This is a genomic window from Kocuria gwangalliensis, assembly GCF_039544365.1.
In the GTDB taxonomy this organism is placed as follows: domain Bacteria; phylum Actinomycetota; class Actinomycetes; order Actinomycetales; family Micrococcaceae; genus Kocuria; species Kocuria gwangalliensis.
In genome coordinates this window covers 57,672-110,874 of the sequence record NZ_BAABLN010000003.1, presented here as the reverse complement: position 1 = coordinate 110,874, position 53,203 = coordinate 57,672, and the positions used below count along the sequence as shown (strand labels likewise).

The following is a 53,203-nucleotide window of genomic DNA, read 5'->3' as shown; positions in this document are numbered from 1 at the left end:
AGGAACTTCCATCCTGTGGCGAGGAGCCCGTTCCTCATCTCACCAACGCACCCGTGACAAGAACCTCATGCCCCACAACAACTAGTCTCGACCGGGCGGTCCGTGTGGGCGTACTGAGACCAGCTTCCGGGGAACAGTCGGCCGCGCCCCAAACCCGCGAACTCAGCGACCAGCAGGTTGTGGCACGCTGTTACGCCGGAGCCGCAGTAGGAGATCATGGTGTTCGCATCCGTTACCCCGGCGCTCCGGAAACGCTCACGCAACTGCGCCATGGGCTGCAGGGTCTCGTCCTCGCCCAGGTGCTCACGGCACGGCACGTTGTGCGCTCCGGGGATGTGCCCGGAGCGGGGATCCACCGGATCTGGACCGTGACCGTCGAAACGAGTGCGGTCTCGGGCGTCGACCACGGTGCCGCCACCGGCCGCTTCGTCAATGGTGGCCAGAGCCGCGCGGGGCCACGGCACGGGCGTGAAGTGAGCGAACTGCGGGGTCACGTAGCGGGTCTCCAGGGATCCGGCGGGGAAGGCTCCGAGGCCGCCGTCCAGCAGGGCGGCGTCGTGACCCGCGGTGCGCAGCATCCAGACGAGACGGGCGGCCATCACGCCGCCGGCGTCGTCGTAGGCGACCACCGTGGTGTCGTCGCCGATACCCGCGGCGGACATGGCCGCGGCAAAATCCCCGGGGGAGGGCAGCGGATGCCGTCCGTCTGCGGGGGAGCCCGGGGCGGCCAGAGCCTCAGCGACATCCACGAACACCGCGCCGGGCAGGTGGCCCCGAAGGTAAGCGGCTCGAGCGCTGCGACCGTCCAGGTACATGCGGGCATCGACGAGCAGCACGGACTCATGATTCTCTAGCAGCCAGTCGGCGGTGACGAACGGTTCCATGAGGGTCTCCCTTTGAGCGTGTATCGCCACTCTACGACGCCGCTCGGCTCGCCGGAATGCGTTCGGGTTACCGTTTGGCATGACCAAAAAACTGCTGCAACAACGCAAGAGCGCCCACAAGTCCGCCCTGTTCACGGGGTTGGCGCTCACCGGAATGGGTGCCCTGCACCTCGTGAAGCCGGAACCGTTCGAACGGTTGATTCCCACGCAACTGCCCGGAACCGCCCGGGACTGGGCCATTGGTTCGGGGTACGCGGAACTCGCCACCGCCGCGCTGCTGCTCGTTCCCGCAACCCGCAAGCTGGGAGGCATCGCGGCCACCGCGCTGTTCATCGGGGTGTGGCCGGGCAACATGAAAATGGCGTGGGACTGGCGCCACCGACCCCTGGAGAAGCAGCTCATTTCACTCGGGCGATTGCCGCTGCAGCTGCCCATGATCGCGAGTGCGGTGAAGATCGCCAAGTACGCCTGACCGTCAGGACGTGGCGGTGGAGCGCATCCACCGTGCGTGGGCCGCGCTCGCAACCACCGTGATCCCGAGCCCCGCGACCGCCCCGATGCCGAATATGGTGCTGAAGTGGGCGGCGTCGGCGAGCCCGGCGGTGACGAAGGTGCCCGCGGCCGCGCCCAGGAAGAGCGAGGTCACGAAGAAGGAGACCGTGGTGGCGCGGGATTCCGGGGCGACCTCGGTGGCCCAGCCCTGCACGGACGAATGCAGGATGGCGTTGGCCAGCCCGATGCACACGGCCGTGACGGTGAGCGGGATCGGGGTGGCGGAAAGGGCAGAGGCCCCCAGGCCGACCACCATGAACACCCCACCCCGGATCATGCACTGGGTGCGCGTGAACCTGCGCGAGAGCACCCGCATGATGGGAGCGCCGGCCACCACGCCCAGCCCGTAGGTGGCGCCGAGTACACCGGCCAGGGCCACACTCACGCCAACGCTCTGCAGGGCCGGAACCACGTAGGTCAGGATGCCCACGAGCACCACGCCCTCGGCAAAGGCAATGCCGTAAACCGTCAGCGGCCATGTGGCGAAGGCGCCGCCCCTGGTCGCGGAGGTGCGCGCGGGCTTGGGCGCATGCACATGGCGCAGCAGGATCAACAGCACCACACACGCCACCCCCACGATGGCGAACACCACACGCCAACTCAACCACGCCGCGATCGCGCCGGTGGTCAGCGTGGCCACGGCATTGCCGATCGACGAATACGCCAGCAGATCCGACAGCGCATGCACCTTGGCGGGACCGATCCGCGTGTCCCCGATGAGGGTGAGCAGGGTGGGATACAGCGCCCCCACGGTGAGGCCCGTGAACCCGCGGGCCATCAGCAGCGCCGCGTAACCGCCGGCCAGAACGCTGGCGATCGAGCCGACCACCACGCCGATCAGCGCGATCCGCAGCACGATGTGGCGCCCCCACCGGTCACTCAACAGGCCCCACAGCGGCTGCCCCAGGGCGTACAGCAGTGAGTAGACGGTGAACAACTGCACCACCTGGTGCACGTCCAGGCCGGTGTCGCTGGACATGATCAGCAACATGGGCGGGGTGCCGAACCGGTCGAAGAAGGACACGAACCCCACTGCGCCCAGCGCCCAGGTGGGGACGTGCTGGGCTCGGCCGGGGCTCACGGGTGAATTCATGGTCTCCATCCTGCACCCCGATCCGGATACGCTGGAAAACATGCGCATTGCCATGGGACAGATCCTCAGCTCGCACGATCCGCAGCAGAACCTGGAGCAGGTGCGGGGGCTCGCCGCGCGCGCGGGGCAGGACAATGCGGACATCCTGGTGCTTCCCGAGGCCACCATGTTCGCCTTCGGTCGCAGCCTGAAAAACATTGCCGAGCCCGCCGACGGGCCGTGGGCCCGGTCCGTATCGACCGTAGCCCAGGAGCACGGCGTGGCGATCATGGCCGGCATGTTCAGCCCCGGCGACGAGGGCCGCGTGCGCAACACCGCGCTCATTGCGCTCGCCGAGGGCCGGGTGCTCAGCTACGACAAGACCCACCTCTACGACGCATTCGGTTTCAAGGAATCGGACACCGTCCAGGCCGGGGCCGCGCCCGTCACCTTCGACCTCCACGGCGTGACCGTGGGCGTGGCCACCTGCTACGACATCCGCTTCCCCGCGCTTTTCACCCGCATGGCCGCCGACGGCGCTCGCGTCGTCCTGCTCGGTGCCTCCTGGGGCGCGGGCCCCGGCAAGGTCGACCAGTGGGAACTGTTGGCGCGCGCCCGAGCCTTGGACGCGACGTCGTACGTGGTGGCCGTGGGGCAGGCGAATCCGGTGTCGGTGGGGCGTGAGGTCGAGGGCAATGCGCCGCTGGGCGTGGGGCACAGTCTGGTGGCCGCTCCGGATGGTTCCGTGGTGGTTTCCTTGGCGGATGCACCCGATTACCGGGTTGTGGACCTGGATCTTGGTCTGGTCGAGAAGACTCGCACGGCCATCCCGGTGCTGCAGAACGCCCGCGATTTCTCTTGACTGATGGGGGATTCCCCCTCCCCGGTATCCGCTAGGAAAAGAGGGGCAGGGGACCGTCAACCGTGGCGGTGTGCGCGCTGGGTGAACGTCTCCTGACAAGCCCGGGGGCCGCGCGTAGGGTGGGATCAGTTGTCCTGATAAGCACGCTGACCGACGCGGCGTGACGTTGACGTCCCTTTGGAGGTTTCACATGTCCCAGAAGAACAACGGCCCCGTGCGCTTTGCCGTGGTGGGTGTGGGCCAGATTTCCCAGCAGGCTTTCATCCCCGGGCTGTCCCGGATCGATGACGCCGAACTCACGGCTCTGGTGACCTCCAGTGCGGAAAAGGCCGAGGAGCTCGGCCGGGAGTTCGGGGTGGCCACGTATTCCTACGAGGAATACCCTGCGCTGCTGTCCTCCGGCGACATCGACGCCGTGTATGTTGCCACCCCCGTGTTCCGGCACCGCGAATTCGCCGAGCCTGCGCTCAAGGCCGGGCTGCACGTACTGCTCGAGAAGCCCATGGAAACCTCGGTGGAGGACTGCCAGGCCATCATTGACGCCGCGAACACGTCCGGCGCCACGCTCATGGTCGCCTATCGTCTGCACCAGGAACCGGGCACCGTGGACATGATCGAGAAGGTCCGCGATCAAAAGGTCATTGGCAATCCCCGGTACTTCTCCTCCGTGTTCTCCCAGGACATTACCGAGGAGAACCACCGCGGTCACTCCGGCTACTGGGGTGGGCCCATCCCGGACATGGGAACGTACCCCCTCAACGAGGTGCGCAACCTCTTCGACTCCGAACCCATCTCGGTGCACGCCGTGGGTGTTCGGACCCCTGGTCGCGAGTTCAACTTCGACGACACCGTGGCCGTGACCCTGCGCTTCCCCGAGGACCGGGTGGCCCAGTTCACCATTTCGTATGCCTCCGAATCCGCCGAGCGGTTCACGATTGCCGGCACCGAGGGTGAGATCACCGCTGAGCCGTGCTTCGGTTTCGGAGAGGACGTGGGGATCAGCTACACGCTCACCAAGGACGGCAGCTCGGAAAGTTTCGCCCACGACCCCGTGGAACAGTTCGGTGGTCAGACCCAGTACTTCGTGGACTGCATCCGCAACGGTGAGCAGCCCGAGCCCTCCGGAGAGGAGGGTCTCTTGGACACCCGCGTTCACGAGGCCGTACTGCGCTCTCTGGAGACCGGAGACACGGTGACGTTGGAGCCGTACGAGCGCGAACGCCGGGTCACCTCGGCGCAGGTCCGCACGGTGAGCCCGGCCGCTGAACCCGAGGACGACGAGCTCGTGGATCAGGTTCCCCAGAACGGCTGATCGGTCCTAGCGGTCCCAGCCCCCGGAGTACAGGTTCCCTGGATTCAACCCCGAGAACTCGGCCCACAGAACGGACACCCTGCAATGGCGCAACAGTTCGAGTACGAGACCCGTCTGACCCAACCGCGCGACGAGGTTTTCGCGTGGCATCAACGCCCCGGTGCCCTGCCCCGGCTCACCCCGCCCTTCGGTGGTGGCCCGGACCAGGTCACGGAGGCCCCCACGGACGGGATCGAACCCGGCTCACGCGTGAAACTGGGAGTGTCCGTTCCGGGCACCTTTGGCACGGTGCATGTTCCGTGGACCGCCCGCCACGGTGACTGGGACCCGCCGCACTACTTCACCGACCGCATGGAACGCGGGCCGCTGGGGGAGTGGGAGCATCGGCACAACTTCGAGGAAACACCGGAGGGCGGCACGCTCGTGCGTGATCAGGTCACGGTGCGCACCCTGCCTCGGGTGGCGGAGAAGGCCAGCGGGCTCAGCGATAAACTCATGCGCGGTCAGCTGCAACGGATTTTCGCCTACCGCGAGCGTCAGCTGCGCGGTGACCTCGAATTCCAGGATCAACACCGCGGGCCCCGGCTGCGTATTGCGGTGGGTGGGTCCTCCGGGCTGATCGGTTCGCAAGTGTGCGCCCTCCTGGAGACCGGTGGTCACGAAGTGCTGCGGCTCGAACGCGGCGGCACCACCGGTGACGGGGTCATCGGCTGGGACCCGGAGAAGGGTCTGCTGAACCCGCGAGATCTGGCGGGGATCGACGTCGTACTCCACCTGGGTGGGTCGAGTATCGCCACGCGATTCACGCGCAAGAACAAGGAAAAGATTTTGCATTCGCGCGTGGACAGCACCGCGCTGTTGGTGCGGGCGATCGGGCAGGTGCCCGAGCAACAGCGACCCCGGGCGCTCGTGGTCGGATCCGCCGTGGGCTATCACGGCACCGATCGCGGGGATGAGATCCTGACCGAGGAACAGCCCCCCGGTGCGGGATTCCTGGCGCACGTGTGTGCCGAGTGGGAGAAGGCGGCGCACGGTGCGGAAGTGTTCGGCGTGCGCGTGATCAATGTGCGCACCGGGCTGGTGCTGACCCCGAGCGGTGGCCTCTTGCGACCCCAACTGCCGCTCATGACGGCCGGTCTGTCCGGACCGTTGGGTGGGGGCAAGCAGTGGCAGAGCTGGATCGGAATCGACGACATGGCCGGTGCGGTGGCGCACCTGGTGCTGTCCGAGGACGCAACCGGGCCGTACCACGTGGCGGCACCCAATCCGGTGCGTCAAAAGGATTTCGCCCGCATCATCTCGGGAGTGCTGAACCGCCCGGCGGTGGTGCCCACTCCGCTCGCGGGTCCGCGCGCGCTGCTGGGTAAGGAGGCCACGCGGGAAACCGTCGCGGCAAGTCACCGGGTGGACGTGAGCAAATTCCTGGACACGGGCTACCAGTTCCGCCACGAGAATCTGCGCGAGTGCGCGGAACACATTCTGGGGCGGACGGCCTGAACTCCCGGGGCGGGGTAGCTCATCACATCGGGTACGCACCCTGAGATTTTTGCTTTCAAGAACGCACTATCGGCTATGCAACGGAGGGAAACCATGACTGACACTGACGGTAAGACTCAAGCAGTGGAGACCATCAAGGAACTGATCGAGGGCATCGACACGTGCGTGATCGCCACCCACACCCCGGACGGCGGCATTGTCACCCGCCCCATGACCGTGCAGGACAGGGACTTCGACGGGGACCTGTGGTTCATGACCTCCCGTGACTCGGACCTGGTCGAGCAGATCACCGCCGACGCCCAGGTCAATGTGACGTTCGTGGGCAAGGGGACGTGGGTCTCGCTGCGTGGCCGCGCTGAACTCGTGGAGGACCCGCAGAGCAAGGAAGAACTCGCCGGCGCCCTGACCAGTGCGTTCCTGCAGGCGGATCCCAAGTCCCCGGAGGCCGCATTGATCCAGGTCAACACCGACGCTGGTGAGTACTGGAGCTCCGAGGGTGCCAAGACCATGTTCTCCATGATCAAGGCTCGGGTCACCGGCGAACGCCCGGATGCGGGCAAGAACGACACCGTAGAGCTGTAACTCGACGGTGCTGGGCGGGGCCCCGCGGTTACGGATGGTGTGTCCGTGACCGCGGGGTCTCATGACATCTGGGGCGATCACCTGACATCTGGGGCGATCAACGGAGACGAGGAATCATGAAGAACTTGCTGAACAGCCCGGAGGCCGCGGTCGATGACCTGATTACTGGATTGGTGTCACGGAACGCGTCACTGGCTCGCGTGGCGAACTGGTCGGTGGTCGTGCGGTCGGGGGCGTCGTCGTCGACCGTGAAGGTGATCAGCGGTGGCGGTTCCGGGCACGAACCCGCCCACGCGGGGTACGTGGGTGACGGAATGCTGGACGCCGCCGTGTGCGGTCCCGTTTTCACCTCGCCCAGCGTGGACGCGATCCTCGCAGCCTTGCGGGCGGTCGCTCCCGGTGATGAGGACATCATCATGGTGGTCAAGAACTACACGGGTGATCGGTTGAACTTCGGGCTGGCGGCTCGCCAGGCTCGCGCGGAAGGTCACCGTGTCCGCACGGTTCTGGTCGCGGACGACGTCGCTCTGGGCGAGGACGTCGGCGCGGGTCGCCGAGGCCTCGCGGGCACGGTTCTGGTTCACAAGGTCATCGGCGCGAAGGTCCGTGACGGCGCAACGATGGACCAAGCCGCCGATGCCGCCGAAGAACTGCTGAGTGGTTTGGGTACCATGGGAGTCTCCCTGGGCCCGTGCAACGTGCCCGGCGCATCGGAGAGTTCCTTTGACCTCGGGGATGCCGATGTGGAATGGGGGCTCGGCATTCACGGCGAACCGGGCGTTGAACAAACCCCGGGGCGGAGCGCGCGGGATACGGCGCAGCGATTGGTGAACACCATTGTGGCGGACCGTGGTCTTCGCGACGAGGACGTCCTGGTCATGGTCAACGGCCTGGGAGGACTGTCATCCTTGGAACTCGAGGTGCTCAGCGGAGAAGTCCTCTCGGAGGTGCGCGCTCGCGGGTTGCGACCCGTCATGGGATGGACCGGTAACTTCCTCACCAGTTTGGACATGCCCGGTGTTTCATTGACGGTGGCCCGGGTGTCACCGGACATGAGGGAGCTCCTCGAGGCCCCCACCGCTGCTCCGGCGTGGGGAGTGCCCTCGGTCATACCGCGGGAACCGGCGCTGGTGCACGTCGAAACGCCGGATTTTTTCGCGTCCGAAGCACAGACGGGGGAGGCCGGCGGTTTCCCCCGGGAGATTCATGAGGCGGTGCTCAGGGCAGCTGAGGTGTTGATCGACCGTGAAGAAGAACTGACTCGGGCCGACCGCGCTGTGGGTGACGGTGATCTGGGTGTGAACCTGTCCCGGGGCGCCAAAGCCGTGATTGATTCCTCGGAGAAGTTCGAGACCCTGAACGGGCCCGCCGCACACTTCACGGCCTTGTCCGCGTTGCTCCGCAACCACGTGGGTGGCACGAGCGGTCCGCTGTACGCCGTGCTCGCGTTGGGCTTGGCCCGCGGTTACAGCGATGTCAGTGCTCGGGAGCCGGGCGCTCAGCTGGCGGCGTTGAAGCGAGGATTCCGGATCGCCGTTGACGACATGTGTCATTTGGGCGGTGCCGAGGAGGGCGATTCGACCATGATGGACGCGCTGATTCCCGCCGCTCGGGTCCTGAACGATGAGAAGCACGAGAACTCTGGCGCCGCTGAGCTGTTCAGGGATGCGATGTCCGCCGCGGAGAAGGGCACGGCATCGACGGCCGAGTACGCGGCGTCGAAGGGCCGGTCCAGCTACGTGGGTGAGCGTTCGATCGGCACCCCGGACCCGGGCGCTACGGCCGTGTTGCTGTGGGCGCGGGCGGCCTTCGGGCCGATCGTTGGAGAGTGAGCCCAGGTCAGGATTCACGACATCTGCGGCAGGGGTTAGCAGGGCTCAACATCTGAGGCAGAGGTTCGTAGCGAACACGGGGATAAACCTGCGTACCTCTGCCAATAATGTCCAGGCAGGGGAAGACAGGCGCTAACCCGCGCCCCTGGATGTTCGGAAGTGGCCGCGGGGACCTCCGACCCACCCCGGTTGACCAAAATCACTCGGCACGGTTCGGTGTGTTTCTGTATTCTTTTCTCCGTGACATCTCAACTCTCCCGGCACGCGGCGTACCTCGGTGTACCCGCCTCCGCCGATGACAAGGAGTCGGACAGTCCGAAGAGGCACAGTCCTCTTCCCCGATCCGGCGTAGCCCGCAACCCGCGCTGCACCGCAGCCCCCGCAATGAGTGAGGTGGGCAGGTGCTGACCGCCTGGCTCCTTTTTCTCGTCTTCCTTCTTCTGGTTCTGGCCAACGCACTGTTCGTGGCGGTGGAGTTCTCGTTCCTCACCGTGGATCGACAAGCGGTTCAGCGCGCCGAAGCGGAAGGCGACAAGCGCGCCGTCGTCATCGAGGAAAGCCTCAAGAAGACCTCGACCAACCTCTCCGGCGCCCAGCTGGGCATCACCGTCACCAGCTTGATGGCCGGTTTCATCACCGGACCCAGCATTGGTGAGCTCCTGCGCGGCGGTCTCGGCTGGGCGGGGATGCCAGACGCCGTGGCCACCGGTATTGCGACCACGGCCGCCTTCATCGTGGCGACCTTCACGCAAATGGTGTTCGGCGAGCTGGTGCCCAAGAACTGGGCCATTGCCGACCCGCTGCGCGTGACCCACGTGGTGGTTTATCCGCAGAAGATTTTCATGATCCTGTTCGGCTGGCTGGTGAGGGTCCTCAACGAATCCGCCAACGCGGTCCTGCGATTTCTGGGCTTCACCCCCACCGAAGAAGTGGCCAACGCCCGCACCGCGGCCGAACTGGTCGCCGTGGTGAACCGCTCCGGTCGCGAAGGCACCCTGGAAGCGGGTACCGCCGAACTGGTGGCGCGGTCCATTGAATTCGGTGAGCGCACCGCCGCGGACGTGATGCGTCCGCGCCCGCGCGTGAGCTTTCTGGAATCCGAAGACACCGTGGAACACATGCTGCTCACCGCGGCGGAGACCGGACACTCGCGGTTCCCCGTCATGGGTGAATCCGTGGACGACATCGTGGGTGTGGTGCACTACACCCACGCCCTGGCCGTGCCGTTCGAGGATCGCGCCGTCAAGCGGGTCGGCGAGGTCGCGGCCCGCGCGGACGTGGTCTCCGAGTCCATGACCCTTGACCCCCTCATGCGCAAACTGCGCGGCAAGGGCTTGCAGATGGCCATCGTGGTGGACGAGTACGGCGGCACCGCCGGCATCGTGACCCTGGAGGACCTCATTGAGGAAATCGTGGGCGAGATCGATGACGAGCAGGACACCCGCGTGCAGCGCTTCCGCCGCACCCGCGACGGCGGCCTGGTCGTGTCCGGTCTGCTGCGTCCCGATGAGCTCGGCGACGTGTTGCGCCTGGACATGCCCGAGGGCGAGGAATCCGACACCCTGGGCGGCCTCATGGCCGAGGAACTGGACCGGCTGCCCCAGGTGAAGGACACCCTCACCCTCGAGGCCGTGGACCACACCCACCGCGATGAGGACGACCTGCCCACCAAGGCGAACATCCACCTGGAAGTGGTCCGCATGGATCAGCACCGCGTGGACCGGATCCTCGTGCGCCGCGAGGGCGGCGACCCCGACGCCGGCGGTGGTTCAACCACCTCCACCGAATGGAAACCGCCGGCCGGTAGGACCGACCCGCTGGGCGGGGAACCGCGCCAGCCCGAAACCGCCGAGGAATTCCAGGCGCAGGTCGGCTTTCAGAGCAACCCCTCGTTCCACCGCGATGACGACGTTTCGGTCGAGGATCCCCGAGAGGAGCAACAGCGATGACCACCAGCACCGCAATTATCGTTCTCATCTTGTTGCTCGCGGGCAACGCGTTCTTCGTGGCCAGCGAGTTCGCCATGGTCTCCGCCCGCCGCGACCAGTTGGAACCCGAGGCCGCAGAGGGTTCCAAGACCGCCAAATATGCCCTCAAAGGCATTGAAAACGTGTCGACGGCGCTCGCCGCCACCCAGCTCGGCATCACCGCGTGTTCCTTGCTGATCGGTGCCGTGGGCGAACCCGCGATTGCGCACTTGATCGAGGTGCCGCTCGAGTACTTCGGTGTGCCCTCGGCTTTGTTGCACCCCATTGCCCTGGTCATCGCCTTGTTGATCGTGACCTTCCTGCACATGGTGTTGGGCGAAATGGTGCCCAAGAACATCGCGATTGCGGTACCGGGGCGTGCGGCCATGGTGCTGGGTCCCATGCTGCACGGGTTCGTTGTGGTGTTCCGCCCGTTCATTTGGATCATGAACGAGACCGCAAACCACTTGGTTCGCTGGGTTTTCCGGGTGGAGCCCAAGGACGAGGTCGCCTCATCCTTCACCTCCGAGGACGTGCGCGGTTTCGTGGCGGAATCCGGCCGCGAGGGTTTGCTCGACACCGACGAGATCCGGTTGCTCACCGGGGCCTTGAACTTCGAGAACAAGACCGCCAAGGATGTCGCCCTGCCCCTGACCGGCATGCGCACGGTCCCCAGCGACATCACTGCCGCGGGGATCGAGCTGATGTGCGCGGAGACCGGTTTCTCGCGGTTCCCGGTGCAGGACCGGAACGAGCGCCTGATGGGGTACATCCACACCAAGGACGTGCTGGGACTTCCGGAGCAGATGCGTCACGTACCCATCCCGGCGGCGTCGATCCGTCGTTTTGCCCGGGTGGCTCCGCAGGACAAGCTGCGAAAGGTCACGCGCACCATGCAGGCCGACGGCGCTCACTTCGCCCTGGTGGGCGAGGTCGCCAGGGACTCCCGCACCACGGACGAATCGGTGTACATCGTGGCCCTCGAGGACGTGTTGGAGGAACTCGTGGGCGAAGTCCGGGATGCAACCAGCAAGTCGACGGCGGAGTGAGAGCCGCGGAGAATCAATCGAACGGTGGATGAAGGGCCCATGCCCGGCATCCCATAATGGTATGAAACCAGTTCTGTGATCCCAGGGAGACTCATGCCCAGCCAGTCAGCCGCAGCCGCTTCGGAAAAGCGCGTGAACAGCGACTCCCGTTCCAACATCGACACCACCGGACGCCACCAGCCGCGCGTGAGTCCCCGAGGTCTCTACCGCGTGGTGGCCACGGCCGAAATGCTCACGTGGGCTCTGCTGATCACCGCGATGATCGGCAAGTACGCCCTGGGCGCACCGGACTGGACCATGCGGATCGCCGGCAGTATTCACGGCTTCGTGTTCCTGTCCTACTGCGTATCCACCGTGGTGGTGTGGACCGATCAGCGCTGGCCCGCGTCCAAGGGAATCTTGGGCCTGGTCCTGGCGGTCGTCCCGTTCGCCACGGTTCCGTTCGAACGTCACGTGGACCGCAAGGGCCTGCTGGCTTCGCAGTGGCGCGTGGCCCCGGCCGGTGTCGCACCGCGGAACGGTCAGGAACCCGCCCGCACTGCTGCCGAGCGGCTCCTGGCCGTGATTCTGCACTGGCCGATCCTTTCGGCTCTCGTATTGGTGGTGTTGGTTGCCCTGCTGTTCACGGTTCTGTTGAACGCCGGGCCGCCCACCGAGTGGTTCAACTAGGGCCCGCCCGCCAGGGTCGCTGAGCGGTGGGCCCGGTTCATATCGGCGTGAACCATGGTTGCGGGGGCTCATACCCGAGCACGACGACCCCGGGGTGAAAGCTCGCTACCCTCGTGTCAATGGCACTCCACGTACGGTTCGCGCGCTGGGCACAAGAGCACCCTCACCTCAGCAACGCTCTGATGATGAGCGGCGGAATCTTCGTCTCGCTGTCCTTTCTCACGGCAGGGGCGTTGGACGGCGGCCGGAGCCTGTGGTGCGCCGCGGTGGTTGCCCTGCCGTTGTTGTTTCGACGAGCGGCCCCGGTGGCCACGGCGTTCGCGGTGGGAGGGTTGGCGCTCTTCGTCCTGGTGGTATTCAACGTCGCGACCATCGGGCTGTGCATGTGGGCCGTGCCCTGTCTGATGTACACCGTGGCGGTGCGGGCATCCAGGAAGAAGCGTCGTGCGGTGCTCCTTACCGCACTGCTAGGTTGCGCGATCTTCGGAGCACTGTGTTATCGCTGGTTCTTCGCGTTTTACGGCCCGCCCACCCTGTTGGAGTGGGCTCTGGCGGCGTTGATGTTCACCGTGGTCAGCGCATTGGTCGTGATCGTGGCCTTCCTCGCGGGTGATCTCGCGCGGACGCGCCGGCTGCGGCGTGAACAGCTCGAGGATCGGGCTCGTCGCCTCGAAGTGGAGAGCGAACAGGAAGTGCGCCTTGCCGCCCAGGACGAGCGCACGCGCATTGCCCGGGAAATGCATGACGTGGTGGCGCATTCGCTGTCCGTGGTGATTGCCCAGGCGGACGGTGCGAGGTACGCGGCGGCGTCGAACCCGGAGGTGGCCGTCCAGACCCTGGAGACCATTTCCGAAACCGCACGCGGGTCGCTGACGGAGATGCGCAAACTGCTGGGCGTGTTGCGCACGGGCAGTGAAACGGAGACCAAACCGGTGCCGCAGCTCGGTGACATTCCCGAGCTCGTGCGCTCGGTGCAAGCGGCCGGATTGCCCGTGCAGTTCCAAGAATCGGGCACCCCCGCTCTGAGCACCGGCGCTCAGTTGAGCCTGTACCGGGTGGTGCAGGAGGGCCTCACCAACGTGTTGAAGCACGCGTGGCAGGCCGGTTCGGTACGGGTGAGCATTGATCATCAGCGCGATTTCTCGTGGGTGGAGGTCGTCAACGACGGCGCGGGGGCCAATGATCCGCCCCGGGCTCCGGGGGCAGGCCACGGGCTTCAGGGGTTGCGCGAGCGCGTGGCTCTGTACGGTGGTGAGATGACGGCGGGACCGCATGTCACTCGCGCGGACGTTTTCGTAGTTCAGGCCACCATTCCTTCGGAGGGCGCGTGAGTTCCATTCCCCCAGAGTCCGCTGCTGTGTCGCGGGTGCTCATAGTCGATGACCAGCCGCTCGTGCGCGGCGGTTTCCGTATGCTCGTGGACTCCCAACCGGATCTCGCGGTGATCGGCGAGGCCGGTGACGGTCGGGAAGCCGTGGATTTCGTGGTCGGCGCCATCGGCGGGGAACGCATTCCGGACGTGGTGCTCATGGACGTGCGGATGCCCAAACTCAACGGCATCGAGGCCACGCAGGCCATCCTGGCGGCTCGCCCGCGGATCAAGGTCATTGTGCTCACGACCTTCGACCTGGACGAATATGCCTTGGACGGCATCCGCGCCGGGGCCAGTGGGTTCCTCCTCAAGGACGCCCGCCCCGAGGAACTGCTCGAAGCCATCCGCACGGTCGCCCGCGGGGACGCGGTGATCGCGCCCTCCACCACACGCCGGCTGCTCGACCAGCTCATCGCCCGTTCCCCCAACGACGACGCCGCCCCCGCGGGTGCCGGACCGGCGTCACCTCGGGGGGTGGCCGGGAAGCAGACGATCCCCGGGCGGGGGCCCGCAGCGGCGTCGAACCCGTGGGAGAGTCCCCGGCTTGCCGCGCTGACGGCGCGTGAGCGAGAGGTGTTCGAACTCGTGGGGCGGGGGCTGTCCAACGGCGAGATCATGTCCGAGCTGTACCTGTCCGAACCCACGGTCAAGACTCACGTGTCCCACATCCTGGCCAAGCTGGGTGCCCGCGATCGGGTGCAGGCCGTGGTGATCGCGTACGAAACCGGCGTGGTGACGGCCTGACGGTGTGCTGCTGCGGACCCTCATTCCCCCGGATGGCCCCGCTGCGGGCCCTCACACCCCGGGATGAGACCGTGGTCCGCGGGTTCGGTACTCGCGCGCGATGTGCCCGGCCCCGACCCCGGACACAGTTGAAGCATGAACACGACGCGCACCGGAACCCAACAATCTGAGGCCCTGCCGTGGGGACGGCAAACCCAGCGGCACACCCCGTCCCCATCCCGCCAGCACGGGTCGATGGCCGTGGTTGCGGCCAACGTCTCCCGCACCTACGGAGCCGGTGAGGCTTCCGTCAAAGCACTGGACCGCGTGAACCTGGAGATTGCCGGGGGCACCCTGGTTGCCGTAATGGGGCCCTCCGGGTCGGGGAAGTCCACCCTGGTGCACTGCCTGGCAGGCTTGGACGTTCCGGACAAGGATCCCAGCACACGCATCGTGGTGGGTGGTCAGGACATCACCGGTCTCTCGGACGACCAGCTCACCCGCTTCCGTCGTGACCACGTGGGCTTCGTGTTCCAGGCGTTCAACCTGGTCCCGACCCTGACCGCGCGCCAGAACATCGAACTTCCCCTCTCACTCGCCGCGAAGCAGGTGAACTCGCAGCGCCTGGAAGCACTCGCGGACACCTTGGGCATCCGCTCCCGGTTGGATCACCGTCCGGACGAGATGTCCGGGGGCCAGCAGCAGCGCGTGGCCATTGCCCGCGCACTGTTCCCCGAACCGTCCGTGATCATTGCGGATGAGCCGACCGGCGCCCTCGACAGCACCACCTCCCACGAGGTGCTCGGCATGCTGCGCCGCAGCGTGGACGAATTCAACCAAACCGTGGTCATCGTGACACACGACCCCCGGGTGGCCCAGGCCGCGGATCGCGTCATCCGGGTCATGGACGGGCGGATCCAGCCCGACGACGCCCCGGTGGGTGATCGCTGATGCGCGCCGTCATCCTGTCCAGACTTCGCCTGCAATGGACGCGCTATCTCATGGTCCTGGCCGTGGTGGCCGTGTCCTCCGGCTTCATGACGGCGGCCCTCGGCCTGTCGAGCACGTTGACGGCGAGCATGACCAATGACCTGGCTGCGCAATACAAGAATGCGGACGCCGTGGTGACCACCGAAGCGGACGCCTTCAGCTTCAGCGCCACCCCCCAGCAGGTCGACGAGCTCTCTCGCGTGGACGGTGTGGATTCCGTGTGGGCCCAGTACATGACCGGGGCCGTCCCCGGTTCGAACGCGGTTTCCTCGGACGGCTCGGCCACCTCGACATCCAATTTGCCCGACGATCCCGCCATGTTCCCCGCGCAGATCACGCAGGGGGAATACCCCAGCGGTGACGACCAAGTTTTGCTGGACGAATCCCTGACCAAGAAGCTCAAGGTGGGCGTGGGCGACACCGTGTCCCTCCAGGAAATGAGTGGCCCACCCGCCGGCGAAGGCGGCGGGGGTGAGGCGCCCGAGCAGGGTGAGCGGGCGCCGTCGGCGGCCAATGAATTCACCGTGTCCGGCCTGACCGAAACCTCGGCCACCGGTGCGTTCGCCAGCGTGTGGCTCAGCAACGACGCCTTGGCGCAGTTGTCTCCCGGGCAGATCTCGGGTGGCAGCCCGCTGCAGGCCATTCAGCTCACGCTGGACGGTCCAGCCACGGACGGCCAGCTCCAGGAACTGACGGCCACCGCGGGCAAGATCCTGGCCAGCGGCCAGGGGCAGCAGCCCCAACTGCGCGTGGTGACTCCCGAACAGCTGACCGAGGAAACGCTCGATCAGCTGGCCGCGGGCTCCAACATCCTGACCATTTTCCTCCTGGCCTTCGCGGGGCTGTCCATCCTGGTGGCGCTGCTGGTCGTGACGAACACGCTGTCCGTGCTGACCGCCCAGCGCGCTCGTGAACTCGCGCTGCTGCGCTGCGTGGGTGCCACGAGCAAGCAAGTGCGTCGCTCGGTGCTGACCGAAGGACTTGTCCTGGGCATCGTGGGTGCGTTCATCGGTGTGGCCGTGGTGTGGGCCCTGGCGGTGGTGTTGCAGGTCTCCGGAGTCATTCGTGCGCTGACCGTGACGGTGGCCCCGCGTGACCTGCTCGTTGGGTTGCTCACGGGCATCGTGCTCACGATGGTCGCTTCCCTGGGCCCGGCTCGCCGCGCCCACGGGGCCTCGCCCCTGGACGGGCTGCGGGGGTCTCGCGCCGCCGACGGCGTTCCCCGCGTTCGCATAGTCCTGGGTGCCTTGATTCTCGTGGCCGGCACCGGAACCCTGGTATTCGGTGCTGCGGAACGTGATCCGATCCTGGGGATCATCGGCGGTCTGGCGAGCTTCCTGGGAGTGGTCATGACGTCCCGGTTGTATCTGCCGCCGCTCGTCCAGGGCTTGGGCCGCCTCTTGCCCGGCGGGCAGCCGTCACGACTCGCGGCCGTGAACGCCGCCCGCTATCCGGCGCGTACGGCCACGACCGCCACGGCGCTGTTGATCGGCGTGCTGTTGGTGGCAACGGTCCTCACGGGCCAGCACGTGGCCCGGGTCAACCTACTCAACGAGTTGGACCAGAGCCGCCCCGTGGATATTTCCGTCCCCGCCAGCGCGGGCCGGGTGAGCTCCGATCAGGTGCAGCAGATTTCCGAGCTCAACGGAGTGCTGGGCGTCAAGTCCACGGACCCTGCCGACGCGGACGGCGCGATCGCCCAGATCGACGCCGCCCAGTCCCTCAACAACTCCTCCGCGGCCGAGCTGCAGGAGAAGGTCGCGGGGATCCTGAACCTGACACCGGGTGAGCTCCAGGGCGCGCTCATGGAGAAGGCCGGTTACGTGTCCATCCTGGAGGTGATGCTCACGGTCACCCTGGGACTGCTGGCCGCGGCCGTGGTGGTGTCCGTGCTGGGTATTGCCTCGACCATGTCTCTGTTCGTGCTCGAGCGGGTTCGCGAGAACTCCCTGTTGCGGGCGCTGGGTCTGACCCGCCGGCAGTTGGGCGCCATGATTCGTCGCGAGGCGCTGGTCATTTCACTGGTGGCCACGATCGTGGGCCTGGTGGTCGGCTGGGCCTTCGGCACGCTGGGCGTGATGTCCCTGGTGACCGAGGGGATGACCGTGGAGCCCACGGTTCCGTGGTCCGGCTTCCTCGCGATCATCGTGGCCGCGGTGGTGGTGGCGGTGCTCGCGTCGGCCGCCCCGGTGCGTCGGGCCACCCGGGTCACCCCGGTGGAGGGCATGGCACGGGTGGACTGACCGTTCTGGCGGCTTCGTCGGCTCGACCGGCGAGCAGACGAACCCCCCTCGGTCCAGCGATTGCCCGGTCAAACGGCCATGTACCTAGGCGGTCAACCGGTCCAGCGCGGCCATGAGGTGCTCAAGTGTTTCCTGCTTCTCCTCAGGGCTTTCGGGCAGTAAACCCATGGAAGCTTGCTGGTAGAGCCCGTCGCCCATGCACACCACGGCGGTGGCAACAACGGGGTCACCCACGTCCTCGAGTACCGCGGTCAACCAGTTCCCCTCGATGCGCGCGTAGGCGGCGCGAGCGGCGTCGTCGCCGGCCTGGATGAGGCGGGAGGCGACGACCAGGGCACGGTCCAACTTACTGTCTTCGTAGAGCGAGGTCGCGAGGAACTCGCGCGCGGCACCACGGGGTGAGGCGGTCAATCGCTCGAGGTCCTCGGCCGCAAGGGACTCGAGATCGACCAGCATGGCGCCCACCAGGGCCTGCCGGTGCGGGAAGTGGTAGAGCAGGCCACCCTTGGAGACACCGGCGGCCGCGGCGACGGCGTCGAGCGTTGCGGCGCGCTCGCCGTCCGTGAGGACGATGTGCTCGAAGGCCTCGAGTAGCTTGTCCCGAGCCAGTGGTTTGCGGGGCATGTGAGCAAAACCTCTCCCAAACGGATCCGGGGAATATTGCCCCGCGTTCGTCGTTAACTGTACCGTCTAGTCGGTATAGTAATTAATTGGCCCGTTCCACAACGGCCCCGCCCGCGCAGTACGACGAAGTACTTTTCGCGAATCCACGCCGAACAGCCGGCAGCAGAGAACCGAGGAGGTCTTCATCGTGTCCACCGTGATCGATCAGCGGCAGAAAGCTGGTGCCCGAGAGTGGGGCGCCCTGGCCGTCCTCATGCTGCCGGTGCTCCTGGTGTCCGTGAACAACACGGCCCTCAGTTTCGCGCTGCCCGCCATTTCCCGGGCCCTGCATCCCACGGCGTCGCAGTTGTTGTGGATCGTGGACGTGTATCCGCTGATCCTGGCCGCCCTCCTGATTCCCATGGGCAGTCTGGGGGACCGGATCGGACGGCGCAAGATCCTCATGATCGGCTCCACGGGTTTCGGTGTCATCTCTGCCTTGGCCGCATTCGCGCCCACCGCTGGATGGTTGGTGGCCGCTCGCGTGGGGATCGCCGTGTTCGGCTCCATGTTGTTGCCGGCCACGCTGTCCTTGATGCGCACCGTGTTCCGGGACGATCATGAGCGGCGCCTGGCCATTGCCATCTGGACCGCCGGCTTCAGCGCCGGTGCCGCACTGGGACCGATTGCCGGTGGCTTCTTGCTCAACCACTTCTGGTGGGGTTCGGTGTTCCTGCTGGCCATCCCGGTTCTCGTGGCGTTCTTGATCGCGGGCCCGTTGCTCCTGCCGGAGTCGAGGGACCCCCATCCCGGACCCGTGGACCCGCTGTCCATTGTGCTGGCCGTCCTGGCCATGGCCCCGGTCGTTTACGCCATTAAATCCCTGGCCACCGGCGGTTCCGTGCTGCAGGGGCTGTTGATCATGGCGTTCGGCGTGCTGAACGGAGTGTTATTCGCCCACCGCCAGGTGGCCAAGAACTACCCGATGCTGGACCTGCGCTTCTTCCGCAGCTCCCGTTTCTCCGGTGGTCTCACGGTCAACGTGACGGCCAGCATCGCAATGTTCGGTTTCCTCTTCTTCCTGACCCAGCACCTCCAGCTGGTGGGTGGTAAGGACCCCATGACCGCTGGTCTGCTGATGGTCCCCGGGCTGCTGCTGGCCATTGTGACGGGCATGGCGGCCGCCAAGGTGGCCGTGACGTTCGGTGTTCGCACGGCAATCGTCACGGGGCTGTTGCTGATTGCCGGTGGGTTCGTGATCGTGGCCCTCACCGATCAGCAGAGTTCCGCGCTTCCGGTGCTGGTGGGCTTTGCGGCCATGAGCGCCGGTGGCGGTCTCGCCACCACGCTGTCCACCGACCTCGTGGTGTCCTCGGTGCCCGAAGCCAAGGCGGGTGCGGCGTCGGCCGTGTCCGAAACCGGGTACGAAGTGGGCGCCGTCCTGGGTACTGCCGTGCTCGGCGGCCTGACCACCGCGTTCTACCAGTCCCACTTGAGTCTTCCCCAGGCGCTGAGCCCCGAGCAGGCTGACGTCGCTCACCAGACCCTGGGCGGCGCCGTTGAGGTGGCCCAGAGCGGCCCGTGGACCGAGAGCGTCATGGAAACCGCAACCGCGGCCTTCTCCTACGGGATGCAGGGGAGCAGCCTGGTGGGGGGTCTCGCGGTAGTGGTGGTGGCCGCCGTGATCTTCCGCGTTCTGCGTGCAGATCGCAAGGTTCGATTCCATGATCCCCTGCCTACGGATCGCATCGAGCTCAACTGAGGCCGAGCGGGAGTTCTGAGCCGTTCCCCGGTCGGTGCAGTACGGAAACCGCGGCCGGCGAGTCCCAGGTGCGCGGCCCCCTTACGGCCCCGGCGGCGTCGTCGTAAAGTGACCAGCGGAGACGTCGAGCGAAAGGCAGCCAAGCATGAGCGCGAAAGAACTGTTGGTGGACGCGGCGCAACGGCCCGCGCGGGTGGCCGGTGAAGTCTTGCAGGGAATCTCCGTGGACACGCTCAACCGCATGCCCGGGGACACACAGAACTCGATCGCGTGGTTGATCTGGCACGCGAGCCGACAGCAGGACGCGCAAATAGCGCACCTCTCGAAAGAGCCACAGGTCTGGACCGCGCAGGGCTGGGACGAAAAATTCGACCTGGACCGGGACCCGGACGACTTCGGTTTCGGTGACGGCCCGGATGACGTCGCGCGCGTTCGCGTCACCGACCCGGACCTGCTGCTGGGCTATCTGAATGCGGTCACCTCGGCAACGGTCGACTATCTGGTTACCCTGAGCGACTCCGACCTGGACCAAGTCATCGATGATTCGTGGGATCCTCCCGTCACGCGCGGGGTGCGGATCGTGTCCACGATCGACGACGCCGCACAGCACCTCGGGCAGGCGGCGTACGTTCGCGGGCTGGTGCAGGATTCTTGGCGCGGAAAGTACTGAATTTCCTGAAATAGGGCGTTTAAGTGGGTGAGGCGACACTGTTTATCAACCCTGGATTCATCTACGATTGCTTTACTAATCATCGATATCGCGGGCAAACGGTGTCGAGGTCAAGCTCCGGGGAGATTACAACTGATTATGGCTCGTTCACGTGTCCGTCATGCGGCGGCCAGGCGCCCGTCCATGGCCTTGACCGCCTTTGCTTCGTTCTCCGCTTTGGTCGCGGTCAGCGTTGCCATGAGCAATGGCTCAGCACCAGCGCCGTGGGAATCCGCATACGCCAGCGAGACGTCGGACGAGTCGGCTGAAAACCAGCAGAACCGCGGCGCGTTCGGTCAGATCACCGCAGGCGATCAAGGTGAATCCCGCCCGTCCCTGTTCGCCGCCGTTCCCGACGAGGCCCTGCTGCCGAACGTTCAGGACACCCCTCAGGATTACGTGGCCAGCCAGGTACGTAACGTGTCCGATGCCGGTACCGAGTCCGCGCCGTCCTCGGTGGCCCCGGCCAAGCGTGCCCCCGCCACCTTTGAGGGTGAACTGCCCTTCAACACGATCATTGCTCCTGCCCAGCCCCCCACGGTTCTGGACGGCGGTCAGTTCGGTTGGCGCACCGCCCCGGACACCGGGGACCGAGAGTTCCACAACGGCACGGACATCTCCACCTCTGAAGGCACTCCGGTCGTCGCTGCCCTGGAAGGCACCGTCACCGCGGTGTTTTGGGATGAATGGGGCGGCAACCGCGTGGAGGTCTCCCACGCGGACGGTGTGAAAACCACCTACAACCACCTCAAGGACGTGATGGTGCAGGTGGGCGACCCGTTGACAGCTTCCGAGCAGCTCGGCACCATCGGCCAGACCGGCCTGCGCGTGACCGGCCCGCACCTGCACTTCGAAACGTGGGTTCAGGGCAAAGCCGTGGACGCCCAGTCCTTCGATTGGGAGACCGGCGAAGGCATCATCCCCGCCTCCCGCCCCAAGTACTCCCTGGAGGACCAGGCCCGGACCGATCAGGCCACCACCGACAACGGTTCCGCACCCGGAACGGACAACGGTCCCGTGTCCGAGGTTCCCGCTGACGAGCAGGAGCACATCATCGCGCTGAGTCAGGAAACAGCCCCGGCGGAGGACAGTGCTGCCGGAGCTTCCGACGGCGGCGCTGCCTCCGGTTCCGACGCCGACGCTAAGGCCGGCTCCGACGGCGGCGCTGCCTCCGGCCCGGCACCCGAGGCGAGCGCGGCAAAGGCGCAGCCGAGTCAGGCTCAAGAGCCGAAAACCTCGCCCACCGAGTCCCGTTCCGCTCAGCCGAGCCCGTCCCGGAGTGGCGGCTCGCAGTCTCCCTCGACCGAGTCCCGTTCCCCCCAGCCGAGCCCGTCCCGGAGCTCCTCCAGCTCCAACGACGACGCCGAGGATCGCGTGAACGCGGGCAGTCCGTCCGACGAAACCCCCGATGACACGGCGTCCCGCCCGAGTGGTGGTACGTCGCAGGGCAGCGGCTCCGGCGCGAGTGGTGGTGCGTCGCAGGGCAGCGGCTCCGGCGCGCCGTCGAACACGTCCGAAAAGGACAACGGAAAGAAGGCCGACGCGACCACGAAGCCGAAGCCTGCCACCACCCCTGCCACCACCAAACCTGCGTCAACGGGCGATCCGGTCAAGCCCGCACCCGCGAACACAGGCAAGCAGGAGCCCCAGCCGCCTCCCAGCGAGACCAACAAGTCGAAGCCCCAGCCTGCACCTACCAACACGAAGAAGCCGGCGCCGGTCGAGCCCACCACGCCCGCAGATCCGACCAAGCAGGCCGATTCGCTGAAGGCCCCTGAGCCCGAGACCACCAAGCCGGCCGACCCGGTGAAGGTCCCGGTGCCCGAGACCACCAAGCCGACGAAGCCCACGGTCAACCCCTACACCGCAGACATCACCACGCTGACCACGCTGGAGCAGCTACAGCAGCGCACACAGGTGCTCGTGAGTCAGCAGCTGACGTTGACTCCGGAGCAGCAGTTCGGCCCGGGTTCGCAGCTGAACTCCACGCTGCCGTTGTTGTCTCAGCAGTTGGCGACCGCCAAGCTGGACCAGCAGGACCCGAAGTTCACGGCCCAGCTGACGGCTACGCAGACCGCGGTCGGGAAAGCGGCAGCTGCTCCGAAGAACAAGAAGCTCACGGCGGCGGCCACAGCGGAACTCACCAAGCTACAGACGATGCTCGCCAAGGTTCCCGTCTATGTGGACCCCGCGGCAGACCCCGCGGGCTGACCCGCACTCCGGCTCAACTGACCCGCACTCCGGATTTATGGTTCCTTATTCCCTTTTCGGGCAGATAAATCGGGGATAAGGAACCTTAAATCGTTCCGGTGGGCGGCCCCAGCTTCCTGGCCAAGAAGTCGAGCCAGGTTCGACGTCGCTCAGGGTCCCAAAGATCGCGCCACACAAGAACGTGCACGTCCCAACCGGACTCCCGGAGGAGTTGGATCCGGTAATTTTCGTCCTCGTAGTGGGATCGCTTTGTGTAGTGCACTTCCCCGTTGTATTCGATCGCGGTCATTGAATCGGGCCAGGCCAGATCGATGTAGAAATGTCTGCCTCGCGGTATCACGTGATAATTCGTCCTGGGTGGAGGCAAACCGTGGCGTAGCGCGATGAGCCGGGTCAGCGTTTCGTTGGGCGACCACACCTGGTCATACGCGGCTCGAAGAGCGGCACGCACACGGCGGACAGACGGCGAACTGGGTGGGAACAGGTCGAGGGCGTCGTCGATCACGTCGGCGGTGAACTCTTGCAGGGGGACTTCTTCATCGACCACGATTCTGCGTGACAGCAAAGCGTCAATGCACGCAATGAGTCTCCACATCGACAGGCAGGGTGCCGCCACGACCAGAGCCTCTACTGGGTGCGCGACAAAGCAACCCCACGGGCCGTAATACCGGTTGAGACCGCGGGACTTGGTAATCCTAAGCTGACCAGCGAAAGTCCTGATGCGGGTTCCGTGCCACGACAGATGGGGAGTCAACTTGGCGGTCTCAAACTCCAGCCCCCTTTCCGGTGCCCGGTGGCCCAGTAGTGGGTTGACCCAGCTCTGTGTTTCCCCAATGGGCAGATCCAAGAGTTCAAGTGCGTTCAGCCCGGTGACACGCAGCTGGTTACCGCCCGTCCGCAAGTGTCGTTGCAGAAGCGCTGCTCGTTGAAGGGGTGACAACGGTTCGGAATGTTGAACCCAGACCCCTCTGGCGAGCAATTGCATGGTGGGGTCCCGGAAGAGCTGTTCATTCCGGCGGCCCCAGTCGGCAAAGGGCTTCACCACTGGGCATTCACCCAGGTCCAAGGCGGGAACACGTTTCATCCCTGGAACCTACGCGAATACCCGCCGACGCAGATTCCGTTATCCACAGGCTGCGGTCCTGCTGTGTCTCAGGACGTCGGTGACAGCTCCGTCCCAGAAGAGTAGCGACGATATATGGTTCCCTATTACCGCATTCCCCTCTCTAAGCAGTAATAGGGAACCTTAAATCCCTCGGACGGGAGGTCAGCGGCCCCTACCCCGGATCCGCAGCGACCGGGCGAAGATGATTGCCAGAAGGCCCATGAGCGGTACGAACGTGATGGCAATGCGAAGTCCCACGGTGTCCGCGAGAGCACCCACCACGGGTGGAGAAATCAAAAAGATCAACCGCATGCTCCAGCTGACCAGTGTGAGCCCGGTGCCGGGTTTGAGTCCGGGAGCGCGGTCCGCCGCGGCGTACGCGCTGGGCACCAAGGTCGCGCAACCGAATCCGGCCAGGCCGAAGCCCACCAGGGCCATGGGGACGTTGACGGCGAGAATCACGGTGCCCATACCCAGGAAGATCAGGGCGCCGCCGAAACGCGTGATGTTCACTTCCCCAAAGGCGTTGATCATCCGGTCGCCCAGCAGACGACCGATGAACTGCGCGCTCACCATGACCACGTACCCGAAACCCATCACGGTGGCCGCGGCGCCCAGGGTGTCCCGGAGATACACGGCGGCCCAGTTGTTGCCGATGTCCTCGACGAGCACCCCGGACATTGCAATCACCGCGAAGGGCACGAGGGTCAGCAGCGCCTTACCCGCGCCCGCCGGAATGATGGGGACACCGGCGGTGTCCGTCATAACCTCCGCGGGAACTTCATGGCTGTCCGGGAGCGAAAAACGCATGGCCCCCAGTGCTATCGCCGCGAACAAGACGCCGCTCAATCCCAGGTGGATCGGCAGAGGCATGTGCAGGGCGATCGCCGCGGTGCCCATGAGACCGCCCAGCACGGCACCCACACTCCACAACGCGTGCATCGAGTTGATCATCGAGACACCCGCCAGCCGTTGCACTCGCAGCCCCTGAGCGTTCTGGGCGGTATCGACCACGGCGTCCAGTGCGCCGGCGAGGAGCAGCCCCACGAAGAACACGGCCACGTGGGGAATGGACCCGGCAAAGAACACGGCGCCGGCCAACAGCACCGAACCGACCGCCGCGGCGGGCGCCGTTCCGAAGCGCCGAATGATCGGCGCGGGCAGCGGCCCCGCCACCACACCGCCAATGGGTAGGGCAATCAGCACCAGCCCGTACATGGCGTTGGACAGTTCGAACATGTCCTTGATCTCGGGGAACCGCGGCAGCAGGTTCGCGTAAATCGCGCCGTTGGTCATGAACAACAACGACACCGCAATGCGGGCTCTAAGGATGTGGGAAGGGCTCACGGGAACCAGCGTAGGGCCCCAGCCCAGCCACCGAAAACGCGGGTCCGCGCCTCACTCGGAGGTACGGACCCGCGTGCGTTGGCCTATGCCCATGGAACTCGGCCGGTTCTCACCCGCTCAGTTGTCCACATCATTCCACGGGTCGTTGGTCATGGCATCGTCGTAGGCGGAGTTCCACTGTTCGCGCCAGTAGCGCATGTCCGCGCTGTCCTGGGAGCTGACGGGCTCACCGGCCACGAACAGACACGGTCGATCGCCGGGTGCGGATGCGCAAGCCTCCTGGGAGCTCCACGCCGTGACGAACCCGGACCGGTCACGTGCGGAGTTCGACGGCGCCGCACCGGGCGTGTTCGACGCCCCGGTGCTCGGGGAAGCGCTGGGCGACCCGCCCGCGGTGGTCGAGGGGCTCACGGCAGGTGACGGCGCAGCGTCGTAATCGTCGAAACTCGAATCGAACGACCCGTTGTGTCGGCTCCACTCCGGCGTGACCGTCTCGGGTGAGCGCGGGTCGGCGAAACTCTGCTGCGAGTTGGCGGGGTACCAGTAGTCGGCGGTGGGCAACTTGAGTTCGTAGACCCCGTTCTCGGCGGTCACGGACGTCTGCTTGGGTGCAGTGCCGCTCACGCGGACGGACGTGAGGCCGTTACGCGTGTGGGCGTCCAGGCGGTCGCTGACCTCCACGCCGTCCAGCAGTACCTGACCGTTGACGGTGCGAGCCCCCAGCTCCTTGGCCTTCACGGAATGACCGCTCAGGGAGCCGTAGTCGGAGCTGAGGTCGACCCGGTCGAATGCGCCGGAAATGTCCACGATCCCGTGGGTCGCCCTGAGGTCCAGGGACGCGAGGGAATCGTCCTCGGGAACGGTGATCCGAATGTTGTTGATGCCGCCGTTCCACCGTGAGGACTGTTCGGGGGCGGCAACGCGAATCACGCCGTCCGCTTCCCGCGGGCTGCGTTGATCGTCCAATCCCCAGCCGATTTCCTGCCACTCGACCGCCACGTGTTCGGCGGTGGGACTGGTGACAACGTGAACGTTGGCGCTCTGGGCGTCCACCTCGATACGTGATGCATCCGAGGAGGCCGTCCAGGTGTCCGAGCGTTCCTGGGTCATTACCGCAGCGGCCGCAGCTCCCGCGCCGCCCACCAGCAAGGACAGTGCGCACAGGCCGCCAATGATGCCGGTCGCGGTGTTCCAGCCGCGGCGTTGGCCCCGGCTGATGGGTGGATTGGTGGGGTGCGGCCCCGCGGTGGGCGCGGACTGGCGCGCCCGGTCGGGTGAGGGGTCGGGTGATCCGTGGGGAGCGCCGTCGGGCTGGGAAGGGGGAAATTGTGTGCTCATGGCGGTGTCCTAAAAAGAGTGATCCGGGTAGCCCAGGTACTTGAGAACGGCCAGCACGCGGCGGTTGCCGGTCGCTGACGTCACCCCGAGCTTCATGAAGATCGAGCCGATGTGCTTCTCCACGGCCGATTCGGTCAAATACAGGTTGGTGGCAATCGACGCGTTGGACAGGCCCTGCGCCATCAGCCCCAGCACTTCGCGCTCGCGGGGCGAGAGCAGTTGCAGGTCCTCGCGTTGTCGGGAGCGCACCAGGATCTGGGTCAGTACCTCCGGGTCCAGCACGGTCCCGCCCTGGCCCACGGTCTGCACGGATTCCAGGAACTGGTCCACGTCCGCCACGCGATCCTTGAGCAAATACCCCAGACCCTCGCGGCGAGAGGCGATCAGTTCGGAGGCGTAGCGCTCCTCCACGTATTGGGAGAGCACGAGCACGGCCACCTCGGGGTAGGCGGAGCGGATGAGCACCGCGGCGCGAATTCCCTCGTCGGTGAACGAGGGCGGGAGTCGCACGTCCACCAGCGCGAAGTCCGGGTGGTGTTCCTCCACGGCCTTCACGAGGCCCTCGGCGGTGTCGGTCTCGGCAATCACCTGGTGACCGGCGTCGGTGAGCAGACGGACCAGACCGGCCCGCAGCAACACGGCGTCTTCGGCGATCACGATACGCACGGCGTCACGCTCCTTGATTTTCGACGACGCCGCTCGCACCCCGGTTGCCGGCAGGCACGTTGGTATCGCGGCGGGCGGGTGCGCCCAGCGGTAGCTGCACGATTACTTCGGTGGGACCGCCGGTGGGGGAGTTCAAGAAGAACTGGCCTCCCGCGGAACGGATCCGATCCTCGATCCCGGACAGTCCACCACCGGGTACCACGTGTGCGCCGCCGCGGCCGTAGTCGCGAATTCCGGCCACCACGGTGGAGGTCCCGGGAACGTCACCGTCCTGGAGGGACACGGCCACGTCAGCCGTGCGGGCGCCGGAATGTTTGACGGCGTTGGTCAAAGACTCGGACACCGCGAAGTACACAGCGGCCTCGGTTTCCGGCTTCAGCCGCGGGACGTTCACGTTCACCGTGACGGGGAACGAGGCCTGAGCGGCCACGGCCGAGATGGCGGCGTCGAGCCCGCGGTCCTGTAGAACGGCGGGGTGAAAACCACGCGCCAGGCGGCGTAACTCGGTGATTGCGGCCTTGGTGGTGCCGTGGGCCTCGGTGATCAGTTCCTTGGCCGCGGCGGGGTCCGTATCGACGCGTGACTTGGCCATCGACAGGTTCATGGCCACCGAGACCAACTGGGGCTGAACGCCGTCGTGCAGGTCGCGTTCAATGCGGGAGCGTTCGGTGTGAGCGCCGCGGACCGCGGATTCGCGGGCCTCGGTCGCGTACTCGACCTGACGGCGGGACTCGTCCGCCTCACGCCGAAGAGCAGCCGCCTCGCTCAGCCGCAGCAGCGTGGCGGACAGGCCACGGTGGGCCAGGGTGAGCAGAGCCAGTAGGACCAGACCGATGAGGGCGGTCAGGATGCTTGCCAGCACACCGGACCACTCGGGCCACCCGGGTACGGGCACGAAGAAGCGCTGCGCAAGGGAGTCCGCCGGGGCGAACAGAGGTGACAACGCGCCCACGATGCCGGCGCCGATCATCACCAGCGAGATGGCGGAGAGCACACCCAGAATGAAGGTGAGGATCAGGTGCAGGAATCCCAACCACATGGAACCGTCGGTCGCGTCCAACCACAGTTGGTGGGGCACCCGCACCCAGTCCGTGCGCGGGGTGCGGCGTCGCTGCGGGTCACGCAGGTCCAGACCGAATGACGACGCCGATCGCCGCCGTTCCAGCCACACCGCCGCCCAGATCACGTACACGGTTCCGGCCAGGACCAGCAGTCCCAGGCCCACCGCGGGGATCATGGCGATACCGGTGACGATCAGCGTGCCGATCACCACGACCCAGAAGAAGTTCAACAGCGCATCGATCACCAGATCGAGCGTTCCGAAGAACATGGTCCTGGGGGAAAAGGCACTCCACTCGGGGGAGGAGGCCTGAGTAGGCGTAGAGCCGCGCGAAAGTTGCTTGTTCTGCGGGGGCTGCGGTGTTCCGTGCGGTGGAAGTGGACGGGTGTGCGCTGTGTCTGCCGGAATCGCTTCCGTGGGTTCCCACGGGGGAGTCCGGCGCGGGTCTGGAGTGCTCATGGCCACAACGCTACGTTTTGCCCCTGTTTTCCGCGCCAGAGTTAGCCACCGAGTCGAGGTGGGGTTTTCCCCACCTCCGCGCGTGGACGCTGGGTCCGCCGGGGCCGTGACCTGCATCTGAGGGGCCGTCAGCACCTTGTTTGCGGGGCTCGGAGGCGCTGCCGGCCCCTCAGATGTGCCCGGCGGTCATCGTCTCTGCTTACACTGCTTTTCATGAGCGACGGTGTGCAAACCCACTCCGCCCCCACCCGGGCCGCCGGTTCTGTGGCACTCGCGGAGCGGGACCTCGCGGCGGACGCCGCCAGAGTGGGCTGTGTGATTGCCGTGGTGTTCATTCACATACTCATGGTGACCCTCACGGCAGACCCGGACACCGGGGAACTGCGCTCCGTCATGGTTCCCACCGAACAGCCCTGGTACTGGTGGGCCACGTGGATCGCGCAGGTCATGCCGCTGTTCTTCGTGGTCGGTGGGGTGGCCACCGCGGGGGCGATCCGGCGGCGTCGGGCCAGGGGAGCGGCACCGGCCGAGTACGTTCGCGAACGCACCCTGCGACTCATGCAACCCGCGGCCGTGCTGTGGTTGGTCTTCGCGGCCGGTGCATGGATTGCGTTGGCGGCCGGTGTCGGCGAGGAGCTGGTGACGTTCGCGCTCTCCGGCATGGGTATGCCCCTGTGGTTCCTGGCCGCCTACTTGATTTCGCAGGCGTTGGCCCCCACGTTCTTGGATGTGCACGAGCGCATGGGCTGGGTGTGGTGCTGGTTCCTGCTCTCCTGCGTGGTGGCCGTGGATCTGCTGCGGATCGCCACGGACCAACAGTGGTGGGGGCTGTTGAACATGCTGTTCGTGTGGCCGCTGATTCAGCAACTCGGGTTCTTCCGGGCGGACGGCTGGTTCGCCGCGCGTCGCACGGTCACCCTACTTGCAATCGCGGCGCTCTGCTACGGACTGCTGGCCGTGTGCGTGGTCTCCGGGCGGTACGCGCCGGACATGCTCACCAATCTGAACCCACCCACGCTGTGCATGGTCTTGCTGGGTCTGGCCCAGGCGTGCGTGCTGCAGGTGTGCACCCCCGCGCTCAACCGCCTCATGCGTTGGCGCGTGGCGCAAGCGGTCGTGGTCGCGGTGGGAACGCGCGCCATGACCATTTATCTGTGGCACCTACCGGTGATCATTCTGGTCATGGCCGCGTGGCACTTCACGGGCGGTTACGATCCGGTTCCTGGTTCGTGGGCGTGGTGGTTGCTGCGGGTTCCCCTGGCGGTGGTGTGCTGGGCCGCAGTGCTCGCGGTGGCCGCCGCGCTGGTCAGGGTTGAGCGGGCCTCTGCGACACCGTGGGGCAAACTTCGGCTGAGACCTTCGGCCGTGCTGATCGGGTTGATTTGCGTGGTGGTTCCGCCGTTGCTGGAAATCATCACGCTTCTGACCCCCACGCTGGTGGTGTGGGGTGCGGTCGGGTCGGTGGTGTGCATCGGGATCATGAAGTGGGGCGCTGTTGCGGTGCCACGAGGTGTTCGTTGACGTAACCCAGCAGGGTGGGCATCAACGCGGGGTGGAGTTGGTGACCCATTCCGGGGATCTCGATGAATGTTGCCCCGGGGATGGCGTCCGCGGTGGCCGGGCCCCCGTCCGGGCGCACGATCTTGTCCTTGTCACCGTGGATCACCAGGGTGGGGGCGGTGATGTCCGCGAGCACCTCGGCACGGTTTCCGGAGGCGCGAATGGCACCGATCTGACGCCGCATGGCCGCGGATTCCCCGTGCGGGTCGAGGCTGCGATCCCAATGGGCGGCGGCCAACTGTGCCTCGTAGGCCTCGTCGATGGGGTAACCCGGTCCGGCCAAGTGGCGCCCGATGATCACGCGGCCTCGGATGTACACGGACCGGTTGGGGGCTCCCGGAAGCATCAGCATGGCCGCCGTGGACGTTGTGGTGGTCCCCACCTCGGGGTCGCCGGTGGTTGAACACAGGGACACGAGACGGCGGACCAGCTCCGGGTGGTGAGCGGCCAGCGACTGCGCGATCATCCCGCCCAGTGAAAAGCCGATGACGTCCGCGCGATCCACTCCCAGTGCCCGCATGGTGTCCGCGACGTCCTCGCTCATGTCCTCCACGGTGTATTGACCCTCGGGGAGATCACCGCTCAGCAACTGCCGCACCGACGGCGCCTTGGACGTGGCGCGGAACGAGCGGCCCTCGTCCCGGTTGTCGATACGCACCACACGAAATCCCTCCATGACCAGGGACTTCAGGAAGGAAATGGGCCACGCGGTGAGGTCGAACGCCAAGCCGGTGATCATGATGACCACCGGTCCGTCCTCGGGGCCGTCCATGCGAACGCACATGGTGCGGCCGTCTCCGAGGTCCACGATGTGTTCCGCCCCCTTGTCTCCCGGCCCCGCGAGCAGGGTCGGGAGTTCCTCGAGAACGGGGGCGGCGGCGTCGTCGAACCGCAAGAACTCGTCGACCACGGGCCGTGATCTGAGCTCGCGGCGATCCGCGAGGTAGCTCATGGACATCAGCCACGGACTGCGGGTGCCTTGTTGAGGCAGGCCGTCGAGGGCGCGCTGGACGTACCCGGCGTCGAAGTCGAGCAGGGGCTTGGTGGGGAGGCCTTCCGGCGCGACCGGCCGCACGGAGGTCGCACCGATCCCGTCCATGTGCGCGAGGAGGCGAGAAAACCAGTCCACGAGCAAACCGATCTTGAGCGTCCAGGACGCATTGGTGTACCCGATGGCGAACGCGAAGTTGGGCATGTCACTGAGCATGACGCCGCGGTAGGCGATTTTTTCGGTGAGGTCCACGGGCGCGCCGTCAATACTGAATCGGGCCCCGCCGAACAGCAACACATTGAACCCGGTGGCCGTGATCAGGAGGTCCGCGGGGATGTGCTGGCCGTTCTCCATGCGCACGCCGGACTCGGTGATTTCGTCGATGCTCCCCGTGACCACGTGACCGCGCTCGGATTTCAGGGCACGGTGGAAATCCCCGCCGGGAGCCACACACACGCGTTGATCCCATGGTTTGTAGGGCGGATTGAAATGCTCCCTGACGGACACGTGGTCGGGCAGTTGCGTCTTGTTGACGGCCGCGATCGCGCCTTTGACCAGGTGCGGCGCGATCTTGCTCGTCTTCCAGAGCAGCCGCTGCTGGCGCGTGGCGACCGCTCGGGCCACGTGCGCGGTCCGCTCCTCACCCAGGCGAGGCTTCAGCGCCTTGGCCAGCCGATTCTGCGTGGGAACGGGAATGATGTAACTGGGCGTGCGTTGCACCATGGTCACGTCCGCGCCCCGGTCCACGAGCGCCGGCAGCAGTGAGACGGCGGTGGCACCACTGCCGATGACCACCACGTTCTTACCCGCGACCGCCATGTCCCGGGGCCACAATTGCGGGTGCACCACCGTGCCCGCGAAGTGCCGCAGGCCCCTGATGTCCGGCTCGTTGGGTTTGTCGTAGCGGTAATAGCCGGTTGCGTTGAAAAGCCAGGATGCCGTCAGCTCCAGATACTCGCCCTTTCCGGAGGGTTCGCTTGTCGCCGACGACGCCGCGGCGGGGCCCCGCGCGGAGGGCCGCCGAGCGCCGTGGTCGAGGTCGGAGCCGCGGTCAACAGGTGCGGCGGTACGTTCCACGGTGACGCACCAGTGACCGTGCCGGGTGGACCAGTCCGCGGCAACCATGCGCTGGTTGAAACGAATGAGATCGTTCACGCCGTACTCGTCGGCGGTCTCACGGATGTACTGCAGGATGGCCGAGCCCTCCGCAATGGACTGCGGCCCGCTCCACGGCCGAAATCCGTAGCCAAAGGTATACAGATCCGAATCTGCGCGCACACCGGGGTAGCGGAACAAGTCCCATGTACCTCCCGTGGCGCAGCGGGACTCCAGAATGCCAATGGTCTTGTGCGGGTGGTCCCGACTCAGTATGCAGGCCGCGCCAATACCACTCAGGCCGGCGCCGATAATGAGAATGTCGAAGTGTTCAGCGGCCCGGGTCATGAGTCATGGATAGCAGGAGTGTCTGCGGTTTTCATGATCGGTCCAGGTGATCCCACACATTGAGGTCCTGCCAGCCAACGGTCACCGCCCGGAGGTGTTTTGCGCCGTTGACCTGTTGTGCGGCCTTCTCGGTGGCGAAAACGCCCAGTGGTTTCGGGTTGCGCTCCACCGGCGCATGGGAATGCCGGCTGCGGTTGCCCTCGACAACAACGAACAGCTGGTCGCCGTCGCCCACTGCGGTCGCGTCAGGAATGGTGAAGCGCTGCCACGTCACGCGATACGTGGGCCGGACGGACAGTTGTTGCTTCTCGATGGCGCGGGCAGTGAACTCAGTGCGGGTGAGTGCCACGAGTGGTGCATCAGAGGTCTCGGGGTGGTGTTGGAAAACCAGGAATGCCTCTGGTCTGCCCCCACGGGCGTTGAGGATCTTCTTCACGAGTGATGTGAACGGCCGGTTCATGCATTAACCATAGAAGCCCGGGGAGTACGATGGACAGGACCGTGTGTGATTCACATCACAAAAAAGCACGCATGTAGCTCATCGGGAGGAAGATCCGTTATGGCCGACAATCGAGCGGTTGCTTACGAAGGTCCAGGCAAGGTCCAAGTCATTGACACCCCCTACCCGGAGTTCGAACTCAAGGACGGTCCGGGCGTGAACCCGGCCAATGTGGGGCGCAAGGTTCCCCACGGCGTCATTCTGAAAACCATTGCCACCAACATTTGCGGCTCCGATCAGCACATGGTGCGCGGTCGAACCACGGCTCCCCAGGATCTGGTCCTGGGACATGAAATCACCGGAGAAGTCGTCGAGGTGGGGCCCGGTGTCGAGTTCATCAAGGTCGGTGACATTTGCTCGGTCCCGTTCAACATTTCCTGCGGTCGGTGCCGCAACTGTAAGGAACGCAAAACGGGCATTTGTTTGAATGTGAACCCGGACCGTCCGGGTTCCGCCTACGGTTACGTCGACATGGGCGGCTGGGTCGGAGGACAAGCGCAGTACGTCCTGGTGCCCTACGCGGACTGGAACCTGTTGAAGTTCCCCGATCGGGACCAGGCCCTGGAGAAAATCATGGACCTGACCATGCTCTCGGACATTCTGCCCACAGGGTTCCACGGTGCCGTGACCTCCGGGGTCACGGTTGGTTCGACCGTGTACATCGCCGGTGCGGGGCCCGTGGGGCTTGCCGCGGCGGCGTCGGCGTTGCTGCTCGGTGCGGCCGTGGTCATCGTGGCCGATATGAATGAGGATCGACTGGCGCAGGCCCGCAGTTTCGGGTGCGAGACGGTCAACCTCACGGAGGGTGATCCGCAGGATCAGATTGAGCAGATTCTGGGCGTCCCCGAGGTGGATTGCGCCATTGACGCGGTTGGTTTCGAGGCGCGCGGTCACGGCAAGGACGCCGAAGAAGCGCCCGCCACCGTGCTCAACTCACTCATGGATATCACTCGCGCGGGCGGCGAACTCGGCATTCCGGGGCTTTACGTTACCGGCGATCCGGGCGGCATTGATGAGGCTTCGCAAAAGGGATCCCTGTCCCTGTCCCTGGGTACGGGTTGGGCGAAGTCCCTGGCCTTCACCACGGGTCAGTGCCCCGTCATGAAGTACAACCGGCAGCTGATGATGGCCATCCTGCACGACCGGATCCACATCGCCAAGGCGGTCAATGCCGTGGCGATTCCCCTGGAGGATGCACCCCAGGGGTACGAGCAATTCGATCGCGGTGCGGCCACCAAGTTTGTTCTGGATCCCAACGGGTACCTGGGAGCAGCCGCGGCATAGGGGTCGCTGGCACGTCACAAACCCGCGCTGATCGACGTTACGAACCTTGCACTCGCCACGGCGTCATCTGATCGACATTTCAACCAAACTTTCCGAGTTTCTGGGCGTTATCGTCGATCAGATGACGGACTACGGTGGCGGGTGGTCCTAACGTCAATCAGGTTGCGGGTGACTACGGGCTCAGATTCGTAGGTGCACCAGGCTCGGGCCGGAGATGCTCAGGGCCTGTTCCACGGTGGATGCCAGACTGTCCATGGTGGCGGACAGCCCGGTAGCGCCGAAGGCTTCCGCGAGCTGCACCCAATCCGGCTGTTCGAGGTCCACGGCCAACGGGTCGATGTCACGGTCCACCATGCCCTGCCGAATCTCGCCGTACCCCCCGTTGTCCACGCAAATGATCGGCAGGTCCAGGTCGAGTTCCACCGCGGTCATCAGTTCCTGGATGCTGAACATCAGGGCACCGTCGCCCAGCAGGCACACCACCGGACGATCCGGGGCGGCCAACTTGGCACCGATCGCCGCGGGCAGTCCGTAACCCAGGGTTGCGTACGTGCCCATGTACAGCAGCGAGTGCGGGGTGGGTGCGCGGAAGAACGTGGTGGACCCCATGTACGTCACCTGGGACGAGTCGCCGGCCATGATCGTGTTGTCCGGGACCACCTCCATGATCGTCTCGTTGAGCGCGGCCAGGTCCGGAGCCCACTGGCGGCCCTCGTTGTCCATGGCGTCGAAGACTTCCCGTAAATCCGGGGCTTCGCGCTCGCCGACGCCGCTCCCACCTTCCGCGCGCAGCGCCTCCAGCAACTGCGACACCACGGCGGACGAATTGCCGGGAACCTCGATGTCCGGCGTGAGGTTGCACAGCATTTGATCGCGCATGATGTCCACGCGAATGATCGGGCCCCGGGGGGTGATGTCGCCGCCCCACAGCTCCGCCTCGCCCACCTTGGAGCCGATGACCAACAGGGCATCGGCGGTGCGCAGGAATGAATGCGCGGTGCTCAGTCGAAGGTCCGCGCCCAGGGACAACCGGTGCTTTTCCGGGATCGCGCCCTTACCGTTGGTCGTGGTGATCACGGGAGCTTCGAGCAGCTCGGCCAGCTCCAGCAACCGGGGGCCCGCGGCCAACGAGCCACCGCCGGCCAAGATGACCGGGCGGGACGCTGCGGCGAGAGCGGTAGCCGCCGCGGCGACGTCGGACGCCGGTGCGGGTTGCGGTGCACCCAGGGGGCGCGGGGCAGTAGCTGAGGCGGGAACGTCCGCCGGGCCCTCCAGAATGTCCAGCGGAATTTCAATGTGGATGGGCCGCGGGCGGGAGTGGGTGAAGTCGCGCATGGCGTCGTGAATCATGATCACGGCCTCGGCCCCGGAGGTCACGCGGCGGGACTGACCCACGATGGCGTTGACGGCCGCGGAAGGGTTCTTGGTCTCGTGCAGCGACCCGATGTCCCGGAAATCCTGCCCCACCGGGCGTCCCGGGGACAGCAGGATCATGGGTCGGGATTCGGCGTAGGCGGTGGCCGCACCGGAGAGCGAATTCAGCAGCCCCGGCCCGGAGGTCGTGATGACCACGCCCGGCAGCCCGCGCATCTGCGACCAGCCGTCCGCGCCGTAGGACGCGCCCTGCTCGTGCCGCGTGGTGATCGCCCGGATCCCCAGCGCGCGCAGCGGCCGGTAGAACTCGAGCGAGTGCGTGCCCGGAATGCCGAACACCGTGTCGATCCCGTAGCCGCGCAGGGTCTCCAGGACCGCGCGAGCCACGGTGCGCTCCGGGTGTTGGGTGCGCTCGGGTGCTTCGGTCTGAGTGGTCACGAGGCGACGTCCTTCCAGAAGTAGTGATGTTCAGCACTGTAAAGGGCGCGGCACGCGGGAGCCACCACGCCACCCACCGTCTCGTGTCCTCGGAGGCAAAGCCCAGGATATGGAGGAGCGGCCCCCCGCCCGTGGCGAGGAGCCGCTCTCAAGCAATGAACGCGCGGAGACTACTCCTTGTTGAGCTTGTCCTGGATCCTGCCGGCAGCCTTCTCCACCATATTGGGCTGCTCGGTGGTTCCGTAGAAACGGGCATCCGGGTGGGTGGGCGGCGGCATCGGCACCCCGGCCATCGGCTCGGCCTGGTACCCGAAGGTTCCCTTGCCGTCGGGAGTGGGTCCCGAGGCCCAGGAGCCCTCGGCGGCGGCGGGCCCGTCCGAGAAGTTGTAGTAGTCGTAGGAGTACTCGGTGGCCTCCTTGGACTGCGGGAAGTTCGACGGCGTGGGCATCTCCTCCAGCCCGTCCTCCTGAAGTTCCTTGACCGCTGCGACCCACTGGTTCTGGTGCATGGTGTCGCGGGCCAGCAGGAACGAGAGCATGTCCCGGATCCCGTGGTCGTCGGTCATGTGGTAGAGCCTTGCCACCTGGGTGCGGCCCTGCATCTCGGCGTTGATGTTGGACGTCATGTCCGCCAGGAGGTTACCGCTGGCGGTGACGTAGGAGCCGGACCATGGGTTGCCCATCGAGTCCACGGGGCGGGCACCGGCGCCGGCGACGATCCCGTGCTGCACATCGGTGCCACCGATCACGGCGGCCACGGCGGGGTCGTTCTGAATGGCTTCCTCCGTGATGCCCAGGGGTGCCTTTTCCAACAGCTGGGCAACCATGGTGGCGAGCATTTCCACGTGGCCGAACTCCTCGGCGGCGGTGCCGAAGAGCATGTCCCGGTACTTACCGGGAATATGAGCGTTCCATGCCTGGAAGCTGTACTGCATGGCCACGGTGATTTCCCCGTACTGACCACCGATCACCTCTTGTAGCTTGCGGGCGTAGACCGCGTCAGGGGCTTCGGGGGTGGAGTTGTACTGAAGTGTTTGGCGATGAGTGAACACGTGATCCTCCTAGAGGTCACGCCGATGTGGCCGGACCCATGGTGGGTCGAGGCGCGTTACCATCAGCATGCTTACCAGGCTAACCGCGCCCGCCAAGAATGACCAGGGATTACGGCAGCCGAACCGTATGCATCCCTGATATCTCAACTCTCCGGGACCGCCATGGGCCTGGGTTCTCGCTCAGGACGTGGCCTCCTTGATCCGGCGGGACCACTTGGCGGAAACCTCCGTCGAGGTGCGCTTGGTCAGCAGTGACACCACTACGTACACGAGCAGCGAGGTCAGGAGACCCAGGTAAATGGGGGAGTTGGCGAGCACACCGAACGCAGCCATCGACACCAGTGTGACCAATGAGCCCACGGCCATGGATCCGGCCGCGCCCATTGCCGTGCCGCGCTTCCAGACCAGCCCGCCCAGAATGGCGACCAACAGCCCGCCAACCAGCACGTTGTACGCAATGGTCAGGGCCACCACGGTGGACGGGACCAGCATGGAGACGAACGTGACCACCAGTCCCACGACCACCACGTAGACGCGGTCCTTGAAAACGGAGGCGTCCTCGGAGCGGGCGCGAGCGACGTCGTCGGGGGAAGCCCCGAACAGATCCTTGAGGGTGGGGACCACGTCAACGCGGGCCACCGTGGAGGCGGCGATCATGGCGCCGGAGGCCGTGGACATCATGGCCGCGACACCGGCGGCGAGCACCACGCCACCCAGGCCGGCGGGAACGTGCATCTGGGCCATGGCGGCGAACGCCTCTTCTGGTACGGAGAGATTGGGAAGCACGGCCGCCGCGGCGGTGCCGATGAGCGCACCGGCCACACCGTACAGAGCCACGTAAACGGCGGCACCCAGACCGGCCCACCGCGCGACCTGCGGCGAACGTGCCGTGAAGACACGCTGCCAGATGTCCTGGCCGATCAGCATGCCAAAGCCGTAGACCACGAACTGCGTGATGATTGCCTGGGAGCCCATGGAGCCCCACTCGAAGTAAGTGGAGTCGAGCCGCTCGGTCAGCCCGGAAATGCCGCCGGCGGCGGAGATCGAGAACGGCAGCAGGACCAGGAACATGCCCACGGTCATGAACACGAACTGCATCAAGTCGGTGAGGGTAATGGACCACATGCCGCCCAGCACGGAATACGCGATCACCACGGCACCGCCCAGCAGAATGGCCCACGGGCGGGAAATGGGGAACAGCACGGAGAAAATCGACGCGTAGGCCGCCGTGGAGGTCACCGAGATCATCAGCGTGTAGGCAAGCATCACGAACGACGACGCGCTGGCACCGCCGCGGTCCCCATAGCGCAACTGCAGCATCTGCGAGACCGTGAAGACCTTGAGCGACTGGATGCGCCCGGCGAAGAAGAGGCTCAGCGCGGCCAGGCCGGTGGCGATGGCGACCACGAGCCACATGCCGGAGATCCCGTACTGGTAGCCCAAACCCACGCCGCCCACGGTGGACGCACCGCCCAGGACCACCGCGGCCATGGTGGAGGTGTACAGACCGGGGCCGAGCCGCCGGCCGGCCACGCGGTAATCCGTGGCCGTCTTGGCCCGGCGTGCCGCCCACAGGCCGATGACCACCATGGCCACCAGGTACAGCACGATGACAAGAACATTCATGAAGGGTTCTCCTTGGGGCACGGCGGGGGCTGCCGTGACGCGCGGGGATGAGCTCGCGAAACGGGTCCAGGGCATAGGGTTTATGCACTAGGTCACAAAAAAATAGCACTGCTGAGACTCCGAGCCGACCACATCCTGGTCGCCCCCGGAGCGTGTGGTGCCCCGAGTGATCCTCGGGAGGAAGGGAGAACCCATGGAACCGGAACGCATTGTGGAAACCACGGCTGACGGGCACGAACGTGTGGGCCCGGTCAACGCCGCCCTCACCCCGCGGTGGGCTGGACCCGCCACGTTCGCCCGCTTGCCGCGCACGGATCAGGTCGACCACACGGACATTGCCGTGGTTGGAATCCCGTTCGACTCCGGCGTCTCCTACCGCTCCGGCGCGCGTTTCGGCCCCAATCACGTGCGGGAATCCTCACGGCTGCTGCGCCCCTACAACCCGGCTCAGAACCATTCGCCGTTCGCGCACCTGCAGGTCGCGGACGCCGGGGACCTGGTGGGTAACCCGTTCGACATCAAGGACGCGATTTCGGCCATTGAGACCGGCGCGCTGGAACTCATGGGTTCGGACACCAAGATCGTGGCCATCGGTGGGGATCACACCATTGCGCTGCCTCTGATGCGTGCCGCTCATTCCCGGCACGGCAAGATCGCGCTGCTGCATTTCGACGCGCACCTGGACACGTGGGACACCTATTTCGGTGCGGAGTTCACGCACGGCACACCGTTCCGCCGCGCGTTCGAAGAGGGCATCATCGACACGGACGCCGTCATACACGTGGGCACCCGCGGACCGCTCTACGGGACCAAGGACCTGGAGGACGACGCGTCCTTCGGTTTCCGGATCGTCTCCTCCGCTGACATCATGCGCTCCGGCGTGGATGAGGTGGTGCGCACCCTGCGCGAGCACGTGGGCGGGCGCCCGCTCTACGTCTCCCTCGACATCGACGTCCTGGATCCCGCCCACGCACCCGGCACCGGCACTCCCGAGGCTGGCGGCATGACCAGCCGCGAGGTTCTGGAGATCCTGCGCGGCCTGCGTGGCCTGGACGTGGTCGCGTGCGATGTCGTGGAGGTCGCCCCCGCCTATGATCACGCGGAGATCACCGGTATTGCCGCGGCTCACGTGGTTTACGAGCTGATCACGCTCATCAGCCTGGGCCCCGACGCCGCCCCCGACGGTCCGGCGTACGGCATCTCCGGCGCGCGGTACGGAGCGGGGAAGTGACGGTGGAGTTTGCAGCACGCGCGGCGGAGTTCCGCCCCTCACCGGTGCGTGCGGTGTTCGAAACCGCCATGGACCCGTCCGTGGTCTCGCTGGCCGGCGGAAACCCGGACCTGTCCGTGTTGCCCGGCGGGGACATCGGTGCCCTGGCGTCCTCTCTGTTGGCCGAACGGGCCGGGGAGATTCTGCAGTACGGTTCCGGCGCGGGGACGACGCCGTTGCGAGACCTGGTCGTGCACCTCATGTCCCGGGGTGGTTCGAATATCACCTCCGCGGATGTGCTTCCCACCACGGGATCGCAGGCCGGCCTGGACCTGGTGACCAAACTGTTCTGCAACCCCGGGGAGGTGGTCCTCGCGGAGGGACCCACCTATGTGGGCGCCCTGGGTGTCTTCGGTGCGTACGAGGTGGACGTCCGCCACGTGGAACTCGATGACCATGGTCTGGATCCCGAGCATGTCGCCACCGCGCTGGATGAGCTGGCTGCCGAGGGTAAACGGGTTCCGTTCGTGTACGTGATCCCGAGCTACCAGAACCCCACGGGCGTGAGCATGCCGGCCGAGCGGCGCAGTGAATTGGTACGGGTCTGCGCCGAACGTGACGTGATGATCGTGGAGGACGACCCCTACGCGCTGCTGTCCTTCGACCGCTCCGGCCCGTTGCGGTCAATGCACAGCCTGGACCCGGAACACGTGATTCACCTGGGCAGTTTCTCCAAGATTTTCGCCCCGGGGCTGCGGGTAGGCTGGCTCGTGGCGCCGCCGGAGGTGCGCGGGCGGTTGCAGATCGCGGCCGAATCCGTGGTGATCCACCCGTCCAATCTGGCGCAGTCGCTGGTGACCGCGTGGGTGGGCTCCGAGCAGTGGGGGCCGGCGTTGGACCGGGCGGTGGGGCTCTACCGGGAGCGGTGGGAGGCCATGAACGCAGCGTTGGAGGAGTTCATGCCCGAGCGCGCGTCGTGGACGGAACCGACCGGAGGCTTCTTTACGTGGGTCACGGTGCCCGGACTGGCCGAGAATGATCATTTGCTGCGGGACGTGATCGAACAGGGCATTGTCCTGGTGCCCGGTTCCGCATGCTACGAGGACGGTCGGCCCTCCGATGCCGTGCGGCTCGCGTTTTCCGGAGTCTCGCCGGTGCGGATCCGGGAGGGGGTGAAGCGGTTCGCGCAGATTTTGTGAGCCGCGCGTCGACGTCCACCGGGATGCGCCGGTTCGGTGAGACTGGTGTGAGGGAAATGCCGGGCTCGCGAGTGTCGTGTGAGGTAACTGGAGAGAGTGAGTCTGGTGTGAGGGAAGTGCCGAATTCGGCGCCGATTTCAACATTTACGTCACATAGCGCTGTGTAGCTGCCGGATACTCAGTGCTGCCCTTGACCACCTTGCTATTTTCCGCAGCATAAGTTAAGTTAACTAACCATGGAGAAGACTCCCGACGTTGAGAGCCGGTCCCTGGGCCGTGCGCCCCTTGAAAGTGCTGAGAAACTTCGAACGGCGCTGCGTCACGGGGTGTTCTTTCTCCGGCGGATGGACAACACGCGGGAGCTCACCAGTCAGCAGATCAGCCTCATGTCCATGTTGACAGACGGCGGGGTGCGCATGACGACTATTGCAGCGAACCTCGGAGTTCGCACGCCCACCGCAACCCAGAGTGTGGACCGCCTCATGAAGGCTGGCCTGGTGGAACGCCGGCCAGACCCCGCCGATGCTCGCGCGGTTCTCGTGAAGCTCACGCGCCGTGGCCACAACGTGATTGCAGCTGAAGACCGCCACCGCAACGAGGTGGTTGCCGAGGTTCTTGCGCGGCTGGATGACAAGGAACTGGCCGCGCTCGACGCCGCCATGCCCGTTCTCGAGAAACTCGCCAGCCCGCTCGGCGGTATGACGGGAAAACACCAACCCCGCCCGGGCGCCCGCAGGGACTGAGGGACATGAAACACAAGATTTCCACCAACATTGAAACGAGCCGGACCCGCCTCAATGGCAGGTCCGGCTCGCGTCATAGCTGGGCGGAAATCAAATGGTCTCGGTGACATCCTCGGCGTTGAAGCGCGGGTTACGCGCGTACTCGGGTTCGACCGGGGTGCCCAGGTTGACCACCACGATGGAATGCTTGCCGGTGCCCTCGAAGAACTCCTCGTCCACACCGACCGGGTCGAAGCCGGTCATGGGGCCGGCGGCCAGGCCGGCGGTGCGGGCGGCAATGATGAAGTAACCCACCTGGATGTGCGAGTTGGCTTTGCCGCTGGTGATGCGCATGTCGTCGTTTTCGTCGTACATGCCCTTCATGTGCGGGGCGGCCGGCAAGAACTCGGGGAAGTGCTCATGCCAGTTCTCGTCGTAGGAGAGGATCGCGGTCAGCGGGGCGTTGCGGGTCTTCTCCTGGTTGCCGCGGCTCATGTGCTGAACCAGGCGCTCGCGGGCCTCGGGGGACTCCACCCAGGTGACGCGCAGGGGCTGGGAGTTGAACGCGGTGGGGCCCATCTTGGTGAGTTCGTAAATGGTGCGTTTCTGCTCATCGGTCACGGGGGCGTCCGTGAAGTGGCTTGCGGTGCGCGCGTCGCAGAACAAGCGGTCCACGGCGTCCTGGTCGATGGCCACGGTCAGGTCAGCAGTTGCGGTCCCGGTCATCATGCGTCCTTTCGTGTTCTCCCGGTTCGGGCACTCACGCCGACGACGCACGCGCACCTTCCGAGAAATTGTTTCTTTGGAAAGTATAACGGTGCGGGCGAGAAATATAGTCCTGATGTAAGCAAGGTAACGTCGCACGCATTCGGGGCTTCAGGGTGGTCACCCACAGGGACTAGTTTGGTTGGGTGACTTCCGTGTTCATCCCCGGCATGCTGACCGGCTTGGCCCTCATCGTGGCGATCGGCGCCCAGAACGCGTTCGTTCTGCGGCAGGGCATTCGACGTCAGCACGTATGGGCCGTGGTGCTCTTGTGTATTGCATCGGACGTGTTCCTGATTTCCGTGGGGACCGCGGGAATCGGGTTCCTGATCGAACGCGTGCCGTGGCTGCTCGAAATCTTCCGCTGGGGTGGCGTGATCTACCTGGTGGGCTTTGCAATTCAATCGTTCCGCTCGGCCATGAAGCCGCAGGGGCTGCAGGCAGCGGGAGAGGGTGGCGGCTCCCGCACATCCGTGGTGCTCACCACGCTGGCCCTGACGTGGCTGAACCCCCACGTGTACCTGGACACCGTGATCATGCTGGGCAACCTGGCCAACCAACAGGGCGACCAGCGCTGGGTTTTCTCGGCCGGAGCCATCACGGGCTCCGTCATCTGGTTCATTGCCCTGGGCGCCGGCGCCAAGGCGCTGTCACGGGTCTTGAACACGCCGTTGACCTGGCGAATTGTGGACGTTTTCGTGGGCGTGGTCATGCTGGCCATTGCCCTCACATTGGCGCTGAACCCGGCGGTCTAATCATTCGGGGTGGGCCAGGGGTCGAACTTTCCGCTCGCGCGGTCGCCTTTGTGCGGCCATCAGTCGTCCCGGTTCCGCCGAACTGCGGCGCGGGCGGCCTCACGGTTCACGGCACTGATGGCTGACAGCGGGATACCAGCCGGGCAGACCTCGGCGCATTCGCCGTAGACCGAGCACGGGCCGAACTCCTCCTCGGCGGATTCCACTACGCCGCGCGCTCGTCGCCCGCGTTCGGGCTTGCCCTGGGGGAGCGTGGCCAGGTGGGTCAGCAGTGAACCTGTGAACAAATGCGAGGACCCGTTCGGGCACGCCGCAATGCACGCACCACAACCGATGCACGCCGAGAAATCCAGGGCTCGCTCGGCCATGTCGAACGGGATCTGGCGGGTGTCCGCGTCCGGCGCGGTTCCGGCGTCCACGGACACGAAACCACCCGAGGCCACCACGCGATCCATGGCGGAGCGGTCCACCACGAGGTCACGCACCACCGGGAACGCCGACGATCGGAACGGCTCCAGCCGGATGTGAGCCCCGTCCGAGAAGGACCTCAGGTGCTGGCGGCACATGGGGGTGTGCGGCTCCGGGCCGTGCGGGATGCCGTCCACGGTGATGCCACACGTGCCGCAAATGCCTTCGCGACAATCGGTGTCGAAGGCAATCGGATCCTCGCCCTCCTCCACGAGCTGCGCGTTGAGTCGATCCAGGAGTTCGGGCAGGGACATCTCCGCCGCGGCGTCGTCCACGATGTACGTGACGAACTCGCCGGTGTCTGCGCCGGATGTTTGGCGCCACACGTCAAGGGTCAGTTTCACGGTCGGTCTCCTCCCACGGTTGCGCACATCGCGAACCGGAAGCGGTCATGAGCGGACATCACGTGTAGTTCCTGGTCTGCAGCGGAACTGCCTCGAAGGAAAGGGGCTCCGTGTGCCGCACTGGTTTTCCGGGGTGTTCCGCAGTGCCGGGTACGTGTTCCCACGCGGACACGAACGCCCAGTTCTCGTCATCGCGCTGCGCCTCACCGCCCTCGGTCTGGTGGTCCTCGCGGAAGTGCGCCCCGCAGGACTCATCGCGGTCCAGCGCATCAAGGCACATGAGCTCGGCCATCTCCAGGTAGTCGGCCACGCGCCCGGCGCGCTCAAGTTCCTGGTTCAACTGCCGCCCCGTTCCGGGAACCCGCAGGTCACTCCAGAACTCCGAACGCAGGGAGCGGATCTCGGCCAGCGCCGTCTCCAGCCCGGACACCGTGCGGGACACCCCGCAACCGGTGTACAAAATGTCGCCGAGGCGCCGGTGGAAGGAATCCGCCCCGCGCGTTCCGCCAATGGAGAGCAGCCGCCCCGTGCGGGCCGTGACGTCGTCGACCGTGGTGCGCACGGCGGCGTCGTCCAGGGACAGCGCCTCGGCACCGAGGTGCGACGCCAAGAAGTTGGGAACCGAGAACGGAAGGGTGAACCAGCCGTCCACGCACGCGGAGAGCAACGAGTTGGCGCCCAGCCGATTGGCGCCGTGATAGCCCCACCCGGCCTCGCCGCCCACGAACAACCCCGGGACGGAGGTCATCATGTCGTAGTCGCTCCACAGCCCGCCCATCGCGAAGTGCGCGCCCGGCGCGATCCGCATCGGCTGGGTGTAGGGGTCCTCACCGGTCGCGTCGAAGTACATGGCGAACAGGTTCCCGTAGCGTTCCTTGATGGTCGGTTTGCCCAACCGGTCCAGGGCGTCGCGGAAGTCCAGATACACGCTGTTCTTGAGCGGGCCCACGCCGTGGCCGGCCTCGATTTGTTCGCGTGCCGCCCGGGACGAGATGTCTCGCGGGGACAGGTTGCCGTACGCCGGGTACTTACGCTCCAGGTAGTAATCGCGCTCGCCCTCCGGAATCTCATGGGGCGGGCGGTCATCGCCGGCGCGTGCGGGCACCCAGATCCGACCGTCGTTACGCAGCGACTCACTCATCAGCGTGGTCTTGGACTGCCAGTGCGAACTCACCGGCAGCGCGGTCGGGTGGAACTGGATGAACGAGGGCGAGGCGAAATACGCCCCGCGCTTGTGCGCCCGCCAGGCCGCGGTCACATTGGAATTGTGGGCGAGCGTGGAGCGGAAATACACGTTGCCGTAGCCGCCCGTGCACAACACCACGGCGTGCGCGGTCTCGGCTTCGATCTCGCCGGTGTACAAATTGCGGCACACCACGCCCTGCGCGCGGCCGTCCTTCACGATCAGGTCCAGCATCTCGCGGTGCGTGCGTAGGTCCACGGAGCCCGCGCCCACCTGCCGTTGCAGCGCCCGCGACGCCGCCACTTGCAGCTGCTGCCCCGTCTGACCGCGCGTGTAATAGGTGCGTGAAACCTGCACCCCACCAAATGAGCGGGTGCGCAACTCACCGCCGTATTCGCGTGCGAAGGGCGCGCCGATCGCGTCCATGTGGTCGATCACGCGCACCGATTCCTCGCCCAGCCGGAAGCAGTCCGCCTCCCGCCCGCGGAAATCCCCTCCCTTCACGGTGTCCTTGACGAACCGCTCGAGTGAATCGTTGTCCACCTTCTTGGCGCGCGCCGCATTGATACCGCCCTGGGCGGCTACCGAATGGGCGCGGCGGGCGGCGTCGTGGAAGGTGTACACGACGACGCTGTATCCCAGCTCCCCGAGCGCGGCAGCGCAGCCGGCCCCGGCCAGTCCCGTGCCCACCACGATCACGCGGAACTTGCGCCGGTTCAGCGGGCTGACCAGCTGGTAGTTGAGTTTCCGGCGGGCCCACGCCGTGGCCGGATCGCCGTGGGGAATGCCGCCGTCCAGTGGTTCGGAGGCGCGTTCGGTCAGCGGGGAGCTCATGAAATCAGTCCTGTCAGAACAGCCACGGGAATGGTGATGTTGCCCAGGGCGACCACCACGGCCACCAGCAGAGCCACGACGGCCAGGATGTTGCGGGCTGTGGAACCCACACCAATGCCCAGGTCGTACACCGTGCTCACCAGGCCGTGGAGCAGGTGCAGGGCCAGGGCGAGCATGGCCAGTATGTAGATCAGGGAGGCGGGCCAGCGGCTGAACGAGTCCACCAGATTGGAGTATGCATGGGAGGTGTCATGCGTGGCGGCCTGAAAACCTCCCGGCGCTGCGGGGGACGTGCCCGTTGTCAGGTCCAGCACATGGAAGATCACGAACAGCAGCAGCACCACGCCGGTGACCAGCATCGACCGCCCGGCGAACACGGAAAGTCCCAGGCCGCGGCGGCGTCGAATGCTGGGGGCCCGGGCGCCGCCGCGAGCGCGACGAGCACGCGCCTTGAGAATGAGCGCGCACACAATGTGCGCGAGCACGCTGACCAGCAGCACCACGCGCAGGATCCACAGCAACCCTTCGTACGGGAGCACAGGATAAAACGCGTTGCGCAGCCAGTGCGCGTAGGAATTGAAGGCCTCGGGGCCCTGGTAGACCTTGAGGTTGCCGATCATGTGAACCAGCACATAGGCCGAGAAAATCAGGCCGGTGATCGCCATGATGTACTTCGCGGCCACGGAGGAGAACCGGCTGCGGTGACCAGCCCGCGTGACGGGTGCTGATCCACTCGGACGTACGGGGGCGGGTGCTGTCATGGCGGCTCCAGCTTCGTAGGCGGAAGCTACGGACGCAGCTCCCGGCGACCTCTCACCTCATTTTATCCGGGGTGCCCTCGGCATCGGGAGTGTGGCGCGCTGTATCCACCTGCGCTTTTGTGAGTGACAATGGGCATGTGAGTGCCGAACGTACTGCGCCGGAGGGCCCCGCGGGTGTCCCGACCGCAAACCCATGCCCGATGACCGGGCGGACCGCCAGCCGGGACACGGATCAGCGAAAAGCTACCGACGGTGAATGGAACACCCACGTTCCCCTTGAGCGTGTGGGGGACACCTGGCGCATCACGTCACTGGAGCTGGCACGTCAGGTGCTGCGCAGCCAGGGGACGTCGCAGGCCGGTTTCCGCGCCGAACAGGCGCGCGCGGGGCTGCGCAAATCCCGCATCCCGGTGCTGTTCGCGGACGGCCCCGAGCACCGCGAACAACGCTCCAAGATCGCGCGCTTCTTCGCTCCGACCACCGTGGACACCACCTACCGGGAGCTGATGGACCGGTACGCCAGCGAGGCCATGACCGAGCTGGACCGCACCGGTTCGCTGGATCTGAGTGAGGCGACCATGGGGTACTCCGTGCGCGTGGCCGCCCACATCGTGGGCCTGGACGGCACCGATCCTGACGCCATGGGTGAGCGCCTCATGAAACTTTTCGGCGCCGAGGGCGATCCCACCGAGGTGCCCCGCACGCCCTGGCGCAAGGCATGGTTTGCCCTCCGCTCGGCTGTCGGCAGCCTGCCGGTGGCCACCTTCACGTGGCACGATGTTCGCCCGGCGGTCAGAGCCCGCAAGAGGCAGCGCCGAGAAGACGTGATCTCGCACCTGCTCGATCAGAAGTACACCCTGACCGAGATCGCCACCGAGTGCCTCACCTACGCGGCGGCAGGCATGGTCACCACACGCGAGTTCATTGCGATGGCTGCCTGGCACCTCCTGGACAATCGACAGCTGCTGGAGCGGTACACAGTGGCCGGCCAGGGTGAGCGGTACGCGATCCTGCATGACATCCTGCGCCTGGAACCCGTGGTGGGTCTGCTCTACCGGCGCGCCACCGAGGACATCGAACTCGAGCACCGCGGTCAGCGCTACATGATTCCTGCCGGTGACATGATCACAATGTCCATCAAGGACACCAACGTGGACACCGAGGTCTTCGAGGCGCCCCGGGAGGTCTGTCCCGGGCGTGAGGTCCCGCGCGGGGTTCGTCCCGAGGGCGCGGCATTCGGCGACGGCGCTCACCGGTGCCCCGGCCACTTTGTGGCCATCCAGGAAACGGACGTGTTCCTGCGGGAATTGTTCGAGCGCGACATCACACAACTGACCACGCCCGAGCTGTTCACGGACGCGTTGCTTGCCGCTTACCGCGTGGAGGGGTTGCGCGTGGGATTCACCGCGGCCGGCCAGAGCGGTGTGCTGAAATAGGGGCATGAAAAAGTACTCCTCTTATACGCAGAGCGGCACCGGCCGGCCCGTGGAGGAGTTCACCGCGTCCAAGACCCTCCAAGGTTTCTTGAACAACGCCATTGAGCGCGCCGAGCAGGTCAATCCTCGGTTCGCGGATCTGTGGCGTGACATTGCGCGGGTGGCCGGCGGGGGCAAGGGCGTGCGCCCGCAGTTGTTACAGATGACCACGCAGTCCTACCCTGCTCGGCCGGTACGCCCGGTCATCAATGCCGTGGGCGCCGGCTTCGAGCTGCTCCACACCGGACTGATCATCCATGACGACGTGATCGACCAGGACGATATGCGCCGCCAGCAACCGACTGTCCACGCCTTGGCCGAACAACGCGCGGCGGAACAGATTGCGAAAGCCCACGCGTCGGCGCCCGGTATGGCGGCCGCGGGCCGCGAACACGCCAAGCAGTACGGGAGAAGTGTGGGGATCCTGGCCGGGGACCTGGCGATCACCGGTGCCTACCGATTGATCGCCACCTCGCACGCCCCGGAGTCGCGACTGATCAAGCTGCTGGCCATCTTGGACGAAGCCGTGTTCAAATCCGCCGCCGGTGAGTTGCTGTACATCGAACACGCCCTCCCGGGCGTGGCCGTATCCAGCCGGGACATTCTGCAGACCACGCGCTTGAAAACCGCCGCGTACTCTTTTGAAGCGCCCCTCAAGGCCGGTGCCGTCCTGGGCGGGGCGCCGTCGGCCGATGTCAGTGCCCTGGGTGACATCGGCCGGGCCATGGGCACCGCATATCAACTGGTCGACGATCTTCGGGGGGTGTTCGGCGACCCGGAGCAGACCGGTAAATCGGCGGGCTCGGACCTGCGTGAGGGCAAGCGCACCATGCTCATCTCGCTTGCGGAAAACGGGCCGTACGAACCCAAATTGCGGGAGATCCTCAACCGGGCCGCTACGGTGGGATTGAACGCCGCGGACGTGGCCCGGGCCAAGAACATTCTGCAGCGCTGCGGGGCCAGAGCGGGAGTCGAGCGCATGGCCGAACAGGCTGAGCAACGGGCCAAGGATCTGATGGCGGATTCACAACTGCCCCAGATCCTGGTGGAGCGGCTGACGGAGACCGCGGACAGCATCGTGCGGCGCACCCCGTAGGTGCGCGTTCTCCACATACTCGAGTATGGACCCGGCGAGCGCTTCCGTGGACGCCATTGTCAAAGTCTGGACGAACCATCGACCGCCTCCCGGGAGGGGCCGGACCGGTTCGCCTGCGGCGACCTCACCGTATGTTACTCCTGGCGCCCCTCATGAGGGCTGTCTCCGTGGCTGCCACCAACCTGGCTGGTCACGGTGGTCAGCAGGAACACGGAGTCCTCCAGCGCCTCGACACCGTGGCGCACGTGGGTCAGTGCAACGATCTCCCCAGCAACCACGTCCGACTGGTCCTGGCCGGTGACCCGCACTCGGCCACGCAAGAGGTACATACTTGCGGCGGGCGGGGAATTGTGCTCGGCAAGCGTCTGACCGGCCCTGAGCCCGATGATTGTCTGACGGAGCGGCCCATCACGAACGAGAATCTCGGCGGAACGCCCCTTGTCGCCGGCAATGGCGTCTTCCAAGGCCTTCGTGATAGCTGGCTCGACGTTGGCCATGATGCCTCCCTCGGTTCCTTCTTGTTTTGATTCAACCGGTCAGTGCAACCCTGCTGACGAGTCTATAGCGCGACCCGTGGAACGGGGCACCATGGCCACAGCGGTGTCCACGATGTGGGCCATCCACCGCGTGCCCGTTGCAAAGGGCCGAGGACCTAGACTTGGTCTCCAAGGCCCATGCCCGGCACGACCGAACTGGAGACCGCTACGGGACGCGATGTCGCCGGGCCGGGCAGTGAGCGTGCATGAAGGGGTGGCCCGTGCGAGAGCGACAACGGCTCTGGCTGACCCAGTGGTCAGGCGACCCGCACATGTGTTCGCGTACGGTGCGCCTTGAAGTTCTGCAACGCGTCCCCCTGTTCATGGACCTCACGACGGCTGAAATCATGAGCCTGGAGTCTCACGTGCAGGCCCACGGCTACCGTGGTGGGGAGTTGATCTACCGCCAGGGTGAGAACGCGAGCAGTCTGTTTGTCATGGCTTCGGGCGCGGCAAAGTTGATCCGCCCTTCTGCCCACGGCCAAGACGTCGTGCTTAATATTCTGGGGCCCGGTGAAGGGTGCGGGACATTGGGGATCTCGGGGCCACCGCAGTACCCGGACAGTGCCATGGCCTTGACCGACTCCTGCGCCCTGGAAATACCAGCCGCAGTGTTTCAAGAGGCCATAGAGCTCCATCCGCGTCTGGGACTGACCGTCCTCGATGAGGTACTCCACCGTTTGGAACAGGCCCAGGAGACCATCCGGCGCCTGTCTGCTGACAATGCCCGGCAACGTGTCGCTGCCGCACTGCTGGTCTTGGCGGACAAGCTCGGCGACCCGCGGGCCGAGACAATCATTTTGGAGCTCCCTTTGACACGCACCGATCTGGCAGCCCTGACGGGGACGACTCCGGAGACGGTCAGCAGGGTGATGAGCAGGCTCCGTGACGACAGCATTGTCGATACCGGCCGCTGTTGGACCACCATTCTGGATCGGCCACGCCTGTCAGCCGCGGCTGAGGGATGAGGCTTCGTTAATCCGTTGAGGATCGCTTGGCTTCCGACAGTGGTGTCCGCCAGACGCTGGGGTCGGCCACCGGGAACCGGCGGCCCGTCACGACGGTGGGGAGAATCCGGATGAACCTACCCTTGGGGCCCGCCTGCCAGGGGAAAAGCGGTAGGTCCACGGTGTCCATCAGGTCCTGGAGCCCCTGGATCTGCTCGGCATTACCCTTGACCACCACGCTCCACGCCTGGGCGGATGATGCATCGTATCCGTCGATTTCCAGGGCGACCGGCACGTCGGACAGGGCGGCCGCGAGCTTGGTGCCCTCCGCCGACCGGAACACGAGGCTCCCGTGGTCGACCGCGTAGTTGAGCGGAAAGATCTCCGGGTGGTCCTCTACCCATACGGCGAGGCGCCCGATACTACCCGCCCGGAGCAGTGCCCAGCACGCGCTGACCGAAAGGTCCTCCACTTCACTGGCGTATTCGTTCGTCATCTCGTCACTCCATCGATTTGTTACCGGTAGGAAAATTCTCGGCGCCGCTCCTTACCAGCTGCTTCGGTGGTCCGACTGCTGGTGGCCCGGCCATTCCAGCCTACGGGCCCGCCACTACCGGCAACATGATCTTGATCATGCTCTGCGCAGTGCACTGGATTCGGACGAGTTCTTCGGCACCAGACCAGAGCCGGGGGCCGGCGCGTCGGACGTCATCACCACTCCCATCGCCGGGCGGGCGACGATCACTGACGGCCCGACATCCGTCAAATTATGACGGCGGCGGGCCGCCCTGGAGTAGGAGACCCACCGTCGAAGTAAGTAGAACCGGAATGTCTACATCCGCAAGAACGCGCTGGTCGGGTCCTCCACGGCGTCGGCAATGAACCGCAGGAACCCGCCCGCGGAACCCCCGTCGCACACGCGGTGGTCGAAGGCCAGGGTCAGGGTGGTGACCTTGCGGACCGCGAGTTCACCGTTGACCACCCACGGTTTGTCGATGATGCGCCCGATGCCCAGGATGCCCACCTCGGGGTGGTTGATGATGGGTGTGGCGCCGTCTGTGCCGAACACACCGTAGTTGTTGAGCGTGAACGTGCTCCCGGTCAGTTCCGACGGGCTCGCCTTGCCGGAACGGGCCACCTCGATGACCTCGCGCATCCGCTGGTTGAGTTCCACGGTGGTGAGCTGGTCCGCGTTGCGCAGGTTCGGTACCAGCAGCCCGCGCTCGGATTCCACGGCCAGGCCCAAATTGACGCCGTTGAAGCGCGCGATCGACCGCGTGCCGTCCTCGTGAGTTTCCCACCGCGAGCACAGTTGCGGGTAGGCGCGCAGCCCGGCCAGCGTGAAACGGGCCAGGAGCGCCAGCAGACTCGGCGCGTTCTCCGGGTCCTTCGCTTTGTAGCTCGCGCGCAGGTTCAGCAGCTCGGTCGCGTCCACGTCCACCCAAATGGTGGCCTCGGGAATCTCGGTGCGCGAGCGCGTCATGGCATCGGAAATCGCCTTGCGCACTCCCTTGACGGGTTCACGCTGTGCCACGGCCAGGCCGGTTCGCGGGTCCACGTCCTGCCCGTGCGGCGCACCGACGTTCGACGACGACGCCGCTCCGGCCGCCGGCGCCCCGCCGCCCCTGGTGGGAAGCGAATGGCCGGGGTCGGACGCGTTGGCGGGCCACGGTACGGGAGCCGCCGGAGCGGTCGGAACCGGGGGAGCGGGCGGTGGCGTGGCAAGACCGGTGGGCGCGGGTCCCGCGGAATCCGAGCGGCGCCTTTGATCGTCC

The 53,203-nt window shown here is 66.0% G+C and carries 45 protein-coding genes (1 of these 45 running past the window's edge); 25 read left to right on the top strand and 20 right to left on the bottom strand.

The window, feature by feature from the left end:
• Window positions 1-65 precede the first annotated feature (65 nt).
• Window positions 66-884 carry a sulfurtransferase gene (locus tag ABEA06_RS02410; RefSeq protein ID WP_345310446.1) on the bottom strand — a complete coding sequence of 273 codons (819 nt, stop codon included), beginning with the start codon at window positions 882-884 and terminating at the stop codon, window positions 66-68.
• A 79-nt stretch (window positions 885-963) separates the two neighbouring features.
• On the opposite strand from ABEA06_RS02410, the gene ABEA06_RS02405 reads away from it, so the two are divergent.
• Window positions 964-1,356 carry a DoxX family protein gene (locus ABEA06_RS02405; RefSeq protein WP_345310445.1) on the top strand — a complete coding sequence of 131 codons (393 nt, stop codon included), beginning with the start codon at window positions 964-966 and terminating at the stop codon, window positions 1,354-1,356.
• Between the two features lie 3 nt (window positions 1,357-1,359).
• On the opposite strand, the gene ABEA06_RS02400 is transcribed toward ABEA06_RS02405, so the two are convergent.
• Window positions 1,360-2,529 (bottom strand): MFS transporter, encoded by a 1,170-nt coding sequence (locus ABEA06_RS02400; protein WP_345310444.1) that lies wholly within the window; start codon window positions 2,527-2,529, stop codon window positions 1,360-1,362.
• On the opposite strand from ABEA06_RS02400, the gene ABEA06_RS02395 reads away from it, so the two are divergent.
• The 12 genes from ABEA06_RS02395 (at window position 2,528) to ABEA06_RS02340 (ending at window position 17,606) form a co-directional block, all read left to right on the top strand.
• On the top strand, window positions 2,528-3,370 hold the full coding sequence (locus tag ABEA06_RS02395) for a carbon-nitrogen hydrolase family protein (protein ID WP_345310443.1): 843 nt from the start codon (window positions 2,528-2,530) through the stop codon (window positions 3,368-3,370). The two genes, ABEA06_RS02400 and ABEA06_RS02395, sit on opposite strands and share 2 nt — an antisense overlap.
• A gap of 190 nt (window positions 3,371-3,560) precedes the next feature.
• Window positions 3,561-4,682: a Gfo/Idh/MocA family protein gene (locus ABEA06_RS02390; RefSeq protein WP_303383033.1), complete on the top strand. Its 1,122-nt coding sequence runs from the start codon at window positions 3,561-3,563 to the stop codon at window positions 4,680-4,682.
• An 84-nt stretch (window positions 4,683-4,766) separates the two neighbouring features.
• Window positions 4,767-6,179 (top strand): TIGR01777 family oxidoreductase, encoded by a 1,413-nt coding sequence (locus ABEA06_RS02385; protein ID WP_303383032.1) that lies wholly within the window; start codon window positions 4,767-4,769, stop codon window positions 6,177-6,179.
• Window positions 6,180-6,272: 93 nt separating this feature from the next.
• A complete protein-coding gene (locus ABEA06_RS02380; RefSeq protein ID WP_345310442.1) occupies window positions 6,273-6,761 on the top strand; it encodes a pyridoxamine 5'-phosphate oxidase family protein in 489 nt (162 codons plus the stop codon).
• A gap of 116 nt (window positions 6,762-6,877) precedes the next feature.
• Window positions 6,878-8,593 (top strand): dihydroxyacetone kinase family protein, encoded by a 1,716-nt coding sequence (locus ABEA06_RS02375; protein WP_345310441.1) that lies wholly within the window; start codon window positions 6,878-6,880, stop codon window positions 8,591-8,593.
• Between the two features lie 401 nt (window positions 8,594-8,994).
• Window positions 8,995-10,542 (top strand): hemolysin family protein, encoded by a 1,548-nt coding sequence (locus ABEA06_RS02370; RefSeq protein ID WP_345310440.1) that lies wholly within the window; start codon window positions 8,995-8,997, stop codon window positions 10,540-10,542.
• On the top strand, window positions 10,539-11,609 hold the full coding sequence (locus ABEA06_RS02365) for a hemolysin family protein (protein ID WP_312396559.1): 1,071 nt from the start codon (window positions 10,539-10,541) through the stop codon (window positions 11,607-11,609). Before ABEA06_RS02370 ends, ABEA06_RS02365 begins: the two co-directional genes overlap by 4 nt.
• 93 nt (window positions 11,610-11,702) lie before the next feature.
• Entirely contained in the window at window positions 11,703-12,278 is a 576-nt protein-coding gene (locus tag ABEA06_RS02360; protein ID WP_312396558.1) for a DUF3817 domain-containing protein, read from the top strand.
• Window positions 12,279-12,397: 119 nt separating this feature from the next.
• On the top strand, window positions 12,398-13,609 hold the full coding sequence (locus ABEA06_RS02355; RefSeq protein ID WP_303383149.1) for a sensor histidine kinase: 1,212 nt from the start codon (window positions 12,398-12,400) through the stop codon (window positions 13,607-13,609).
• Window positions 13,606-14,394 (top strand): response regulator transcription factor, encoded by a 789-nt coding sequence (locus tag ABEA06_RS02350; RefSeq protein WP_345310438.1) that lies wholly within the window; start codon window positions 13,606-13,608, stop codon window positions 14,392-14,394. Before ABEA06_RS02355 ends, ABEA06_RS02350 begins: the two co-directional genes overlap by 4 nt.
• A gap of 135 nt (window positions 14,395-14,529) precedes the next feature.
• A complete protein-coding gene (locus ABEA06_RS02345; protein WP_345310437.1) occupies window positions 14,530-15,324 on the top strand; it encodes an ABC transporter ATP-binding protein in 795 nt (264 codons plus the stop codon).
• Window positions 15,324-17,606: an FtsX-like permease family protein gene (locus ABEA06_RS02340; protein WP_345310436.1), complete on the top strand. Its 2,283-nt coding sequence runs from the start codon at window positions 15,324-15,326 to the stop codon at window positions 17,604-17,606. Before ABEA06_RS02345 ends, ABEA06_RS02340 begins: the two co-directional genes overlap by 1 nt.
• An 84-nt stretch (window positions 17,607-17,690) precedes the next feature.
• Here ABEA06_RS02340 and ABEA06_RS02335 read toward each other — a convergent pair whose 3' ends face one another.
• Window positions 17,691-18,230 (bottom strand): TetR family transcriptional regulator, encoded by a 540-nt coding sequence (locus tag ABEA06_RS02335; RefSeq protein ID WP_312396550.1) that lies wholly within the window; start codon window positions 18,228-18,230, stop codon window positions 17,691-17,693.
• 187 nt (window positions 18,231-18,417) lie between these two features.
• Between ABEA06_RS02335 and ABEA06_RS02330 the strand changes: the two genes are divergently transcribed.
• The 3 genes from ABEA06_RS02330 (at window position 18,418) to ABEA06_RS02320 (ending at window position 22,891) form a co-directional block, all read left to right on the top strand.
• Window positions 18,418-19,971: an MFS transporter gene (locus tag ABEA06_RS02330; protein ID WP_345310435.1), complete on the top strand. Its 1,554-nt coding sequence runs from the start codon at window positions 18,418-18,420 to the stop codon at window positions 19,969-19,971.
• A gap of 145 nt (window positions 19,972-20,116) precedes the next feature.
• Window positions 20,117-20,641: a mycothiol transferase gene (locus tag ABEA06_RS02325; protein WP_345310434.1), complete on the top strand. Its 525-nt coding sequence runs from the start codon at window positions 20,117-20,119 to the stop codon at window positions 20,639-20,641.
• Between the two features lie 138 nt (window positions 20,642-20,779).
• Entirely contained in the window at window positions 20,780-22,891 is a 2,112-nt protein-coding gene (locus tag ABEA06_RS02320) for a peptidoglycan DD-metalloendopeptidase family protein (RefSeq protein ID WP_345310433.1), read from the top strand.
• A gap of 85 nt (window positions 22,892-22,976) precedes the next feature.
• Here the strand turns inward: ABEA06_RS02320 and ABEA06_RS02315 are convergent, their stop codons facing one another.
• The 5 genes from ABEA06_RS02315 to ABEA06_RS02295 all read right to left on the bottom strand — a co-directional run bounded on the left by ABEA06_RS02315 (window position 22,977) and on the right by ABEA06_RS02295 (window position 28,677).
• Window positions 22,977-23,975, bottom strand: coding sequence for a hypothetical protein (locus ABEA06_RS02315; RefSeq protein ID WP_345310432.1), 999 nt, complete (start codon window positions 23,973-23,975; stop codon window positions 22,977-22,979).
• A gap of 183 nt (window positions 23,976-24,158) precedes the next feature.
• Window positions 24,159-25,343: an MFS transporter gene (locus tag ABEA06_RS02310; RefSeq protein ID WP_345310431.1), complete on the bottom strand. Its 1,185-nt coding sequence runs from the start codon at window positions 25,341-25,343 to the stop codon at window positions 24,159-24,161.
• Window positions 25,344-25,460: 117 nt separating this feature from the next.
• On the bottom strand, window positions 25,461-26,681 hold the full coding sequence (locus ABEA06_RS02305; protein WP_345310430.1) for a DUF4097 family beta strand repeat-containing protein: 1,221 nt from the start codon (window positions 26,679-26,681) through the stop codon (window positions 25,461-25,463).
• 9 nt (window positions 26,682-26,690) lie between these two features.
• Window positions 26,691-27,347 (bottom strand): response regulator transcription factor, encoded by a 657-nt coding sequence (locus ABEA06_RS02300; RefSeq protein ID WP_345310429.1) that lies wholly within the window; start codon window positions 27,345-27,347, stop codon window positions 26,691-26,693.
• Window positions 27,348-27,351: 4 nt separating this feature from the next.
• Window positions 27,352-28,677, bottom strand: a complete 1,326-nt coding sequence (locus tag ABEA06_RS02295) for a sensor histidine kinase (RefSeq protein WP_345310428.1) — start codon at window positions 28,675-28,677, stop codon at window positions 27,352-27,354.
• A gap of 402 nt (window positions 28,678-29,079) precedes the next feature.
• On the opposite strand from ABEA06_RS02295, the gene ABEA06_RS02290 reads away from it, so the two are divergent.
• Window positions 29,080-30,387, top strand: coding sequence for an acyltransferase family protein (locus ABEA06_RS02290; protein ID WP_303382884.1), 1,308 nt, complete (start codon window positions 29,080-29,082; stop codon window positions 30,385-30,387).
• Here ABEA06_RS02290 and ABEA06_RS02285 read toward each other — a convergent pair.
• Both ABEA06_RS02285 and ABEA06_RS02280 read right to left on the bottom strand, forming a co-directional pair.
• Complete coding sequence (locus ABEA06_RS02285; RefSeq protein ID WP_345310427.1) at window positions 30,344-32,860, bottom strand: alpha/beta fold hydrolase; 2,517 nt, start codon at window positions 32,858-32,860, stop codon at window positions 30,344-30,346. The genes ABEA06_RS02290 and ABEA06_RS02285 overlap by 44 nt on opposite strands.
• 31 nt (window positions 32,861-32,891) lie before the next feature.
• On the bottom strand, window positions 32,892-33,320 hold the full coding sequence (locus tag ABEA06_RS02280; protein WP_303382878.1) for a hypothetical protein: 429 nt from the start codon (window positions 33,318-33,320) through the stop codon (window positions 32,892-32,894).
• 99 nt (window positions 33,321-33,419) lie between these two features.
• Between ABEA06_RS02280 and fdhA the strand changes: the two genes are divergently transcribed.
• The gene (gene fdhA / locus ABEA06_RS02275; protein ID WP_303382879.1) at window positions 33,420-34,643 is read left to right on the top strand and encodes a formaldehyde dehydrogenase, glutathione-independent; all 1,224 of its coding nucleotides are present in this window, start codon (window positions 33,420-33,422) and stop codon (window positions 34,641-34,643) included.
• Window positions 34,644-34,823: 180 nt separating this feature from the next.
• Here fdhA and ABEA06_RS02270 read toward each other — a convergent pair whose 3' ends face one another.
• From ABEA06_RS02270 to ABEA06_RS02260, 3 genes are all read right to left on the bottom strand, one after another.
• Window positions 34,824-36,455, bottom strand: a complete 1,632-nt coding sequence (locus ABEA06_RS02270; protein WP_345310426.1) for a thiamine pyrophosphate-binding protein — start codon at window positions 36,453-36,455, stop codon at window positions 34,824-34,826.
• Window positions 36,456-36,625: 170 nt separating this feature from the next.
• Window positions 36,626-37,507, bottom strand: coding sequence for a manganese catalase (locus ABEA06_RS02265; RefSeq protein WP_303382881.1), 882 nt, complete (start codon window positions 37,505-37,507; stop codon window positions 36,626-36,628).
• 180 nt (window positions 37,508-37,687) lie between these two features.
• A complete protein-coding gene (locus ABEA06_RS02260; protein WP_345310425.1) occupies window positions 37,688-39,133 on the bottom strand; it encodes a sodium:solute symporter family protein in 1,446 nt (481 codons plus the stop codon).
• A gap of 193 nt (window positions 39,134-39,326) precedes the next feature.
• On the opposite strand from ABEA06_RS02260, the gene speB reads away from it, so the two are divergent.
• From speB to ABEA06_RS02245, 3 genes are all read left to right on the top strand, one after another.
• The gene (gene speB / locus ABEA06_RS02255; RefSeq protein ID WP_345310424.1) at window positions 39,327-40,364 is read left to right on the top strand and encodes an agmatinase; all 1,038 of its coding nucleotides are present in this window, start codon (window positions 39,327-39,329) and stop codon (window positions 40,362-40,364) included.
• 2 nt (window positions 40,365-40,366) lie between these two features.
• The gene (locus ABEA06_RS02250; RefSeq protein ID WP_345310423.1) at window positions 40,367-41,542 is read left to right on the top strand and encodes an aminotransferase-like domain-containing protein; all 1,176 of its coding nucleotides are present in this window, start codon (window positions 40,367-40,369) and stop codon (window positions 41,540-41,542) included.
• Between the two features lie 236 nt (window positions 41,543-41,778).
• A complete protein-coding gene (locus ABEA06_RS02245) occupies window positions 41,779-42,285 on the top strand; it encodes a MarR family winged helix-turn-helix transcriptional regulator (RefSeq protein WP_303383347.1) in 507 nt (168 codons plus the stop codon).
• Between the two features lie 90 nt (window positions 42,286-42,375).
• Here the strand turns inward: ABEA06_RS02245 and ABEA06_RS02240 are convergent, their stop codons facing one another.
• Window positions 42,376-42,990: a malonic semialdehyde reductase gene (locus tag ABEA06_RS02240; protein ID WP_345310422.1), complete on the bottom strand. Its 615-nt coding sequence runs from the start codon at window positions 42,988-42,990 to the stop codon at window positions 42,376-42,378.
• A 209-nt stretch (window positions 42,991-43,199) separates the two neighbouring features.
• Between ABEA06_RS02240 and ABEA06_RS02235 the strand changes: the two genes are divergently transcribed.
• A complete protein-coding gene (locus ABEA06_RS02235) occupies window positions 43,200-43,784 on the top strand; it encodes a LysE/ArgO family amino acid transporter (RefSeq protein WP_345310447.1) in 585 nt (194 codons plus the stop codon).
• Window positions 43,785-43,843: 59 nt separating this feature from the next.
• Here the strand turns inward: ABEA06_RS02235 and ABEA06_RS02230 are convergent, their stop codons facing one another.
• Genes ABEA06_RS02230 through ABEA06_RS02220 form a run of 3 tightly spaced genes read right to left on the bottom strand, consistent with a single transcriptional unit; the run spans window position 43,844 to window position 47,374 of the window.
• The gene (locus ABEA06_RS02230; protein WP_303383345.1) at window positions 43,844-44,596 is read right to left on the bottom strand and encodes a succinate dehydrogenase/fumarate reductase iron-sulfur subunit; all 753 of its coding nucleotides are present in this window, start codon (window positions 44,594-44,596) and stop codon (window positions 43,844-43,846) included.
• Window positions 44,597-44,654: 58 nt separating this feature from the next.
• Window positions 44,655-46,613: a fumarate reductase/succinate dehydrogenase flavoprotein subunit gene (locus ABEA06_RS02225; RefSeq protein ID WP_345310421.1), complete on the bottom strand. Its 1,959-nt coding sequence runs from the start codon at window positions 46,611-46,613 to the stop codon at window positions 44,655-44,657.
• A complete protein-coding gene (locus tag ABEA06_RS02220) occupies window positions 46,610-47,374 on the bottom strand; it encodes a succinate dehydrogenase/fumarate reductase transmembrane subunit (protein ID WP_345310420.1) in 765 nt (254 codons plus the stop codon). The genes ABEA06_RS02225 and ABEA06_RS02220 overlap by 4 nt, the downstream gene beginning before the upstream one ends.
• 200 nt (window positions 47,375-47,574) lie before the next feature.
• Between ABEA06_RS02220 and ABEA06_RS02215 the strand changes: the two genes are divergently transcribed.
• Complete coding sequence (locus tag ABEA06_RS02215) at window positions 47,575-48,810, top strand: cytochrome P450 (RefSeq protein ID WP_345310419.1); 1,236 nt, start codon at window positions 47,575-47,577, stop codon at window positions 48,808-48,810.
• A gap of 4 nt (window positions 48,811-48,814) precedes the next feature.
• Window positions 48,815-49,945: a polyprenyl synthetase family protein gene (locus tag ABEA06_RS02210; RefSeq protein WP_345310418.1), complete on the top strand. Its 1,131-nt coding sequence runs from the start codon at window positions 48,815-48,817 to the stop codon at window positions 49,943-49,945.
• Between the two features lie 134 nt (window positions 49,946-50,079).
• Here the strand turns inward: ABEA06_RS02210 and ABEA06_RS02205 are convergent, their stop codons facing one another.
• Entirely contained in the window at window positions 50,080-50,442 is a 363-nt protein-coding gene (locus tag ABEA06_RS02205; RefSeq protein ID WP_345310417.1) for a cupin domain-containing protein, read from the bottom strand.
• Between the two features lie 386 nt (window positions 50,443-50,828).
• Between ABEA06_RS02205 and ABEA06_RS02200 the strand changes: the two genes are divergently transcribed.
• Window positions 50,829-51,449 (top strand): Crp/Fnr family transcriptional regulator, encoded by a 621-nt coding sequence (locus ABEA06_RS02200; RefSeq protein ID WP_345310416.1) that lies wholly within the window; start codon window positions 50,829-50,831, stop codon window positions 51,447-51,449.
• A 7-nt stretch (window positions 51,450-51,456) separates the two neighbouring features.
• On the opposite strand, the gene ABEA06_RS02195 is transcribed toward ABEA06_RS02200, so the two are convergent.
• On the bottom strand, window positions 51,457-51,924 hold the full coding sequence (locus ABEA06_RS02195) for a pyridoxamine 5'-phosphate oxidase family protein (protein ID WP_345310415.1): 468 nt from the start codon (window positions 51,922-51,924) through the stop codon (window positions 51,457-51,459).
• Window positions 51,925-52,260: 336 nt separating this feature from the next.
• Window positions 52,261-53,203, bottom strand: the 3' portion of a protein-coding gene (locus tag ABEA06_RS02190) for a dihydrolipoamide acetyltransferase family protein (protein ID WP_345310414.1). The gene runs 695 nt beyond the window's last position; the window shows 943 of its 1,638 coding nt (coding positions 696-1,638); the start codon falls outside the window, past its right edge — the gene reads right to left on this strand; its stop codon occupies window positions 52,261-52,263.

Coding starts and splice junctions, on each gene's coding strand:
- ABEA06_RS02215 (WP_345310419.1), top strand. CDS start 47,575: ATGACCGGGCGGACCGCCAGCCGGGACACGGATCAGCGAAAAGCTACC.
- ABEA06_RS02405 (WP_345310445.1), top strand. CDS start 964: ATGACCAAAAAACTGCTGCAACAACGCAAGAGCGCCCACAAGTCCGCC.
- ABEA06_RS02235 (WP_345310447.1), top strand. CDS start 43,200: ATGCTGACCGGCTTGGCCCTCATCGTGGCGATCGGCGCCCAGAACGCG.
- ABEA06_RS02360 (WP_312396558.1), top strand. CDS start 11,703: ATGCCCAGCCAGTCAGCCGCAGCCGCTTCGGAAAAGCGCGTGAACAGC.
- ABEA06_RS02200 (WP_345310416.1), top strand. CDS start 50,829: ATGAGCCTGGAGTCTCACGTGCAGGCCCACGGCTACCGTGGTGGGGAG.
- ABEA06_RS02305 (WP_345310430.1), bottom strand. CDS start 26,681: ATGAGCACACAATTTCCCCCTTCCCAGCCCGACGGCGCTCCCCACGGA.
- ABEA06_RS02395 (WP_345310443.1), top strand. CDS start 2,528: ATGGTCTCCATCCTGCACCCCGATCCGGATACGCTGGAAAACATGCGC.
- ABEA06_RS02205 (WP_345310417.1), bottom strand. CDS start 50,442: ATGGCCAACGTCGAGCCAGCTATCACGAAGGCCTTGGAAGACGCCATT.
- ABEA06_RS02315 (WP_345310432.1), bottom strand. CDS start 23,975: ATGAAACGTGTTCCCGCCTTGGACCTGGGTGAATGCCCAGTGGTGAAG.
- ABEA06_RS02325 (WP_345310434.1), top strand. CDS start 20,117: ATGAGCGCGAAAGAACTGTTGGTGGACGCGGCGCAACGGCCCGCGCGG.
- ABEA06_RS02285 (WP_345310427.1), bottom strand. CDS start 32,860: ATGACCCGGGCCGCTGAACACTTCGACATTCTCATTATCGGCGCCGGC.
- ABEA06_RS02400 (WP_345310444.1), bottom strand. CDS start 2,529: ATGAATTCACCCGTGAGCCCCGGCCGAGCCCAGCACGTCCCCACCTGG.
- ABEA06_RS02365 (WP_312396559.1), top strand. CDS start 10,539: ATGACCACCAGCACCGCAATTATCGTTCTCATCTTGTTGCTCGCGGGC.
- ABEA06_RS02245 (WP_303383347.1), top strand. CDS start 41,779: ATGGAGAAGACTCCCGACGTTGAGAGCCGGTCCCTGGGCCGTGCGCCC.
- ABEA06_RS02335 (WP_312396550.1), bottom strand. CDS start 18,230: ATGCCCCGCAAACCACTGGCTCGGGACAAGCTACTCGAGGCCTTCGAG.
- ABEA06_RS02220 (WP_345310420.1), bottom strand. CDS start 47,374: ATGACAGCACCCGCCCCCGTACGTCCGAGTGGATCAGCACCCGTCACG.
- ABEA06_RS02260 (WP_345310425.1), bottom strand. CDS start 39,133: ATGAATGTTCTTGTCATCGTGCTGTACCTGGTGGCCATGGTGGTCATC.
- ABEA06_RS02280 (WP_303382878.1), bottom strand. CDS start 33,320: ATGAACCGGCCGTTCACATCACTCGTGAAGAAGATCCTCAACGCCCGT.
- ABEA06_RS02320 (WP_345310433.1), top strand. CDS start 20,780: ATGGCTCGTTCACGTGTCCGTCATGCGGCGGCCAGGCGCCCGTCCATG.
- ABEA06_RS02295 (WP_345310428.1), bottom strand. CDS start 28,677: ATGTTCTTCGGAACGCTCGATCTGGTGATCGATGCGCTGTTGAACTTC.
- ABEA06_RS02225 (WP_345310421.1), bottom strand. CDS start 46,613: ATGAGCTCCCCGCTGACCGAACGCGCCTCCGAACCACTGGACGGCGGC.
- ABEA06_RS02240 (WP_345310422.1), bottom strand. CDS start 42,990: ATGACCGGGACCGCAACTGCTGACCTGACCGTGGCCATCGACCAGGAC.
- speB (WP_345310424.1), top strand. CDS start 39,327: ATGGAACCGGAACGCATTGTGGAAACCACGGCTGACGGGCACGAACGT.
- fdhA (WP_303382879.1), top strand. CDS start 33,420: ATGGCCGACAATCGAGCGGTTGCTTACGAAGGTCCAGGCAAGGTCCAA.
- ABEA06_RS02195 (WP_345310415.1), bottom strand. CDS start 51,924: ATGACGAACGAATACGCCAGTGAAGTGGAGGACCTTTCGGTCAGCGCG.
- ABEA06_RS02380 (WP_345310442.1), top strand. CDS start 6,273: ATGACTGACACTGACGGTAAGACTCAAGCAGTGGAGACCATCAAGGAA.
- ABEA06_RS02385 (WP_303383032.1), top strand. CDS start 4,767: ATGGCGCAACAGTTCGAGTACGAGACCCGTCTGACCCAACCGCGCGAC.
- ABEA06_RS02355 (WP_303383149.1), top strand. CDS start 12,398: ATGGCACTCCACGTACGGTTCGCGCGCTGGGCACAAGAGCACCCTCAC.
- ABEA06_RS02345 (WP_345310437.1), top strand. CDS start 14,530: ATGAACACGACGCGCACCGGAACCCAACAATCTGAGGCCCTGCCGTGG.
- ABEA06_RS02290 (WP_303382884.1), top strand. CDS start 29,080: ATGAGCGACGGTGTGCAAACCCACTCCGCCCCCACCCGGGCCGCCGGT.
- ABEA06_RS02210 (WP_345310418.1), top strand. CDS start 48,815: ATGAAAAAGTACTCCTCTTATACGCAGAGCGGCACCGGCCGGCCCGTG.
- ABEA06_RS02410 (WP_345310446.1), bottom strand. CDS start 884: ATGGAACCGTTCGTCACCGCCGACTGGCTGCTAGAGAATCATGAGTCC.
- ABEA06_RS02340 (WP_345310436.1), top strand. CDS start 15,324: ATGCGCGCCGTCATCCTGTCCAGACTTCGCCTGCAATGGACGCGCTAT.
- ABEA06_RS02390 (WP_303383033.1), top strand. CDS start 3,561: ATGTCCCAGAAGAACAACGGCCCCGTGCGCTTTGCCGTGGTGGGTGTG.
- ABEA06_RS02375 (WP_345310441.1), top strand. CDS start 6,878: ATGAAGAACTTGCTGAACAGCCCGGAGGCCGCGGTCGATGACCTGATT.